Source organism: Duganella vulcania, assembly GCF_009857655.1.
Taxonomy (GTDB): Bacteria; Pseudomonadota; Gammaproteobacteria; order Burkholderiales; family Burkholderiaceae_D; genus Rugamonas; species Rugamonas vulcania.
Genome location: NZ_WWCX01000009.1, coordinates 56,586 through 113,537 on the forward strand (window position 1 = coordinate 56,586; position 56,952 = coordinate 113,537).

A 56,952-nucleotide genomic window follows, 5' to 3' on the forward strand; every position below is an offset into this window, starting at 1 on the left:
GCGACTATCCCGGCCTGCTGGCCCAGCTCGACGCGCTGCCGCTGGGCGAAAGCCAGCTGCTGACCGACACCGACGGCCGCCGCTACCGGGGCCAGCGCGGCCGCTTCTACGACCGCGGCTTCGCCCGCCACTTCCTGCTGGTCGAGGAGCTCACGGCCGAGCTGGAGAGTTCGGAAAAAGCCGCCTACGACAAGCTGATCCGCGTACTGGCGCACGAGGTCAACAACACGGTGGCGGCCACCGGCTCGGTGCTGGACTCGCTGCTGTACTACCGCAGCCAGCTGGCCGAGCGCGACGGCGAGGACTTCAGCACCGCCATCGTCGCGGTCAAGCGGCGCAACGTCAGCCTGGGCGAGTTCATCGAGCGCTTCACGCGGGTGGTCAAGATGCCGGCGCCGGAGCTGCGGCCCAACGCCGTGCGCGACGTCATGGACGACATCCTTTATTTGTATCGGGAGCCCTGCCGCAGCCGCGGCATCCACATCGGCTGGCAGCGCTGCGACAACGTGCCCGCCATCGCGCTGGACCGGCACCTGATGGAGCAGGCGCTGCTCAACGTGGTCAAGAACGCGATGGAAGCGGTGGAAGCCGGCGCGGGCGGCGACAAGCGCATCGACCTGGTGCTGGCGGCCGAGGACGGTGGCGTGCGCCTCTCGGTGATCGACTCCGGCGACCTGCTGGGAGATGTGCCGGCGCGGCAGCTATTCACGCCCTTCTTCACCACCAAGAAAGGCGGCCAAGGCATCGGCCTGCTATTTGTGCGCGAAGTACTGAACCGACACGGCTTCAGCTACCGCCTGGCCGCCACCGGCCAAGGCACAACCCGCTTCGACATCTGGCTCCAACCCGGGGGTCAAGTCTGACATTCGGACACGGGCTCCGCCGTACAGCTTTGGGGTCAAGTCTGGCATTCGGACACGAGCTCTGCGGTAGCGCCCGCTACCGCAGAGCTCGTGTCCGAATGCCAGACTTGACCCCAACATCGTTTGGCGCATATGGTTATCGCCAAATATTCTTCCTGGCGTCCCAATCGCATATAAAATGGCCGCTTCTTTACCGGCCTCGGCCACATTCCTTCTCGCAGCAAAGGACAGTCCATGACGATCAACGTAATTCTTAACCTGCTGGCGGCACTGGCCCTGCTCGGCGTGCTGTATGCGCAGCAGCGCAGGCATGCGTCGTTCTCGGTGCGGGTGTTTACCGGCATGGGCCTCGGCGTGCTGCTGGGCGCGGCGCTACAGGCGCTGTACGGCGCCGCCTCCCCCGCCCTGCAAACCACCGGCGATTATCTCGACATCGTCGGCTCCGGCTACGTCAAGCTGCTGCAGATGATCGTCATGCCGTTGATCATGGTGTCCATCATCTCCGCCATCCTCAAGCTCAAGGGCATCAACTCGCTCGGCAAGATCAGCGCGCTGACCATCGGCATGCTGATGCTGACCACCCTGATCGCCGCCGGCCTGGGCATCCTGATGGCCAAGGTGTTCCACCTGAGCGCGGTCGGCCTGACCGCCTCCGCCGCCGATGTCGCGCGCGGCGTCTACCTGCAGGGCAAGGTCGAGGCGGCCCAGGCCATCTCGCTGCCGAGCATGCTGCTGAGCTTCATCCCGGCCAATCCCTTCCTCGACATGACGGGCGGGCGCAAGACCTCGACCATCGCGGTGGTGATCTTCTCGGTGTTCATCGGCATCGCCGCCACCGGCATCCACGACAAGAAGCCGGACGTGTTCGCCTCGTTCGAACGCTTCATCCAGGTCGCCCACGCCATCGTCATGCGCATCGTCACGCTGGTGCTGCGCCTGACGCCGTACGGCGTGTTCGCGCTGATGGCGCAGGTGGTGTCGACCTCCAGCTACACCGACATCCTGCACCTGATCGACTTCGTGCTGGCCTCGTACAGCGCGCTGATCCTGATGTTCTGCGTGCACCTGGCGATCGTGTCCGGCACCGGCCTCAACCCGGCGCGCTACGTGAAGAAAATCCTGCCGGTGCTGACCTTCGCCTTCACCTCGCGCAGCAGCGCCGGCGCCATCCCGATGAGCGTGCAGACCCAGACGCTGCGCCTGGGCACCTCGGAAGGCATCGCCAACTTCGCCGCCTCGTTCGGCGCCACCATCGGCCAGAACGGCTGCGCCGGCATCTATCCGGCCATGCTGGCGGTGATGATCGCGCCCACCGTCGGCATCGATCCGTTCACGCTAAGCTTCATCGCGCCGCTGCTGGCCATCATCACCATCGGCTCGGTGGGCGTGGCCGGGGTCGGCGGCGGCGCCACCTTTGCCGCGCTGATCGTGCTGTCGTCGATGAACCTGCCGGTGGCGCTGGCCGGCCTGCTGATCTCGATCGAGCCGCTGATCGACATGGGCCGCACCGCGCTCAACGTCAGCGGCTCGATCGCGGCCGGCACCGTCACCAGCCGGGTGCTGGGCGAGACCGACCTGCGCGTGTTCGCCAGCGACGCCGAGCTGCCGGTCGACAGCGACCGCAAGGCCGCCTGATCCTACTTGGCGTCGATGGTGATGGAAATGCCGTCGACGATTTCCGACATCTGCAGCCGGATCAGTTTCGGCACGCCGGCCGTGGTGATCGAGTACGTCGTGCTCACGGAGCCCTGCAGCTTGTTCGAGCCATCGTAGACGGTGCTCAGCATTTGGACATTGAGGCTGTTGCTGTCGTCGCCGGCCGTCGTGACATAGGTGATTTTTTGCGTCGCGACCAGCGTGCGCTTGGTGCTGTCCGAGTAGCAGTTGTAGCTGGCCAGGTCACCGCTCTGTCCGGCCGTGGCGCTGGCCGGATAGCCTGCCGTGCTGGTCGCCACGCAATAGTTGCCCGGCTCATTCGAGCCGATCGGCGCGTACTGGGCATTGACGTACAAGGGGCTGGAAATGGACAGCGGCTGCGTAACGCCGTTGCCGGTCAATGTGCCGCTGATCGTTTCCGTCGCCTGCATGGCCGCGACGCCATTGAACGTGGCGTTGACCGCGGCGCCCAGCGTGTAGGTCAGCGTGCCCGACAGCGGATAGGTCACGCTGCCGCTGCTGGTGCTGCCCGAGATCGCCAGGCTGGACTGCATGCCGTGCGTGAACGCGTAGGCCAGCCCTTGCTGGACCGGGACACTGGTGACCACCGTGGCGGCGGTGCTGTTGCCCGGCGAAGCGCCGCCGCCACCGCCACCGCACGCAGCCAAGGACATTGCAATCAAGCCAGCCAGGGCCAGCGGCGCGGTCTTTTTCGACATCTGCACGATCATGTTTTCTCGCTCAAGTTGATGAAAATCGGAATAGTGACAGCCTAGCATTGTTGTCGCACGACAATACTCTCCAATAGTCACCACGCTGGAGGCGAAAAATAGCGGGAACCGCCGGACGGCCACGCGGTCTAATTTTTTCCCTGAGTTGAAAGGAAAAAATGATGACTACGATCTCCCTGACTTGCCGACTGTTGCTGGGCGCGGCCACGGCGGCCGCCTTGCTGGGCGGCTGCAACAAGCACGCGGCGGACCAGCCGCCTACGCCCGCCGTCAACACGCCGGAACAGACCACGCCGGCCACGCCGCCCAACAACAACACGACGCCCAACACCACCACGCCCACCACGCCGCCAGCGGCCACACCACCGGCCCAGGGCAGCGCGCCGCCTGCAACCACTCAATAGGCGTAAAAAAAGGGCCCGTAGGCCCTTTATGCTGCGTCGTTTCGGTTTAGAACTTGTAGTTGTAAGCGATGCCGATCAGCGACAGGTGGGTCTGGTACGTGCCGCGCGTGGTTTCGCCGTTGCCCGTGCAGGTGGTCATCACCGGGTTGCACTTGTTGGTGTAGTTCATCGACGCGTCCTTGAAGTCCAGGAAGCTGTACGCCAGGTCGATCGACGAACGGGCATCGAGCTTCCAGTTGGCGCCGATGGAGTACTGCATGCGGTCGCTGTCCGGCAGCGCTGGATGGGTCAGCTCGGCGTTCTTGACGGGCGACTCGTCGTAGGCGATACCGACGCGCAGGGTCAGGTTTTCGTTGTAGGCGTAGTTGCCGCCCAGCGAAACGCGCACGGTGTTCTTCCACTGCTGACGAATGACTTCGGCGCCTTCGGTGGTGCCCGGGAACTGGATGTCCAGGTCGCCCAGACGGTTGTGGCGCACGAAGGTCACGTCGGCCATGCCGGCCCATTTGGCGTCGAACTGGTGGAACACGTTGGCCGACAGCGTCTCAGGCGTACGCAGCTCAACCAGCGCGGCCGAGTTGGCCTTGTTCGACGACTTGGCCAGCACGCCGTTGACGACCGGGTCGGAGGTCACTTTCGAGAAGTCCCACACGGTGCTGCCGCGCAGCTTGTGCGAGATCGACGAGCGGTAGGACAGGCCGAAGCGGGTGTCCTTGTCCAGCGTGAACATATAGCCCAGGTTGAAGCCCCAGCCCCAATCCTTGCCGTCGTTGGAGCCGTGGCCGTCCTTGGCGGTGGCCAGCAGTTGCGGGTTGCCGCCCAGCAGAGCGATCTGCTTGGCCAGCGCCGCCGATTGCGGCGTGCCGCGCAGCGCGGCGATCGTGCCCGGCACGTCGACGGCCTGGCCCAGGCTGGCCTTCATGAACTCGGCGTCGATGCCGAAGCCAAAGGCGTGGCGCTCGTCCAGCTTGAACGAGGCCGACGGGTTCAGCGTGATCGATTCCAGCTTCACGTCGGACAGCGCATAGCGGCCGGTCCATTCGCTGCCGTAGTTGATCTTGGTACCGTATGGCACGAACATGCCCATGCCGACGGTCCACTTGTCGTTGAGCTTTTTGCTCAGGTAGAAGGCCGGCGCGGTGACCGAGCTTGGCACGTAGTCGTTGGCGCCGGTGCCGCCGGTCGGGGTGCCGGTGAAGCGGGTCGAGCCGCTGTCGTTGAAGGTCGAGTGTGGCACAACCACGGTGGCGCTGCCGCTGATCTGCAAGCCGTCCAGGCGCGACAGGCCGGCCGGATTGTAGAAGATGGTCGATGCATCGTTGGCTTCGGCGGCGTTGGCGTCCGCCGTGCCCTGGGCCGATACGCTCTGCGAACCGAAACGGTAGCCGGACGCCTGGGCGCCCACGGACATGGCGCTCAGAGCGGCGGCAATGATCAGGGGGAGGTATTTGTGTTGCATGGTGGTCTCGCTTTATAAGTAGGCGGCTCTGCGCCAGGTTTTTCTGGATTTCTTGCGCCAAAACCGGTGCAGGAAGGCCAGCAGCATACTACATTTATAAAACTATTCAAAAGGCAAGTCGTTAGAGTTAAAACTCTAATTAATACCTTGAAACCGAGCAGTTGCTCTGCATTGGCCGCGTAAAAAAAGGGCCCGCAGGCCCTTTTTTAGTGTCGCTAAAACAACGACTTAGTGCGGATCCAGCGCGCCGGACGACACGCCCCGGCCGCCCTTGCCCGTCACCTTGTACACCACCCACATCACCATGCGGAACAGCAGGCGCACGAAGATCAGCGTCAGCAGCGCCTCGACCAGCGTCATGACCAGCGCCGGCGCCGCCGTCCAGCGCGCCGCGCGGCGCTGGAACTTGGCCAGCGCGCGGTCCTTGGCGATCTCGATGCTGTCGTAGAAGGTCGGCACCACCAGCAGCGTCAGGATGGTCGAGGTGATGGTGCCGCCGATGATGGCGATCGCCAGCGGACGGTAGAACTCGCCGCCCTCGCCCAGCCCCAGCGCGACCGGGAACATGCCGGCGATCAGCGCGAAGGTGGTCATCAGGATAGGACGCAGGCGCATGCGGCCGGCGTACATCAGCGCGTCCTCGCGGCCGTAGCCCTCGGCCTCGCGCTTGCGGGCCGCGTCCAGCAACAGGATGGCGTTCTTGGCGACCAGGCCCATCAGCATGATGACGCCGATAAAGCTCATCAGGTTCAGCGTGCTGCTGGTGACCAGCAGCGCCAGCACCACGCCGATCAGCGACAGCGGCAGCGACAGCATCACCGCCACCGGCGCCGTGAACGAGCCGAACTGCATCACCAGGATCAGGTACATCAGGCCGATGCCCATCACCAGCGCGATCGCCATCTCCGTGAACAGCTCGGTCTGGTTCTTGCCGTCGCCGCCCAGGTCCAGGCCGTAGCCCGGCGGGTAGTCGATCGAGTTGGCCAGCTTCATGGCGTCGGCCGTCACCTCGCCGGGCGAGCGGCCCTGGACGTTGGCCGACACCGTCACGGTGCGCTTGCCGTTCTTGTGCTCGATGGTGGACGGGCCCTTGCCCATCGTGATCGTGGCGATCTGGTCCAGCGGCACCATCTGGTTGGTGCCGGTCACCGAGATCGGCAGGCGTTCGATGTTTTCCGCGTTGACGCGGTCCTCCGGCGCCAGCCGCACCGCGACGTCGCGCGATTCGCCGGTCGGGTCGACCCAGTCGCCCACCTCGACGCCGGCGAACGCCACCCGCAGCGATTGCGCGGCGTCGTTGACGGAGATGCCCATCGAGTTGGCCAGGCCACGGTTGAGCTCGATCTGCAGCTCGTTCTTCGGATCCTGCTGCGACAGGCCGACGTCCACCGCGCCCGGCACCTGGCGCAGCTTGTCCATGTAGGCGTTGGTGATCTCCATCAGGCGGCGCGAATCCGGGCCGGTGAATTCGATCTGCACCGGCTTGCCGGAGTTGCCCAGGTCGTCGATCACCGAGATCTCGGCGCCGGCGATATGGCTCATCTTCTCGCGCAGCTCGGCGCCGATCTGGAAGGCGGTGCGCTTGCGGTTCTGGCGCTTGCCGATGTCCAGGTAGATGCGGCCGCCGCCGGCGTTGATGTTGGAGTTGGTGTCCTTGGTCTCCGGAATCGTGCGGGCGATGGCGGCGATGGTCTCCATCTTGCGGCGCGCGATCTCCACGCTGCCCGACGGCGGCATGCGCACGTCGATGGCGATGGTGCTGCGGTCGGCCGCCGGCAGGAAGCTCGAGCCGCCGAACTTGGCGTGCAACACAATGGCGCCGACGAAGGTGCCGAAGGCGATCATCGTCATCCAGCGGCGGTGGTGCAGCGCCCAGGCGATCACGTTGCCGTAGCGGTCGGACTGGTGGTCGAACCAGTCGTTGAACTTCTGCAGGAACTTGCCCAGGCCTTTTTTCGGCGCCGTGTGGTGGTCGACCGGGTCGCCCCAGTAGGCCGACAGCATCGGGTCGAGCGTGAACGAGATGCCCAGGCTGACCAGCACCGAGCAGGTCACCGTCAGCGCGAACGGACGGAACCATTCACCGGAGATGCCCGGCATGAAGGCCACCGGAATGAACACGGCGATGATGGAGAAGGTGGTCGCGGCCACGGCCAGGCCGATCTCGGCGGTGCCGTTCAGCGCGGCCGTGCGGCGGTCAAAGCCCATCTGCATGTGGCGCACGATGTTTTCCCGCACCACGATGGCGTCGTCGATCAGCACGCCGATCGCCAGCGACAGGCCCAGCAGCGTCATGAAGTTCAGCGTGAAGCCGCACAGCCACACGGCGATGAAGGCCGCCACCACCGAGGTGGGCAGGCTCATCGCGGTGATCAAGGTCGAGCGCCACGAGTTCAGGAAGGCGTACACCACGAAGATGGTCAGCACCGCGCCCAATACCAGCGACTCGATCACGTTGTTCAGGCTGCGCTGGGAATCGTCGCCGCCGTCGCGGGTGATCTCCAGCTTGGTGCCGGCCGGCAGCGTGGCGTTGACCGCCTTGATTTCCTCGCGCAGCTTGGCCGCCACCGACACCGTGCTGGCGTCGCGCGAACGGGAGATGGCGATGCCGACGTTGGGCTTGCCGCTGCGGATGCTCACGCCATCGACTTCGGCGAAGCCGTCCTCGATCGTGGCCAACTGGGCCAGGCGCACCACCTCGTCGCCGCGGCGCTTGACCACCACGCCCTCGAATTCGCGCGGGGTGATGATGCGGCCCACCAGGCGGATGCTCTTCTCGTCGAGCACGCCGCGCACCTTGCCCACCGGCGCGTTGGTGTTCTGGTTGCGCAGCGCGTTGACCACCTCGCTGACCGAGACATTGTATTCACGCAGCTTCTCGGCGTGCAGCAGCACCGACAGCTCACGCTTGAGCGAACCGTTGACCTGCACCTGCGACACCCCGTCCACCGCGCGGAAGCGGTCCGACAGCGTGTCCTCGGCCAGGCGCGAGATCTCGGCGTGGCTCTGGCTGGTCGACGACAGCGAGATCTGCATCACCGGATCGGAGGCCGGGTCGATGCGTTGCAGAATGGGCTCGCGCATCTCCAGCGGCAGCTTGTAGCGCACCGAGGCGATGGCGTTGCGGATCTCGTCGGACGCCTCGATCAGGTTCTTCTTGAAGCTGAACTCGATGAAGATCTGCGCCGAGCCTTCGTTGGCCGAGCTCTCGATCTTGGTGGCGCCGGAAATGGCCAGCAGCGGCTTCTCCAGCCGGTTGACGATCTCGCGCTCGACCGTGTCGGGCGAGGCGCCCGGGTACGGCACGCTGACGATGATGAACGGCACCTCGACGTCCGGGTTCTGGTTGACGCGCAGCTTCTTCAGCGCCAGCAAGCCCAGGCACATCATGGCGACGATCAGGACGATGGTCGCGATCGGCCGTTTGATACTGAAATCGGATAAGAACATGGATCAGTTCCCTTTCGGTGCGGTGCTTGGGGAGGTCGCGGCCGAGGCCTGGGCCGCGCCGTTGCCGGACGCTGCCACCTTCGGCGCGGTCAGCTCGACGCCCTGGCCATCCTTGTAGCCGGAGTTCGGCACGCGCAGCACGCGGTCGCCGGCGGCCAGGCCGCTGCGCACCTCCCACTGGCCGGTGCGCGGATCGCGCACGCCGATGGTCAGCGGCGCCTTGCTCAGCGCCTTGCCGTTGACGCGCCAGGTGTAGCTGTGGTCGCCGCTGGTGACCAGCGCCGAATCCGGGATCATCAGCGCGTTCGAGACGTCGGACTCGACCCGGCCCTCGGCGTACAGGCCGGCCACACCCGGCATGTCCTTGCCGGCGAACTCGACGAGTACCTCGACCTGGCGCGTGACCGCGTTGGCCGACGGATCGACCCGCTTGACGCGGCCGCTGAAGTCGCGGTTCTGGTAGCCGTTGATGCGGAAGCGCACCGGCTGGCCGACCTTGACCACGCCGATCTTGTCGGCCGACACCAGGCCCTCGAAGCGCATGCTGGCCGGGTCGATCACCTTGATCAGTTCCTTGCCGATGGCGGCGGTGTCGCCGTTGGACACCTTGCGCTCGCTGACGATGCCGTCGAACGGCGCGCGCACCTGGGTGCGGGTCAGCTGCTGGTGCGCCGCGACCGAGCGCGAGCGGGCCGCCGCCAGCTCGCTCTGGGCGTTGTTGCGGCGGATCTCGGCATCCTCCAGCGCCTGGGTCGACACCATGCCCGACGAGCGCAGCGTCTTCTGGCGCTCGAACATGCGGGTGGCCTGCTCCAGCGACTGCTGGGCGGCGCGGGTGGCCTCGTCGGCCGAATTGAGGGCGTCGCGGATCGAGGTCTCGTCCAGGCGCACCAGGATGTCGCCCTTCTTCACCGCCTCGCCGTTTTCTTTCATTACTTGCAACACCACGGCGCTCACCTCGGCGCGCAGGTCGGCCTTGCGCTCGGGCTGGACCGAACCGGTGATGACCGGACCGGACGCCAGCGCGTTCGATTCAATGGTCAGCAGGTCCTCCGGCGCCAGCGACAGCACGGCCGGGGCGGCGTCCTTGCCGTCCTTGCCGTCCTTGCCGCCCTTGCCATCCTTGGCGGCGGCGGTGGCCGAGGCGCTGGCGCCCGCCTTTTCAGGCTCCTTGGAGGACTTGCCGCAGGCAACCAGGGCTGAAGCGACGGCGAGAGCTAGAAGGGTTTTGCGCAACATACAGTTCTCCGAGAAAGTGGCACGTGGGTGCTATTAATAGCTTGTAAAGTTTTAGCCAGACTACAGGGCGCAGAGTATCCCTGAGTGTCCGAAAACGGTCAATGCAAGTGCGACTGGACGGCAAAAAACGTGGCTGAATTGCCAAATGCTGGGATAAACGGTGAATTATCAGAAGTATCAGGATAGGCCGGAGCGGCCAAAAGAACAGCAAAACCGCCGGGTAGCGGGACGGCGCGCCAGGACGGCGCGCCGGAAAAGGACAGATCAGCCGCGGCCGAACACGGCGTGGATGACGTGGGCGATGGCGATGCCGGTGCACAGGCCGCCGGCGATTTCCACCAGCGTATGGCCCATGCGCTCGCGCAGCCAGTGGTGGCCGGCGTCGTCCTTGGCGACGCGGTTGATCGCCGCCGCCTGCTTGCCCACGTGCTGGCGCAGGCTGTTGGCGTCGATGACGACGATGAAGCACAGGGTGACCGCCACGCCGAAGGCCGGATGGCCGATGCCCTCGCGCAGCGCGATCAGGGTCGCCATGCTCGACACCACCGCGCTGTGATTGCTGGGAAAGCCGCCGTTGCCGACCAGGTTGAAGGCCCATTTGCGCGCCTTGGCGCTATTAATCAGAAACTTGATCGGTCCGACCGTGATCCAGGTGATCAGCGGGGTGACGAGATAAGCGATGTCCATCGATGGTTCCTTTGCATTTTTGTGGCGACATTATCGCAGAAGGGTCCCCAGCGACGGAAGCAAGTAATATAAAATTCAGCCCTGTCCCCATTTCCATAAAAACAACGATGCAACACTTCAGACTCTCATTTGCCGTCACCCTGGTCCTGATGGCGCTGGCCGCCTGGTGGGGCTACCAACACGGCGGCACCACCGGCCTGCTGCAGGCGGTGTGGGTGGCCGCCGTGCTGGGCGTGATGGAAGTGTCGCTCTCGTTCGATAACGCGGTGGTCAACGCCTCGGTGCTGCGGCACTGGGACGCGTTCTGGCAAAAGCTGTTCCTGACGGTCGGCATCGTCGTGGCCGTGTTCGGCATGCGGCTGCTGTTCCCGCTGCTGATCGTCTCGCTGGCGACCGGCCTCGGCCTGGCGGACGTGTGGCACATGGCCACCGCCAACCCGGCCGAATACTCGAAACACCTGACCGGCGCCCACGCCCAGGTGGCGGCCTTCGGCGGCGCCTTCCTGCTGCTGGTGTTCCTCAACTTCCTGTTCGACGAGGAAAAGGAGCTGCACTGGCTGGGCTGGATGGAAAAGAAAATGGGCCAGCACGGCACCGAAACGCTGGCCGTGCTGCTGGCCTTGGGCGCGGTGTTCGGCTGCGTCGGCCTGGTGCCGATGGAGGAAAAGTACACGGTACTGGCGGCCGGCGTGATCGGCGTGGTGGTCTACCTGGCGGTCGGCTGGATCAGCACGCTGCTGGAGGAAGAGCCGCCCGAGGACGACGACGACATCACCGAGGCCGGCGTCGGCGCGGTGGTGGCGACGGTGGCGCGCGGCAGCATCGGCGGCTTCCTGTACCTGGAAGTGCTGGACGCCTCGTTCAGCTTTGACGGCGTGATCGGCGCCTTCGCCATCACCAGCGACGTCGTCATCATCATGCTGGGACTGGCCATTGGCGCCATGTTCGTGCGCTCGCTGACCGTGTTCCTGGTGCACAAGGGCACGCTGGAGGAATACGTCTACCTGGAACACGGCGCCCACTATGCGATCGGCATTCTGGCACTGATCATGCTGGCCAGTGTCAAATACCATGTGCCGGAATGGCTGACCGGCTTGTCGGGCGCGGCCTTCATCGCCGTATCGCTCTGGTCGTCGATCCGTCACAAGCGCCGGCTGGCCGCGTGATAAGATTAAAAACATTGCACTCAACTCAAGCCTAACCATGACCACATCCAAACGCGTCACCCTCTACCTCGCCGGCCTGCTGGGCGCCGCCCTGCTGCTGTTTGCCGCCTACACCTGGGTCATGCTGCACGTCTCCTACTCGGACGGCGAACGGGCGGGCTACCTGCAAAAGTTCTCCAGCCGGGGCTGGGTCTGCAAGACCTGGGAAGGCGAGATCCTGCTGACGTCGATGCCGGGCGCGATTCCCGAGAAATTTGAATTCAGCGTGCGCGACGACGGCGTCGCCCAGCAGCTGATGGCCGCCACCGGCAAGCGCGTGGTGCTCAGCTACGCCCAGCACAAGGGCGTGCCGACCCAGTGCTTCGGCGAGACCGAGTACTACATCACCAAGGTGCAGGTCCAGCCCTGAGCGCCATGTCCAAGCGCCCCGCCCTCCTGCTCGCCGCGCTGCTGACGGCGGGCGCCGCGTCCGCGCAGGACCTGTCGATGCAGGGCGGCGGGCTGCGCGTCAGCGGCAATGGCGAGCGCTCGTTCGCGGTCGGCGTCAACTACGTCCAGCCGTACGGCGACTATCTCGCGCTCAGCCTGGGCTACCTGAATGAAGGGCATCCGGACAACCACCACCGCGACGGCGTGTCCGGCCAGGTGTGGCTGCGTACGCCTGTTAACGAGCGCGGCATGTCGTGGGGCGTGGGCGTGGGCCAGTACTATTTCTTCGACACGTCGCGCCCGCACGGCGGCGGCGAGGCCTATATCAACGACCACGGCTGGGCGCCGATCTACAGCGTGCAAGCCACCTGGCACCATCCCAGCAACTGGTACACGCAGGTGCAGCTGAACCGCGTCGTCCCGAGCGGCGCCAAGGATCCGACCACCTCGCTGCTGGTGGGCGTGGGCTACCGTTTCGACACCGTACGCGGCGACAAGCTGCACCTGGACGGCGGCAAATCCACCGACGACACGCTCACGGTGCTGGCCGGGCAGAGCATCGTCAACAGCCTGGAGTCGGAGCGTTCGCGGGCCGGCACCATCGAATACCGGCGCGCGATCGGGCGCTATGTGGACTGGACCGTAAGCGGCCTGCGCGAAGGCACCTCGGCCGGCACGCACCGCAGCGGCGTGGCGACACAGCTGTGGCTGATCCGTTCCCTGAACCGCGAGATGGAATTGGGGATGGGTGTGGGGCCATACCTGGCCTTCGAACTGCACGACGTGCCGGGCACGCGCTCGCACCAGGCGGGGCTGGTATCGGTAGCGGGGCGCTACCACTTCAACAAACGGGTGGTCGGCACGCTGTCACTGAACCGCGTCGTCACCGACTACCACCGCGACGCCGACCTGCTGCTCATCGGCCTCGGCTACAACTACTAACCAACAACTTGGGGTCAAGTCTGACATTCGGACACGAGCTCGGCCGCTTGCGGTGGGGTCAAGTCTGACATTCGGACACGAGCTCGGCCGCGAACTTGGGGTCAAGTCTGGCATTCGGACACGAGCCCTACCGTAGCGAAGCACTACGGTAGGGCTCGTGTCCGAATGCCAGACTTGACCCCAATTTTTTGATCGCAATTTTTTAGCGGGCGCGCCAGACGGCTTTGCCGGCTTCGGCTGGCGGCGCCAGGCGGGCCGCTTCCTTGCGGGCGCGCGCGGCGTCCAGCGTGGCGACCACTGCGCCCTCTTCCGCTTGCTTGCATTCGCCAGCCGCGGCGGCCACCTTAGCTTGCACCGCAGCCAACGCTTTTTGCGCGGCGGCGTGGCGGCGGGTTTCCAGTTCCAGCAATTGCTGCTTGGCGGCGGTCATCGCGGCGGTGGTGTCGGCCACTTTGCGCTGCATCGCCGCGTGCGCTTGGGCAGCCTCCAGCAAGGCCTGCTGCGCGGCGGCCTTGTCGGCCACGGCCTGCGTGGCGGCCTGCTCGGCCAGCTCGCGCTGATGCATCGCGTCGGCCTCGGCCTGCTCGGCGTCGGCACGCTGGCGCGCATTGGTCGCCACGTTGCGCTCGGCTTCCAGACGGCCCGCGATCGCTTTCGATGCGCGGATTTCCGAGGCCGTCGTCAGACGCTGCTGCGTCAGCTTCTGGTCGATCAGCGCCAGCGATTGACGCTCGGTCTCCACGAATTCACGTTCTGCCAGCAGCAAGGCTTCGGCAGCGGCAGCCTTCTCCTGCTCGACACGGGCACGCTCGGCATGCACCACACCCAGCTCAACCGCCAGACGCGCCTGCGCCGCCAGCGCCTGCCCCGCGATGGCTTTCTGTTCCGCCTCCAGCGATACCTGCTGCGCCATCACGCGCGCCGCTTCGGCTTCCTTGTCGGCTGCGGCGGCCAGGCGTTGCTCGGCTTCCTGCTGCTCGCGATACGCTTCGGTCTGCGCGCGCTCGGCGGCGATGCGCTGCTGCGCCGCGTCGCTGGCTTCCTGTTCCGCTTGCAGCTTTTCCTTCAGCGCGGCGATGGCTTGCTGCTCGGCGACGGCACGGGCCTGCTCGGCCTGCAGCAAAGCCTCGGCCTGCGCGGCCTTTTGCATGGCCAGCGCGTTGGCCTGGTCCTGCGCCTCGACGTGCAGCGCCAGCGTGGCGATTTCCTGCTGTTCGGCGGCGTTCTGGCTGGCGGCCAGCTCGGCGGCGGCGCGCGACAACGCCGCGCGTTCCTCGGCCAGCTCGGCGGCGCGTTGCTGTTCCAGGCTGTCGGCGCGGGCCGCCTCGGCGGCGGCTTCGTCGGCGGCCTGGCGCAGCTTGGCCTGCTCCAGCGCCTGCGTTTCGGCCTCGACCTTGGCGTGGGTTTTCAGTTCGGCTTCCTGCTCGGCCTGCACGCGGGCCAGCGCGACGGCGCGCAGTTGGCTGTCGACTTCGATGCGCGCCTCGGTGGCGGCCAGGATGCTGGCATCGGCGTCGCGGCGCGCCTGGGCGCTGGCGGCGGCCACCATCTCCAGGCGCTCGCGGTGGATCGCCGCGTCGCGGATTTCCTTCTCGGTTTGCAGGCGCAGATGCAGCGACTGCGCGGCGCTGCGCTCGGACTCGGCCTTGGCCAGCGCGATCTGCTCACGCTCCTGCTCCAGATGCGCCAGCGCGCGGGCTTCCTCCAGCGCGCGCACCTCGGCGGCCGCGCGGTTGAAGGCCGATTCCAGCGCGATCTGGTCGGCACGTTCGCGTTGCACAGTCAGGTCCAGCGCCTCGGCCTCGGCTTGCGCCAGCATCTGCGCCGTCTGGCGCGCGGCATGGGCGTGGCGCTCGCGTTCGCGGGCCAAGGTGGCCACGCGGGCGTCGGCCGACGCGATGCCGACCACCTCTTCCTTGGCGGCCTGCACGGCGGCCACGCGCTCCACCGCCTGCAGGCGGGCTTGTTCGGTTTGCGCAGCCAGCTCCTCGGCGGCGCGCGCGGCCTGCTCGGCCAGCTCGGATTCGGCGGCGATCTGTTCGTGGGCGCGCTTGCGGCTTTCGTTCTCGGCTTTGGCGCGCTGCTCGGCGGCGACGCGGATCTGGGTGTCGGCCTCGACGCGGGCGCGCAGCTCGGCGGTTTCCTGTTTGACGGCGTCCAGGCGGGCCACGCTGGCCTGGGCGGCGGCGCGCAGCGATTCCAGGCGCTCGCGGTTGGCGGCGATCGCCTCTTCCGACGCTTGCGCATTCTGCAGCGCGACAGCGGCGGCGGCCGCGTCCATGGCGGCGCGGTCTTCGGCCAGCGCGCGGGCGCGGGCTTCGGCGTGGGCGCGGTTCTCTGCGGCGCAGGCGGCCTTGGCATCGGCCTCGACACGGGCGATCGCTTCCTGGATCGCCTTCATTTCCATCGCGGCACGCGGGGTATGGCTTGGTTCGTCCGGGTCATGCAGCGATACCAGTGGGAGCAAAGTGACGCTGTCTGGTGCGCTGTCTTGTTTGGCCAGTTGTGCTTGCATGAGAGTTCTCGCTAGACGATATGCCCCGGCACCCACCGGGACTTCTGAGTTCTCATTATCAAGCAGGCGGCAAGCAAGCCGAACCGCAAGGAGAGCGGGAAATACCCGCCAATTCGGCAGATCCTAGATCTTGGGCACAGGCACCTGCCGGCGTTTTTCCATCTCGTCCTGGCGCTCTTTCTCGGCCAGCGCCTCCACCGCCGCAGCTTCGCGGCTATGCGCAACGAAGTCCACCAGGCTGACCTCCATCACCCGGAACTCGGCGCCCTGGTTCGAAGACTCCGTCAGCATGACGGCCACCGTCTGACGGCACATCTCATAACTGCTGGCGAAACGGTTGTAATTGACATTTCCGGCGACAGCCACCTTGCAAATATCCGGGCTGTCGTTGGGCTTGTATCGATTCGACTCCAGGGACATCCACTCAAGCGGCCCCAGCTGTCCACCGTGTTTGGTGATCGGTCCGTATTTTGCTATCAGGGCCTTTTCCATTTCAGCGCGCGATACCGGCTGGTCGAACCGCTCGCGGCGGGCGATGGCCTCCACGGTGCTGGTCTGCTGTGTAAAACCGACCTTAACGTAGCCCTTCTCATTCGGCAACATCCCAGGCCTCGGCACCAGATTCTGGTATTCGCGCCTCTGCGGGCGGGCCGGCATGCCAAGCCGCGCCACATAGTCCTCCTTGGCGACCAGCTTATAGCCCAGTCCGGTGAGCACTTTGTCGATTTGCGCCGGCGTATCGCCGATTTTGATACCCAGGGTTTCCATCACGGCGGGCGATTTCTGCGCGTGGGCGGCGGCCGTCAAGGACAGCAACAAGGCAAATGGCAGACTACGTTTCAGCATGGTTTTCCTTTGAAAGGTCGGGCGCTCATGGGCGCAATGATTTTTACATTAACCTTGCCTACTTTACACCATTCTGAAATTATCCAGCAGCACGATAACACCATGCAGATCGCTAGACCGGCAGCGGCGGCTCGTCCATCAGCGAGATCTGCTCCTTGAGCTCCAGGATGCGGTCCTGCCAGTAGCGCTGGGTGTTAAACCACGGGAAAGCCACCGGGAAGGCGGGATCGTCCCAGCGCCGCGCCAGCCAGGCCGAATAATGGATCAGCCGCAGCGTGCGCAGCGCTTCCACCAGATGCAGCTGGCGCGGCTCGAATTCGCAGAAATCCTCGTAGCCGGCCAGGATATCGCTCATCTGGCGCACCTGGTCGGCGCGCTCGCCGGACAGCATCATCCACAGATCCTGGATCGCCGGCCCCATGCGGCTGTCGTCGAAGTCGACGAAATGCGGACCGGCGTCGGTCCACAGCACGTTGCCGCCGTGGCAATCGCCGTGCAGGCGCAGCTGCGGCAGCTCGCCGGCGCGGTCGTAGCAGCGGCGCACGCCATCCAGCGCCTGCGCCGAGACGCTGGCGTAGGCCTCCTTCAAATCGGGCGGAATGAACTGGTTGGCCTGCAGATAGTCGCAAGGCTCGGTGCCGAAGGTGGCGATGTCGATCGCCGGCCGCTCCAGATAGGGCTTGATCGCGCCCACCGCGTGGATGCGGGCGATGAAGCGCCCGGTCCACTCCAGCACCGACGGATCGCTGAGCTCGGGCGCGCGGCCGCCGTGGCGGGTGAACACGGCGAAACGGAAGCCGTTGAAGTGATGCAGCGTGGCCCGCTGCGGACCCAGCGGCAGCGCCGGCACCACCGGGATCTCGCGCGCGGCCAGCTCCTCGGTGAAGGCATGCTCCTCCAGGATGGCCGCGTCGCTCCAGCGGCCCGGACGGTAAAACTTCACCACCAGCGGCTGCGCGTCCTCGATGCCGACCTGGTAGACGCGGTTTTCATAGCTGTTCAGCGCCAGCAGGCGGCCATCGCCATGCAAGCCGATGCTGTCGAGCGCGTCCAGCACGCACTCGGGATTGAGCGCGGAATACGGATGCGGCGCCTGTTCCTGCAAGCTGTCGGCCGCGCCGGCCAGCGCGTCGGCCATGCCGGCGGCCAGCGCCGCGGCGCGGGCGTCTTCTTCTTCGTCGTCGAAATGATCTTGGTTCATCCCCGCATTGTACGGGGCGCGGCGTGTATACTGTCGGCTTCCATCCAATAAAAAGAGCAAGCCATGCAACTCGACCAGCCACTGAGCGAAAAAGAATTCGACGAATTAGACAACTTCCTGCTGTCCGACCGCAGCCCCGAGGATGCGATGACGATGGATATGCTGCACGGCTATCTGACCGCCATCGCCATCGGCCCGGAAACCATCATGCCGGCCGAATGGCTCAAGCGCGTATGGGGCCAGGAAGACACCGACATCCCGAAATTCAAGAACGAGAAGGAAGAGGAACGCATCCTCAACCTGATCATGCGCTTCATGAACGAAGTGCTGGTGACGTTCGAAGTGGCGCCGAAGGAATTCGAGCCGCTGTTCGTCGAGCACGAGCACGAAGGCCAGACCCTGATCGACGCCGAAGCCTGGTGCTGGGGCTTCTGGGAAGGCATGGAGCTGCGTCCGGGTTCGTGGGACGAGATCTGGGAATCGGACGTGCAGGAACTGATGAAGCCGATCTACCTGCTGGGCGCCGACGAGATCGAGGAAGAGGAACTGCCGCTGGTGGAAGATCCGGTCAAGGCGCACAAGCTGGCGCAGGAACTGGAAGCGAACCTGCCGGCCATCTACAAGTTCTGGGTACCGCGCCGCAAGGCCGCCGTCACCACCCTGGTGCGCGACGAGCCCAAGGTCGGCCGCAACGACGACTGCCCTTGCGGCAGCGGCAAGAAGTACAAGAAGTGCCACGGCGCCGACAAGGCGGAATAAGCCGATGGCCTTGCGTGGTGTCGTCCTCGCGCTGATGCTGGCGGCCGGCTGTGCCTGCGCCGCCCAGCCCGAACTGCTGACCGACCGGACCACGCCTGCCCGCCAGGCGTCCGACGCGGCCTTGCTCAAATCCCTGAGCCGCGACGTGTTCCTCAACGGCGCCTACGCCGGCCCCACCGGCAGGCTGGCCTATCGCCTGATGCCGCCGGCCGACGTCCAGTCCGGCAAGCGCTATCCGCTGGTCATCGTACTGCACGGCTCCGGCGCCATCGGCAACGACAACGCCAGCCAGCTCGGCGCGCTGGCCATGTCGTGGACCGCGCCGGCCATCGGCAAGCGTTATCCCGCCTACATCCTGGTGCCGCAATTTGCCGAGCGCAGCGCCAACTACGCGCCATCGGCCGCCGACGGACTGCTGGCCTCCCGCCCCGGCCCCAACCTGCCGACCTTGGCCGCGCTGGTGGACAACCTGAAACCCCAATTCGCCATCGACCCGGAGCGCATCTACATCACCGGTTTCTCGATGGGCGCCTCCGCCGCCACGCAGGCGGTGCTGCAACGGCGGGACCTGTTCGCCGCCGCTGTCGCCTTCTCGGGCATCGCGCCCGAGCGCGCCACCGCAGCGCAGCTGAAAGACCTGCCGCTGCTGCTGGTGCACGGCGACGCCGACACCGAGAACCCCATCGAGCCGGACCGCGCGCTGTTCGCCGCCCTGCAGCGCCAGCCCGGCGGCGCCAAGGCCCGCATGCTGGAGTACCGCGGCATGGAGCACACCGTGCCCGCCGACATGCTGCTGGCCCCGGACTGGCGCGACTGGCTGTTCGACCAGCGGCAGGGCGAGGGCCGGTAAGCCAGTCCTACCCCCGGCTGGGGAGCAGGCGTCCGGTGCGTTTCTGGTAATCGGCGTATTGATGGCCGAAGTGATCCAGCATCATTTTCTCTTCGTAGTCGATCCGCAGATTGTACAAAACCAGGAACGCCAACAGGAAGGCCGGGCCGGCGATCCAATTCCCAAGCAGCAGCAACTGAGCCAGTCCCATCAGGAACACGCCGGTGTACATCGGGTGGCGGATGTTTTTATACACGCCCTCGGACACCAGCACATGGGCATCCTTGACTTCCAGCGTCGGTGAAAACTGCCGTCCCAGGTCGGCGTGCGAGCGCCAGAACAACCACAGCCCGGCCACGGCGATCGCGCTGCCGATCCATCCCGCGACGGGAGCGACCGTGTGGTTGGCGACGTCCAGCCAGGGGGAAACGAAATAAATCAAAGGCAGCGTCACCGATCCGGTGAAGACCAGCGTCAGGCAGAATTTTTCTTTCGCGTTGGTGCGCGACTCGACCGCCTTGATTTTCTTCCCGTGATACTCGCGGGGAAAGCGGATCAGGAAACTGACAAACACCATCGCGATAAACACATAATCAAAAACAGTCAAGTGGCGCATCGGGCATTCCTTCGAAGGACAACATCAACACCTGGGGTCAAGTCTGGCATTCGGACACGAGCTGTGCCGTAAGCGGCCGCTGACGGCACAGCTCGTGTCCGAATGCCAGACTTGACCCCAATCGGAGTTACTCCACCGTCAGCTCGTCGGGCACGTTGTAGACGAAGGCTTTGCTGTCGAACATCAGCTTCCACGACTTCGCTTCCATCGGCGCGCCGTACTGCGTGCCTTTGACGCTGACCGTCAACGGACCAGGCAACGGGCCGGCCACGTCGGCGGTGCGGTAGGTCCAGCGGCTGTGCTCGCAGCGCAGCGGCTCGGTCTCGTCCATCGCCTCGGCCTCGTGCACCTCCTGCTCGGTGGTCTGCTCCTGGTTGCCCATCGCCTCCACCGCCTTGCGCCACGTTTCGTGCTCGGCGTTGGCCTGCGCGCAGTCGCCCGGCTCGGCATCGACCGCCGCCTTGAAGCGCGCCAGCAAGGCGATCTCGTCGCCATGCGGCGCCAGCATCACGTTGCTGACCATGACTTGCTCATTGCTCGGCTTGGTGCCGTTCTGCACCTTCAGCACCCAGCCCCAGGTGCGCTCGGACAAGGCTTCAAAGCGCACCTTCTCCGGCGTCACCGGCACGTCGCTTTCGTAGCGGAACGGCGAGCTGATCTCGACCAGTCCGCCACCGGGCTTGGTGTCGGCGCGGATCTGGAACACGCCGTAGAAATTGCGGCCGTCGCCCTTGAGCGAGACGCCGCTGGCCACAAAGAACAGCTCGTCGCTGGCGCCCACCGCCTCGATCCGCGCCTGCTGGATCACCCGCACCAGGAACGGTTCGTTGGATTCATCCACATACACCCAGCCTTTTTTCTCCTGCGAGTATTTGCCGTAGGTGCGCGTCATCGCCTCGTCGATCGAGGCCGCCTCGTCGATCTTGATCAGCTGCGGTTCGGTGCTGGCCTTGTAGAACACCGCCGCCACCAGCGCGATCAACAGCACACCCAGCACGGCCAGCGTGTACAACACATAACGGCTCCACTTGCGGCGCTTGGGCGGCGGCGGAGTTTGGATGGGAGCGTGCTCGGCGACACCAGGCTCAATCAGATCAGACATAATATTTCCCGCAAAGAGATTGCTAATTTAACATTTGCAGAATTTTAATGCCAAAAGGAAAAACCCCGCGCGCGATACACTCACTTGACTTCCCGCGCCACCCAGTCGCGCAGCGGGACGCCGCCCGGCATGCCCCGGCACAAATAGCCCTGCGTCGCCTCGGTCAGCTGGAAGCCCTGCGCCGTCCAGACCCAGGTCCAGAAGCTGGCGCAATCGAACAGTCCCCGCCCCTTGGCGTAGCTGCTCAACTTGCCGCCTTCAAGCGACGCGTTCATCAGGCCGCCTTCCTTCATGCCCGGCAGTTCCAGCGGCTTGAGGTTGTAAGGCGGCTTGTCGCGAGCCACCCACAGCCCGTAGCCTGACTGGTAAGCCGCGCGGTCGCACTCCAGCAACACCAGCACCTTGCCGCCCGGCAGGCGGTAGATGCTCTGGTCGCCGCCGGAATCCCCGCGCGCCACTTCGCAGTCCTCAACGGATATCGTCTTGACGATGGCGGCCAGCAGCTTCTCGTCGCCTTTTTGCGCGGGTGGCAGCGGCACCGGCCGCACCGTCGGCGGCGCCAGCGCCGGCAGCACCTCGCTGGCCGGCCGCATGCCCGCCTTGACCAGCGCCGTGACCGTACCCACCCGTCCCTGCACGTCGTCCATCTTCAACAGCACCGCCTTCAGGCCGGACAGCGACAGCAGCCATTGATGCTTCCCGCTCGACACCTTGGCCGACTCGGCGTTCAGCAACTGCGGCATCAGGCGCGCGATCTGTTCCGCCGTCAATCCGGTGTCCGCCTTCAAGCCGCCCAGCGCCAGCTTGCCGACCGTGATGGTCAAGGGGCCGGCATCCTTGTCGTCCGGCGTCACCACCATCAGCTTGGCCTCCAGCGCGCCGGCGGCGCCGGCATCGCGTCCCAGCCACAGCGCCACCGGCGCGCTCTCCGACTCCTCGCTCTGGAAGCCGACCGCCTCGCAGCGGCGCGTGTTATCGCAGGCCACTTCCCAATCCTTGGCGCCGAAGCGGGTGCCGTTGTAGGGAGCTGCGCCGGCGGACAAGGCGGTGGCCAGCGCCGACGTTATCAAAACCAGTTTCAATATTTTCATGCTTTTCCCCACAGGCGAAAAAAAAACAGGTTCGACGGAACCTGTTTCGATGAAGCGCGCGGCTTACAGCTTGATGAAATGCTCGCGGTAGTATTTCAGCTCGTCGATCGACTCGATGATGTCGGCCATCGCGGTGTGCTTCTGATGCTTCTTGAAGCCGCCGACGATTTCCGGTTTCCAGCGCTTGCACAGCTCCTTCAGCGTCGACACGTCGATGTTCCGATAGTGGAAATACGCTTCCAGCTTCGGCATGTAGCGCACCATGAAGCGGCGGTCCTGGCCGATGGTGTTGCCGCACATCGGCGCCTTGCCCTTCGGCACCCACAGCTTCATGAACTTGATCAGTTCCTCTTCCGCCTGGGCCTCGGTGACGGTCGACGCCTTGACGCGGTCGATCAGGCCCGAGCGGCCGTGCGTGCCCTTGTTCCAGGCGTCCATCTTGTCCAGCGTCTCGTCGCTCTGGTGGATCGCGAACACCGGCCCCTCGGCCAGCACGTTCAGGTGCATGTCGGTGACCACCACGGCCACCTCGATGATGCGGTCGGTGTCCGGCTCCAGGCCGGTCATTTCCATGTCCACCCAGACCAGGTTGAATTCGTTCTGGCGCGGGGTGATGGCCTCTGGTGCGGAACCTTCTGGCAAATCGTTAGCTTGTGACATAATTCTCTCTTGGCTTCATTAATCCGAATCCGCCATTTTCTCACAGGCATAGAATGTATTCACTCGCGTTTTCGATTTTGTTTGTATCTTTCATCATTTTGACGCTGATCGTGCGCTTCTGGCTCGCCTCGCGCCATATCCGCCATGTGCTGGCGCACCGCAACGCCGTGCCGGCCGAATTCGCCGAGAAAATCCCCCTGTCCGCCCACCAGAAGGCCGCCGACTACACCGTCGCCCGCACCAAGTTCGGCCTGGTCACCCTGCTGGTCAACACCCTGGTGCTGGTCGGCTTCACGCTGCTGGGCGGCCTGCAATGGCTGTCGGTGGAAATCCTCAAGCTGACCGGCCCCGGCATGGTCTACCAGCTGGCGCTGCTGGCGGCGTTCGCCGCCGTGTCCGGCATCATCGACCTGCCGTTCGACTACTACAAGCAGTTCGGCCTGGAGCAGCGCTTCGGCTTCAACAAGATGACACCCGGCCTGTTCTTCGCCGACATGGTCAAGGGTCTGCTGCTGGGCGCGGCCATCGGCCTGCCGCTGGTGTGGGTCATGCTGACGCTGATGGAAAAATCCGGCAACCTGTGGTGGCTGTACGCCTGGCTGGTGTGGAGCGGCTTCCAGCTGCTGATGATGGTGCTGTTCCCGACCGTGATCGCGCCGCTGTTCAACAAGTTCACGCCGCTGGAAGACCAGTCGCTCAAGGCCCGCATCGAAGGCCTGATGAGCCGCGTCGGCTTCGCCTCCAAGGGCCTGTTCGTGATGGACGGCTCCAAGCGCAGCGCCCACGGCAACGCCTACTTCTCCGGCTTCGGCGCCAACAAGCGCATCGTGTTCTTCGACACCCTGCTCTCGCGCCTGCAGCCGCAGGAAATCGAGGCGGTGCTGGCGCACGAGCTGGGCCACTTCAAACTCAAGCACATCATCAAGCGCATCAGCATGATGTTCGCGATCTCGCTGGCCTTCCTGGCGCTGCTGGGCTACCTGAAGAACCAGGTCTGGTTCTACACCGGCCTGGGCGTCGATCCGATGCCGGGCCAGGGCAACGACGCCATGGTGCTGCTGCTGTTCATGCTGGTGCTGCCGGTGTTCACCTTCCTGTTCGGCCCGCTGACCTCGATCAGCTCGCGCAAGCATGAGTTCGAAGCCGACGCCTTCGCCGCCCAGCACACCGACGCCCGCGACCTGGTCTCGGCGCTGGTCAAGATGTACGAGGACAACGCCTCCACCCTGACGCCGGACCCGCTGCACTCGGCCTTCTATGACTCGCACCCGCCGGCCAGCGTGCGCATCCGTCACCTGCACGCGGCGGCCGCATGATCGCCAGCCACGCAGACCTGTTGAACAACCGCAGCCGTCCGGCCAAGGACGCGCTCGGCACCGACGAGGCCGCACGCCTGCTGGCGCTGCTGCCCGGCTGGTCGCTGCAAGACGGCAAGCTGGTCCGCACCTTCGACTTCACCAACTACTATCGCACCATGGCCTTCGTCAACGCGCTGGCCTACCTGAGCCACGCCGAAGACCACCACCCGGAAATGACCGTGACTTACAAAAACTGCACCGTCCGCTACGACACCCACTCGGTCAACCAAGGCCGGGGCGGCCTGTCCGACAACGACTTCATCTGCGCGGCCAAGGCCGGCGCGCTGTACCAGACGGCGGCGGTCCAGCCATGAGCCAGCAAGCCAACCAGCAACTGACCGCCACCATCATCGCCGCCCACGGCCGCCACTACCTGGCCGAGGCGGATGGCGTCAAGCTGCAATGCGTCACGCGCGGCAAGAAGACCAACGTCGCCGTCGGCGACCTGGTCCGCATCACCTTGACCTCGCCCGACCAGGGCGTGATCGACAAGATCGAGGAACGCAAGACCCTGCTCTACCGCTCGGACCAGTACAAGTCCAAGCTGCTGGCGGCCAACCTGACGCAGTTGTTCATCGTGGTCGCCACCGAGCCCGGCTTCGCCGACGATCTCGTCTCGCGCTCGCTGGTGGCGGCCGAGGCGGCCGGCATCACCGCCCGCCTGATCCTCAACAAGACCGACGTCACCGAATCGCTGGAGCGCACCCGCGAGCGCCTGCAGCCGTACGCCTCGCTGGGCTACCCGGTGCACGAGGTCTCGGCCAAGGCGCGCCCCGACGAAGCGCTGGCGGTGCTGAAGCCGCTGCTGGCCGGCCAGTCGTCGATCCTGATCGGCCAGTCCGGCATGGGCAAATCCTCGCTGATCAACCTGCTGGTGCCGGACGCCGACATCGCCGTGCGCGAGATTTCCGCCGCACTCGACACCGGCAAGCACACCACCACCTTCACCCGGCTGTACCAGCTGCCGGAACTGGGCGCCGGGTCGTCCATCATCGACTCGCCCGGCTTCCAGGAGTTCGGCCTGTACCACCTGAGCGAAGGCATGCTGGAGCGCGCCTTCGTGGACTTCGAGCCCTACCTCGGCCAGTGCAAGTTCTACAACTGCCGCCACCTGATCGAGCCGCAATGCGCGATCCTGGCCGCCGTCGCCGAAGGCAAGATCGCCAGGATGCGCCACACGCTGTACGGTCAACTGTTGCATGAATCGTCGCAAACCCTATATTAAAAAAAACAATTGTCGTAGCACACGCACAATCTGCATTTGCGGACTATAATTCTCCAAGGCAATTATCTGCGGCCCGAGGACCCCGATGGACATGTACGCGGTCGACGACGAAGTAGCGCACTGGGAAGCGGCCCTGCAGCCGCTGCGGGGACCTGCGCGCCTGCCGGTGCTGGTGCCGCTGGCCTGGCACCTGCGCCAGCGCGACACCGACCGCGCCGTCGCCCTGGCCGCCGAGGGCCGCCAGCTGCTGCCCGCCACCGCGCTGCCGCCGGACGACCTGTGCCTCATCTCCGCCCGCCTGCAGCTGGTGCAGGCCGAAGCGGTCTGGCTGGCCGGTGAACTGGACGACGCCGACGCCCTCGTGGCCCTCTGCCACGAACAGCTCTCGCGCCTGGACGACCACGAAGGCCGCGCCGACGTCCACTGGCTGCGCGCCTGGATCGCCATCGACCGCGGCGACCACCGCACCGGCGAACACGAACTGGAACTGATGGCCGCCGCCGCCCGCGCATGCGGCGACGCACAGCGCGCCGACATCGCCGAAGCGGCCATTGCCCGCTGGGCCGTGTTGCAGGACCTGCGCTCGGCCGAACAACGCTGGGGCCAGCGCTTCGCCGCCGGCGAGGCGCCGCGGCATCCCGGCGTGGCGGCCTGGGTGTACGACTTCTTCGGCCTGTCGGCCAGCCAGCACAGCGACCATGGCACCGCCGCGCGCCACTACGTCCACTGCTACGAAACCGCGCTGGAGACGGGTCAGATTCGCATGGCCGTCATCGCCGCGATCAACATCGGCATCAATTTCACCATCCTCAACGACCACCACTCGTCGCTGGAATGGATGCAAAGCGCGCTCGATCTGGCGCGCCCCACCGGCTGGCCGCGCAGCATCGGCGCCTGCCTGATGCACACCGCCGAAACCATGCGCCGCCTGGGCCGGCTCGACGCCACCGAGGAATTGCTGAACGAGGCGCTGCAGATCATGACGCCGCTGCCGGGCGCGCGCAGCTACGCGCACGCGCTGTCCTACCTGGGCGACCTGGCGCTCGACAAGGCCGACTACGGCGCCGCGCTGGACGCCTTCCACCGCATGGCCGCGCGCGCCGACGCGCTGGGCCAGGCCGACTTCCAGTCGATCGCGCGGCGCGGCCAGGCGCACGCGCTGTGCTTCCTCGGCCGTCCACAGGAAGCGCTGGAGATGGCCGAGCGCGCGGTGGAGCTGGCGGCTGAACAGGCCAACCGCGACAACCACGTCGCCGCGCTGCGCGTGCTGTCGGTGATCCACGAGCGCCACGCGCTGCCGCCGCCGCCCGGCATGACCGAGCAAAACGCCACGCTGCACTACCTGCACCAGGCGCTGGACGTGGCCTCCGCCATCGACGGCTACACCCTGCCCGGCGACCTGCACGATGCGCTGGGCCGCGAGTACGCGCGGGTCGGCGACTACGCGGCGGCCTACCGCTCGGCGCAGGCGGCGGCCGCCGCGCGCCACAAGACCCACAGCCAGGAAGCCACCAGCCGCGCCATCGCCCTGCAAGTGCACCACCAGACCGAGCACGCCCGCGCCGAGGGCCAGCACCACCGCGAGCTGGCCGCCTCGGAGGCGCGCCGCGCCGAGGTGCTGCAGCAGATCAGCGACACGCTGGAGCGCCTGTCGGCCATCGGCCAGGAGATCACCACCCACCTCGACGCCGCCGCCGTGTTCCAGGCGCTCAACCGCCACGTCCAGGGCCTGCTGCCGGCGCACAGCTTCGCCATCTACCTGTGCGACGCCGGCGGCGCCACGGTCAGCCGCGCCTTCGGCATCGAGAACGGCCGCCCGCTGCCGACCAACACCATCGCCATCGACAACCCGCGCGCCAACTCGGCGCGTTGCGTGCGCGAGCGGCGCGAGATCTACGTCGAGGAAGCGGGGCCGGACGACATCTTCCTGGCGCCCGGCACCCAGCTGATGGTCAGCGCGCTGTACGTGCCGCTGGTGGTGGGCGAGCGCGCGCTGGGCGTGATGACGGTGCAGGCCATGCACGCGCGCGCCTATGGCGAACGCGAACGGCTGATCTTCCGCACGCTGTGCGCCTACGGCGCCATCGCGCTGGACAACGCCGAGGCCTACCGCCAGCTGAAGGACGCGCAAACCCAGCTGGTGTCGCAGGAGAAGCTGGCGGCATTGGGCTCCCTGATGGCCGGCGTGGCGCACGAACTGAACACCCCGATCGGCAACAGCCTGCTGATCGCCAGCACCCTGATCCAGAAAACCGAGGAGCTGGAAGCCCAGGTCAATGGCCCCGGCCTGCGCCGCTCCGAGCTGGCCGGCTACCTGGCCGACGCCCGCAAGGCGCACGAGCTGGTGATGCGCGGCCTGACCAGCGCGGCGGACCTGGTCAACAGTTTCAAGCAGGTGGCGGTCGACCGCACCACCGAGCAGCGCCGCGTGTTCAACCTGCAGCAGGTGTCGCACGAGGTGATCGCGACGATGATGAACCGCATCCGCGCCGCCAACCACCGCATCGAGATCGAGGTGCCGGCGCTGATCTCGATGGACAGCTATCCCGGCCCGCTCGGCCAGGTGATCGCCAATTTCATCAACAACGCGTTGCTGCACGCCTTCGCGCGCGATCGCAGCGGCGGCATGTGGCTGCAGGCGTCCACGCCGGCCGAGGGCCGGGTGCTGGTCACCTTCCGCGACAACGGCGGCGGCATCGCGCCGGAGCACATGTCGCGCATCTTCGATCCCTTCTTCACCACCAAGCTCGGTCAGGGCGGCAGCGGACTGGGACTGTCGATCAGCTACAACATTGTCACTTCGCTACTGGGCGGCCAGATCTCCGTCCACAGCTCGCGCGACGGCACCGCCTTCACCCTCGACCTGCCGCTGACGGCGCCCGAGCACAAGACCCCGGCCACCACGCAGATCTACACCTAGCAATGGCAAGGGCGCCACGCCTGTATAGACAGGAGAATCTGCGGCAATCCGCCCTATCCGCCGAATTGCCTTTATAATTGTCCGGCTAAGCCGGCGAGGCACACCGCCCCACGCCCGCACATCTGTCAGTCGTTACTATGCCTATCCAAAAACCGATCAAGCATTACCTGCAGTTTTCTGATTTTTCGTTAGCCGAATACGAATACGTGATTGAACGCGCGCACCTGATCAAGCGAAAATTCAAGAACTACGAAATCTACCACCCGCTGATCGACCGCACGCTGGTCATGGTGTTCGAGAAGAACTCCACCCGCACCCGCCTGTCCTTCGAGGCCGGCATGCACCAGCTGGGCGGCGCGGCGATCTACCTGAACACCCGCGATTCGCAGCTGGGCCGCGGCGAGCCGGTGGAAGACGCCGGCCAGGTGATGAGCCGCATGTGCGACATCATCATGGTGCGCACCTTCGGCCAGGACATCATCGAGCGTTTCGCCGCCAACTCGCGCGTGCCGGTGATTAATGGCCTGACCAACGAACACCATCCATGCCAGGTGTTCGCCGACATCTTCACCTACTACGAGCACCGCGGCCCGATCACCGGCAAGACCGTGGCCTGGGTGGGCGACGCCAACAACATGCTGTACTCCTGGCTGCAGGCGGCCGAGGTGTTCGGCTTCCACGTCAACGTATCCACGCCCAAGGGCTACGACATGGACATGTCGCTGGTCTCGACCGACCGCTACACCTTCTTCGACAACCCGTCCGACGCCTGCCAGGGCGCGCACCTGGTCAACACCGACGTCTGGACCAGCATGGGCTACGAAGAGGAAAACGCCGCCCGCCTGAAGGCCTTCGACGGCTGGATCGTCGACAGCGCCAAGATGGCGCGCGCCGCGCCGGACGCGCTGTTCATGCACTGCCTGCCCGCCCACCGCGGCGAGGAAGTCTCGGCGGAAGTCATCGACGGCCCGCAATCGGTGGTCTGGGACGAGGCGGAGAACCGCCTGCACGTACAGAAGGCGCTGATCGAATACCTGCTGATCGGCCGCGTCGACACCAACAACTAAACACTCCCACCAATTGGAACTAGCATGAGCGATATTAAAAAAGTAGTCCTCGCCTACTCGGGCGGCCTCGATACCTCCGTCATCCTCAAATGGCTGCAAGATAACTACCAGTGCGAAATCGTCACCTTCACCGCTGACCTGGGCCAGGGCGAAGAACTGGAACCGGCGCGCGCCAAGGCCATCAAGTTCGGCATCAAGCCTGAGAACATCTACATCGACGACGTGCGCGAAGAATTCGTGCGCGACTTCGTGTTCCCCATGTTCCGCGCCAACACCGTGTACGAAGGCGAATACCTGCTGGGCACCTCGATCGCGCGTCCGCTGATCGCCAAGCGCCTGATCGAGATCGCCAACGCCACCGGCGCCGACGCCATCTCGCACGGCGCCACCGGCAAGGGCAACGACCAGGTGCGCTTCGAGCTGGGCGCCTACGCGCTGAAGCCAGGCGTGAAGATCATCGCCCCATGGCGCGAATGGGACCTGCTGTCGCGCGAAAAACTGCTGAAGTACGCGGAAGATGCCGGCATCGAAATCGACATGAAGCACAAGAACGGCGGCGCGCCCTACTCGATGGACGCCAACCTGCTGCACATCTCCTTCGAAGGCCGCCACCTGGAAAACCCGAGCGCCGAAGCCGAGGAAACCATGTGGCGCTGGAGCGTCAGCCCTGAGGCGGCGCCGGACCAGGCGGAATACCTGGACATCGAATACGAGAAAGGCGACATCGTCGCCCTGAACGGCGTGCGCATGTCGCCGGCCACCGTGCTGACCGAACTGAATCGCCTGGGCGGCAAGCATGGCATCGGCCGCCTGGACCTGGTGGAGAACCGCTACGTCGGCATGAAGTCGCGCGGCTGCTACGAAACCCCTGGCGGCACCATCATGCTCAAGGCGCACCGCGCCATCGAGTCGATCACGCTGGACCGCGAAGTGGCCCACCTGAAGGACGACCTGATGCCGCGCTACGCCTCGATGATCTACAACGGCTACTGGTGGGCGCCGGAGCGCGTCGCCATCCAGACGCTGATCGACCACACCCAGGCCACCGTAAACGGCTGGGTGCGCGTGAAGCTCTACAAGGGCAATGTGATCGTCGTCTCGCGCGATTCGAAGACCGACTCCCTGTTTGATATGAACATCGCCACCTTCGACGAAGACGGCGGCGCCTACAACCAGGCCGACGCCGGTGGCTTCATCAAGTTGAACGCCCTGCGCATGCGCATCGCCGCCAACGCGCGCCTGAAGCGCGGCCAATAAGCCGGACATCGGCAGCAAACGAGGGACCGCCGATTGGCGGTCCTTTTTTTGTCCTCCACAATCGGCGGCAAAATGTTACATTGTTTCCACCACCAAGCCCCAGTGGAGCATCCATGCTAAAGAACGTCCGTATCAAGTCGAAACTCGCCATCGGTTTCGGCGCCGTCGTCGCCACCATCCTGGTGCTGCTGGCCATGGCCTATCTGAACTTCAGCAAGCTGTCCGAGGCCCGGCAGTGGGACCGGCACACGCTGGAGGTGCTGCACGAAGCCGACCGCACCTCGATCGCCGTGCTGGAACTGCAATCGGCCGAGCGAGGCTTTGTGCTCAGCGGCGACGAGAAGCTGCTGGCCGGCGGCGCCGAGGCTGAAGCCGCGCTGGAGCAACGCCTGCAACGGCTGCTGACGCTCACCGCGGACAATCCCGTCCAGCAGGAACGCCTGCGCCGGCTGCACACCATGGTCAACGAATGGCTCACGCAGGTCTACCATCCGCTGCTGGACAAGCGCCGCGCGCTGGGCCAGAACGCCAGCGCGGCCGACCAGCTGGGCCACGGCACCGAACTGCGCTCGGGCGCCCGCGACGTCGGCGCCATCCGCGCCCTGATCGACGAAGCCGCCGCCGACGAAACCCGCCTGCTCGACGGCCGCACGCGCACCTCGCACAACCTGCAGCAGACCATGTCGCTGGTGCTGATCCTGGGCGGCGGCTTGTGCGTGGCGCTGGCCATCGTCATCGGCCTGGTGCTGGCGGGCGCGCTGCTGGCGCCATTGAACAACCTGACCCACGCGCTGGGCCGCATCGCCGCCGGCGAACAGTCGGCGCGGGCGGCGGTGCTGTCGGGCGATGAAATGGGCCAGGTGACGGGGGAATTCAACCGCATGGCGCAGGCCATCCAGGACAGCCAGGCCAGCGAACTGGCGGCCACCAATCTGCTCAAGTCCAAGGTCGACGCGCTGCTCCGCGTGGTGTCCAGGGCCGCCGCCGGCGACCTGACCGGCAAGATCGACGTGGCCGGCGACGACGCCATCGGCCAGTTGGCGCATGGCCTGGACCGCATGTTCGAAAACCTGCGCGCCTTGCTCAACAACGTGCAGAAGGCCGGCATCCAGGTCACCACATCGGCCACCGAGATCGCCGCCTCGGCCAAGCAGCAGGAGGCCACCGGCATCGAGCACGCCCAGACCAGCGCCGAGGTGCTCGCCACCACCAAGGAAATCTCGGCCAGCACCTCGCAGCTGTTGAAGACCATGGAGGACGCCACCGCGGTGGCCGACTACACCACCAGCGCCACCGCCGACGCCCAGACCAACCTGCGCCGCATGGACAACACCATGCAGCACATGGTCTCGGCCACCGATTCGATCAACGCCAAGCTGGCGGCGTTGTCGGAGAAGGCCTCCAACATCAACAGCGTCCTGGTCACCATCACCAAGGTGGCCGACCAGACCAACATCCTCTCGCTCAACGCCGCCATCGAGGCCGAAAAGGCCGGCGAGGCGGGACGCGGCTTCTCCGTGGTGGCCACCGAAATCCGCCGCCTGGCCGACCAGACCTCGGTCTCCACCTGGGACATCGAGCAGATGCTCAAGGAGATGCAGTCGGCGGTGTCGGCCAGCGTGATGGGCATGGACAAATTCTCGGAAGAGATACGCCGCAGCGTCGGCGAGGTGCGCCAGGTGACGGACCAGCTGTCCGGCGTGATGGACCAGGTGCAGAAACTGGCGCCGCAGTTCGACGTGGTGCTCCAGGGGATGCAGTCGCAGGCGGTGGGCGCGCAGCAGATATCCGAAACCATGATGCAGCTGAACGACGCCACCCGCCAGACGGTGGAATCGCTCAAGGCCACCAGCGAAGCGGTGCACCAGCTGCAGTACGCGGCGGGCGATCTGCAATCGAGCGTCGCCAACTTTGCGGTCACGGCTTGAAGCGTGGGACAATGCCGCATCGAAGGCGGCTCATGGAGAAAAAATGTTGAACGACTTGAGCATCAAGCAGAAGCTGTATCTGGGGTTCAGCGCCATCCTCGCCATCATCCTGGCGCTGCTGTCGATGGCCTACATCAAATTCAACAGCCTGTCCGACGCCAACGCGTTGGACCGGCACTCGATGGAAGTAATACAGTCGATCGACAAGATGCGCAACGACCTGCTGCAAGTGCAGGTCGAGGCGCGCGGCTACTACCTGAGCGGCACCCCGGCGCGCCTCGAAAACACCCACAAGGAATTGCGCGACCTGCCCGGCTCCCTGCAAGCCATGCAGAAGCTGGTGGCCGATAGCCCCAACCAGAGCGCCCGCTTCAAGGAGCTGGAAACCATGATCGCCGTCTGGACGCGCGACGTCATCGAATCGCAACTGGCCATGCGCCAGCAGATGGGCGACAAGCCGGGAGCGGCCGACGCGATGGGGCACAACGCGCAGCAGAGCGGCGGCAATGTTGCCGTCCACGGCATCTACAAACTGCTGGACAGCGCCTCCGCCGAGGAGCGCCGCCTGCTGGCCGAACGCTCCGAGGCCGCGGCCCGGCTGCAGGAGACCATGCGCCTGGTGCTGAGCGGCGGCGGCCTCGCCTGCGTGGCGCTGTCGGCGTTGATCGCCTGGGCGCTGGGACGCGCGCTGCTGGCGCCATTGAACAACCTGACCCACGCGGTGGGCCGCCTCGCCGCCGGCGAACAGTCGGCGCGGGCGGCGGAGGGCAACGCCGATGAACTGGGCCGGGTGGCGACGGAGTTCAACCGCATGGCGCAGTCCATCCAGGACAGCCAGGCCAACGAACTGGCGGCCACCAACCTGCTCAAGTCCAAGGTCGACTCGCTGCTCGGCGTGGTCTCCAGGGCCGCCTCCGGCGACCTGACCGGCAAGATCGAGGTGGCCGGCGACGACGCCATCGGCCAGCTGGCGCATGGCCTGGACCGCATGTTCGAGAACCTGCGCGCCCTGCTCAACAACGTGCAGAAGGCCGGCATCCAGGTCACCACCTCGGCCACCGAGATCGCCGCCTCGGCCAGGCAGCAGGAGGCGACCGGCATCGAACAGGCGCAGACCAGCGTCGAGATCCTCAGCACCACCAAGGAGATCTCCGCCAACACCTCGCAGCTGTTGAAAACCATGGAGGACGCCACCGCGGTGGCCGACTACACCACCAACGCCACCGCCGACGCCCAGACCAACCTGCGCCGCATGGACAGCACCATGCAGCACATGGTCTCGGCCACCGATTCGATCAACGCCAAGCTGGCGGCGCTGTCGGAGAAGGCCTCCAACATCAACAGCGTCTTGATCACCATCACCAAGGTGGCCGACCAGACCAACATCCTCTCGCTCAACGCCGCCATCGAGGCCGAGAAGGCCGGCGAGGCGGGACGCGGCTTCTCCGTGGTGGCCACCGAAATCCGCCGCCTGGCCGACCAGACCTCGGTCTCCACCTGGGACATCGAGCAGATGCTCAAGGAGATGCAGTCGGCGGTGTCGGCCAGCGTCATGGGCATGGACAAATTCTCCGAGGAGATACGCCGCAGCGTCGGCGAGGTGCGCCAGGTGACGGACCAGCTGTCCGGCGTGATGGACCAGGTGCAGAAACTGGCGCCGCAGTTCGACGCGGTGCTGCAGGGGATGCAGTCGCAGGCGGTGGGCGCGCAGCAGATTTCCGAAACCATGATGCAGCTGAACGACTCCACCCAGCAGACCGTGGAATCGCTCAAGGCCACCAGCGAAGCGGTGCACCAACTACAGTACGCCGCGGGCGACCTGCAGACCAGCGTCGCCAACTTCGCCGTCGCGGCCTGACCGGAGCGGGCGATGAAGCTGCTGATCTTCCACATCGGCGCCGACCGCTACGGCCTGCGCCTGCGCGACGTGGTGCGCGTGCTGCCGCTGCTGGAACTGAAGCACCTGCCGCTGGCGCCGGACACCGTCGCCGGCCTGATGGACTTCCACGGTGTATCGGTCCCGGTGATCGACTTGTGCCGCGCCAGCGGGCTGCCCAGCGGCGCCGATCATTTCGACACCCGCATCATCGTGGTGACCTACCACGCGCCGGAAGGCACGGACCATCTGCTTGGCCTGCGCGCGGAGCGCGTGCTGGGCGTGCAGGAAGTGGCCGAAACGCAGCTGGGCGCCAGCGGCGTCCAGGCCGCGCCCTTCCTCGGCGAGGTCGCCAGCGACCCGGGCGGCATGCTGCAACTGGTGGAACTTGAACACCTGCTGCCCGCGTCGCTGCGCGCGATGCTGTTCCAGCCATGACGCCCGCCCAATCCATGCTGCACGAGGCCACCGGCTTGACGCTGTCCAGGTCCACGGTCGAACGCGCGATCAAGCTCCGCATGGAGCGGACCGCGGCCGCCAACCAGGACGTCTACCTCGACCGCATGACGCCGGACGAGCTGACCGCGCTGGTGGAGCTGGTGGTGGTGCCGGAGTCCTGGTTCTACCGCGATCCACAAGCCTTCCAGGCCGCCGCCGAATTCGTCCGGGCGCGCCTGGCCGGCGATGCCAACCGCATGGTGCGCATCCTGTCCGTCCCCTGCGCCGGCGGAGAGGAGCCGTACACGATGGCGATGGTGCTGGCCGATGCCGGCGTGCGGCGCGACGGCTACATCATCGACGCCTACGACATCAGCCCCGCGTGCGTGGAGCGCGCCAAGAGCGGCGTGTACAGCCGCAACGCCTTCCGCAGCCAGGACCTGGCCTTCCGCGACCGCCACTTCAGCGCTGACGGCGAGGACTACCGCATCAACGACGCCTTGCGCCAGCAGGTGCGCTTCAAGCAAGGCAACCTGCTGGAGTTCGACCTCCTGACGCGGACGGGCCATTACGACGTGATCTTCTGCCGCAACCTGCTGATCTACTTCGACAAGCCGACCACCAGGACGGCCATCGCCAAGCTTGAGGCGCTGCTGGCCGGTCACGGCCTGCTGTTCGCCGGCTACGCCGAAGTGCCGTCGTTCTGCCAGCACGGCTTCACCCCGTACCCGTATCCGCAGGCGTTCGGCTTGAAGAAGGAACCGGCGCGGCCGGCGCCCGCCATCCAGGCGCTTCCCAAGGCGGCCCCGCGCACCGTACGCCGCCCGCCTACGCAGGCGCCCACTCAGCCGGCGCGGCTCGCGCCCCTGCCGGTGCCGGCGCCCGCCGCCGTCGCGATGGGGACCAACCTGCTGGCCGAAGCCCGCAAGCTGGCCGACCTGGGACAACTGAAGGAAGCCGAAAACAAAAGCCGCGACCACCTGGCGCAAACGCCCGATTCGGCGGAGGCGTATTTCATCCTCGGCCTGGTCAACGAACTGACGGACAAGCGCAAGCTCGCCGAAGACTACTGGAAGCGCTGCATCTACCTGCAACCGGACCACTACGAAGCGCTGTGCCACCTGGCCCTGCTGGCCGAGACCAACAACGATCCCGGCGCGGCTGCCGCGCTCAAGGCCCGCGCCGCGCGCGTCTACAAACGCCAGCAAGGATCATAAGGGCGAACGACCATGAACACGACCACTTCCCCCATCGCCATCGCCAGCATCGACGACTGCTGGAACCGCATCGGCGTCATCGGCGACCAAAGCTGCGAGAAGCTCGAGCAGGCGGTCCACTGCCGCAATTGCGAAGTGTACGGCGGCGCGGCCCAGCGCAACCTGCAACGCCCCGTCGGCGACGACTACAAAAAGGAATGGGCCGCCCACTTCCGGCAGCCCGCCGCCGGCACGCAGCAGCTGGATGCCTCTTGCCTGGTGTTCCGCATCGGCCGCGAATGGTTGTCGCTGCCGACCAAAATATTCGTCTCGGTGGCGCCGCAGGCCAAACCGCACCGCCTGCCGCATCGCACGGAACCCGGCTTGAGCGGCATCGTCAACGTCGGCGGCACGCTGTATCCCTGCATGTCGCTGGCGGCCTTGCTGGGCATCGACGAAAACGAAGGCGACGCCGCCACCGGCCGCCACACCTTCGCGCGCCTGCTGCTCACCCAATGGGAGGACCAGGCCTACGCCCTGCCGGTGGCCGATCTGCACGGCATCCTGCGCTACGCCACCAAGTCCGTGCAGGCGCCGGCCGCCACCATCAACAAGGGGTTGTCGCGCTTTCTGTCGGGCGTGATAGCGCATCAAGACATGCATATCGGCGTGCTCGATTCGGCGCTGATCGGCTACCAACTTGCGAGGTCGCTGCGATGAGCCAGGATAACAACGGAGACCTGAGCCAATTCTCCATGCTGGACCTGTTCCGCATGGAGGCCGAGAGCCAGACGCAGATCCTCACCGACGGCCTGCTGGCCATGGAGCGCCTGAAGGACGACGCCGGCGCGGTCGAATCGATGATGCGCGCGGCGCACTCGATCAAGGGCGCGGCCGCCATCGTCGGCCTGGAGGTGGTGGTGCAGCTGGCGCACGGCATGGAGGACGCCTTCGTCGCCGCGCAACGCGGCAAGCTGGCGCTCACGCCCAACCGCGTGGACGCGCTGCTGGCCGGCGTCGACCTGATACTGCAGCTGTCGCGATTGCAGGACAGCGGCGTCGAAGGCTGGCTGGGCGCCAACGCGGCGCTGATCAGGAAGACACTGGACACCATCGCCAATATCGCCTTCCTGCCCGAGCCGGCGAACCTGGCGCCGCCCGCGCCGCCGATGCCATCGCCAGTGCCGGTACCGGTGCAGCCCCCCGCGCCGGCCGAGGAAGCACCGCCCATTGCGCCGCGCGCGCCGGCCGTGCTGAAGACCGCGCAGAACTTCGACCGGCTGCTGTCGCTGGCCAGCGAGTCGCGCATCAACGCGCACCAGATGCATCCCTTCATCCAGGACCTGCAGCGCTTCAAGCGCAACCAGAGCAGCCTGTTCGCGCTGGTCGAACAGCTGCACGAGGCGATCGCCAACAGCAGCGACGCCGGCCTGAAAGAAAAGTCCCTGCTGGCGCTGCAAAAAACCCACCCGCTCAAGCAGTTCGTCCTTGAGCACATCGCCGACATCGAAGCCTACGAACGCCGCCTGCTGGCCGTTTCGCAGAACATGGTGGACGAGGTGCTGACGCTGCGCATGCGCCCCTTCCGCGACGGCGTGCAAGCCTTCCCGCGCATGGTGCGCGACCTGGCGCGCGGCATGGGCAAGGAAGTGCAGTTGCAGATCGTCGGCGAGGACACGCTGGTCGACCGCGACATCCTGGCGAAAATCGAAAGCCCGCTCAACCACATGCTGCGCAACTCCGTCGACCACGGCATGGACACGCCGGCCGGCCGCGTCGCCGCCGGCAAGCCCGGCGCCGGCATCATCATATTGGAGGCGAAGCACCGCGCCGGCATGCTCAGTATCGAGATCAGCGACGACGGCCGCGGCGTGGACCTGGAAAAGATCCGCGCCAAGGTGGTCGAGCGCAAGATGGCCAGCGGGCAGATGGCGGCCTCGCTGTCGCCCGCCGAGCTGCTGGAGTTCCTGTTCCTGCCGGCCTTCAGCCTGAAGGAAAGCACCACCGAGATTTCCGGGCGCGGCGTCGGCCTGGACATCGTGCACGAAACCATCCGCGCGCAGAACGGCACCGTGCGTATCGAATCGGAACTGGGCGTCGGCTTCCGCACCTGCATCACGCTGCCGCTGACGCAATCGATCGTGCGCGCGCTGGTGGTCGACATCAAGGGCGAAGCCTACGCCGTGCCCATCGTGCAGGTGGAGCGCGTGGCCAAGGTGCCGCGCACCGCCATCCACACGCTGGAGAGCAAGCAGTTCTTCGACTTGGGCGGCGAGCATCTGGGGCTGGTCTCGGCCTCGCAGGTGCTGGAGCTGGGCGACACCGACACTGGCAGCGACGAGCTGGCGGTGGTGGTCCTCGGCAGCGGTGCGCGCCGCTACGCGCTGGTGGTGCAAGGCATACGCGGCGAGCAAAGCCTCGCGGTGCAGGCGCTCGATCCCACCTTCGGCAAGATGCGCGACATCTCCGCCGCCGCCCTGCTCGACGACGGCGAGCCGGTGCTGATCCTCGACGTGCCCGACCTGCTGCTGTCGATCGACAAGCTGCTGCACGAAGGCGGCCTGCATCAGCTGACCAGGGCCGACCAGGCCGGGCGCCGCAAGACCAAGCGCATCCTGGTGGTCGACGATTCGCTCACCGTGCGCGAGATGGAACGCAAGCTGCTGCTGGGCAGGGGCTTCCTGGTCGATATCGCCATCGACGGCATCGACGGCTGGAACGTGGTGCGCAGCGGCGACTACGACCTGGTGATCACCGACGTCGACATGCCGCGCATGGACGGCATCGAGCTGGTCACGCTGATCAAGAAGGATATTCACTTGCACAAACTGCCGGTCATGATAGTCTCTTACAAAGACCGCCCCGAAGACCGCGCACGCGGACTCTCGGCCGGCGCCGATTATTACCTGACCAAGGGCAGCTTCCACGACGAGACGCTGCTCGACGCGGTCAGCGATTTGATTGGAGAGGCCAGGATATGAAGATCGCCATCGCCAACGACGTCGCCATGGCAGCCGAAGCGCTGCGGCGGGTTGTGGCCAGCACCGCGGAACACCAGGTGCTGTGGATCGCCCGTACCGGCGCGGAGGCGGTGCGCATGTGCGCCGACAACCGGCCCGACCTGATCCTGATGGACCTGAACATGCCAGAGCTGGACGGCGTGGAGGCGACCCGCCAGATCATGGAGCAAAGCCCGTGCGCCATCCTGGTGGTGACCGGCCGGCCGCAGGACAACGTCAACCAGGTGTTCCGCGCGCTGGGCGCCGGCGCGCTGGACGTGACGGCGACCCCGGTACTGCAGGGGAAACCGGACGGCGACGTGGAACTGCTGGCCAAGATCCGCACCATGGACAAGCTGATACGCCACAGCGGCGGCAACCAGGCCATGATGCCGAAGACGGCCACCCACGCCAATGGCAATGGCAACAATGGCAACCACCACGGCGCGGAAGCGCACGACGCGCCGCAGCGCGTCACGTCGCTGCTGGCGATCGGCGCCTCCACCGGCGGGCCGATGGCGGTGGCAAAGATGCTGGCCGGCTGGAAGCCGCCACGCGGCTGCGCCGTCGTGGTGGTGCAGCACATCGACCAGCACTTCGCCGACAATTTCGCCCGCTGGCTGGGGGAGCACCTGGAAATGCCGGTGCGCTCCGCCGAGGACGGCGACGAACTGGTGGCCGGCGCCGTCCTTGTCGCCAAGAGCAACGACCACTTAACGCTGGATCAAAACAATCGATTACGTTACGATGCGAATCCGAAGGACTACGCCTACCGTCCTTCGGTCGACGTGTTTTTCCGCTGCGTGGCGCAGCACTGGAAGAGCGAGGCGGTGGGCGTGCTGTTGACCGGCATGGGCCGCGACGGCGCCGAAGGCCTGCTGGCCATGCGCCGCGCGGGCCAGCTCACCATCGCCCAGGACCAGGCCAGCAGCGCCGTCTACGGCATGCCGCGCGCCGCCGCCGAGCTGGATGCGGCGCAGATGATTTTACCGCTGGCGAAAATCGGGCCGGTATTGCGCACCACCCTGGGCGGCAGCACCTGATAGGCATTAAAAGAGAACGCAGATGTCAGAAGCACACGTAATCGCAGCAGATACAGGGCAGTCGCTGACGGCGTTCAAGGCCCGTGTGCTGCTGGTGGACGACCAGTTGATCATCGTCGAAGCGGTGCGCCGCATGTTGCGCGGCCAGGACGACATCGAATTTCACGCCGTGAGCGATGCCTCGCAGGCGCTGCAAAGCGCGATGCAGTGGCAGCCGACCGTGATCCTGCAGGACCTGGTGATGCCGAACATCGACGGCTTCGCGCTGATCCAGCAGTACCGCGCGCGGGAAGAACTGCGTCATGTGCCGGTGATCGTCCTCTCGGCCAAGGAAGACCCCAAGCTCAAGGCGCACAGCTTCGCCACCGGCGCCAACGACTACATGGTCAAGCTGCCGGACCAGCTGGAACTGCTGGCGCGCATCCGCTACCATTCGGGCGCGCATGTCAGCCGGCTGCAGCGCGACCAGGCCTTCCGCTTCCTGCGCGAGAGCGAGCAGCGGCTGGCCGAGGCCAACCTGGAGCTGCAAAAGCTGGCCGCGCTCGACGGCCTGACCGGCATCGCCAACCGCCGCCGCTTCGACGAGTGCATGCGCGTGGAATGGCAGCGCGGCCAGCGCGACAAGCAGCCCTTGACGCTGCTGTTGTGCGACGTGGATTTCTTCAAGCGTTATAACGACAGCTTCGGCCACCAGTCGGGCGATTTGTGCCTGAAAAAAGTGGCCGCCGTATTAACCGAACACCTCAAGCGACCGGCCGACCTGGCCGCGCGCTACGGCGGCGAGGAATTCGCCATTATCCTGCCGGAGACACCACTGACTGGGGCACTGATCGTGGCCGAGTCGTGCCGCCGCCATCTGGAACAACTGGCCATCGAGAACCCGCTGGCGGAGACCGAATTTTCCACCGTGACCATGTCGATCGGCGTGGCGAGCGTGGTGCCGTCGCCCTCCTCCAGCATCGAGCAGTTGATCCAACAAGCCGACCAGGCCCTGTATGCCGCCAAGCGCGGCGGCCGTAACCGCGTGATGAACGCGGCCGACGTGCCTGGTCTCCCCTCCGCATCGAACCAAGGAAAAACAGCAGCATGAGTGCTCAATTTGATCAAGTCAGCGTCGTCAAGAAATCGAATATCTACTTCGACGGCAAATGCGTTTCGCACAATGTGATTTTCGCCGACGGCAGCAAGAAAAGCGTCGGCGTGATCTTCCCTTCCAGCCTGACCTTCAACACCGGCGCGCCGGAAACGATGGAGATCATCGGCGGCGTATGCAAGGTGCGCCTGGCCGGCGCCAGCGAATGGCAGACCTACGCGGCAGGCCAGGAGTTCAAGGTGGGCGGCAATTCGAGCTTCGATATCGAGACCGTGGAGACGGTCGATTACGTTTGCCACTTCGGCTAACGCATTTCGGCTGATACGCGTCATGGCGGGCCGCGCGCCCGCCATGTTTAAATGAACACCGGCTCCGGCTCCAGCAGCACGCCATAGCGCGCCTGCACGTCCGCCTGGATCGCCCGCGCCAGCGCCACCACGTCCGCGCCCTTCGCGCCGCCATTGTTGACCAGCACCAGCGCCTGTTTCGGGTACACGCCCGCCGCGCCCAGGTTGCGCCCCTTCCATCCGCATTGATCGATCAGCCAACCCGCCGCCAGCTTCTCGCTGCCGTCCGGCTGCGCGTGATGCACCAGCGCCGGGAAGCGCTCCAGCAGCGCCGCGCACTGCGCCGCCGTCACCACCGGATTCTTGAAGAAGCTGCCCGCGTTGCCGATCACTGCGGGATCGGGCAGCTTGCGGCGGCGGATCGCGATCACCGTGTCGGCTACCTGCTGCGCCGTTGGCGCGGCGATGCCCTGCTCCGCCAGCGCCTGCGCCAGTTCCGCGTAGCGCAGGTTGGGCTGCCAGCGCTTGGGCAGCGCGAAGCACACGTCGAGAATGATCAGGTGACGGCCGCCGTCCTGCTTGAAGACGCTGTCGCGATAACCGAAGCGGCAGGCCGCGGCATCCATCGTGCGCGTCTCGCCGCTGGCCGGATCGAACACGGTCACGCTGTGGAACACGTCCTTGGTTTCGAGGCCGTAGGCGCCGATGTTCTGGATCGGCGCCGCGCCCACCGTGCCCGGTATCAGCGACAGGTTCTCCAGACCGCCCAGCCCTTGTGCCAGCGTCCACTGCACGAACTCGTGCCAGTTCTCGCCGGCAGCCGCCCGCACGTAGTGATGGCCCGCATCATCGGCCAGCACCTCGCGCCCCTGCAGCGCGATGTGCAGCACCAGGCCGGGAAAGTCCCCGGTCAGCAGCAGATTGCTGCCGCCGCCCAGCACCAGCTTCGGCAAAGAAACCCAGGCGGCATCGGCAAAAACGCCGAGCAGTTGCTCTGTTTTCGTCACGCGCAAATACGCGTGCGCGCTTGCCGCGATGCCAAAGGTGTTGAGGGACTGAAGTGGGAACTGGTACTGGATGGCTGACTGTGGATGCATGGAGGAAAAACCTGGGAAATTTCATCGATTATAGAGCGAAACAAGCAAAAAACCAGTGTCGATATGGCGGCTTTCGGCCCGATGTCCGTTAAAATGTCAGTCTTTGATGCAGCGGATTGAATGCACGCTGCATGCCACACGAAAAGGAAATAGTTATGCCGTCGTTTGATGTAGTCTCCGAAGCCGATATGATCGAAGTGAAGAATGCCGTCGAGCAATCTCAAAAGGAAATCGCCACCCGCTTCGATTTCAAGGGTACGGGCGCCTCGGTCGAGCACAAGGAAAACGAACTGACCGTCGTCGCCGATTCCGAATTCCAGTTGCAGCAGGTGCGCGACGTGCTCACCAACAAGCTGGCCAAGCGCAAAGTCGATGTCCGCTTCCTGGAAGACGGCGACATCAAGAAGATCGGCGGCGACAAGGTCAAGCAAGTGATCAAGGTCAAGAACGGCATCGAATCCGATGATGCAAAGAAAATCGTGCGCGTCATCAAGGACAGCAAGATGAAAGTGCAAGCGAGCATCCAGGGCGAGTCCGTGCGCGTCACCGGCGCCAAGCGCGACGACCTGCAAGCGGCCATGGCCATGCTGCGCAAGGACGTGCCGGACATGCCGCTGGAATTCAACAACTTCCGCGACTGATCCCTCGCGCGACGCCCCCCGCGGCGTCACAATGCTGTAGTACACATGGAGTAGAATCGAACCCGCTCCATGCAATGTGTACTGCCGCGCGACCGCATATCACGCATAGCGCCGGGCTTTTTGCCCGGCAACCACTACGGTAGTCTAAGGATAGCAATGAAACGTGTTGATGATTTCCGCCTGCGATTTGGCAAAAACGAGTACGTGCCCATCATGGTCGGCGGAATGGGAGTGGATATTTCGACCTCGGAGCTGGCGCTGGAAGCGGCCCGCCTGGGCGGCATCGGCCACATCTCGGATGCCATGGTCGAAGACGTATCGGACCGCAAGTTCGACACCAGCTTCGTCAAGGACAAGACCAAGCTGTACAAGTTCAACATCAACAACATGGACAAGTCCGTGGTGCAGTTCGACCTGGAACGCCTGGCCGACGCGCAGCGCCGCCACATCGGCGCCACCATGGCGGCGAAAAAAGGCCCCGGCCTGATCTTCGTCAACTGCATGGAAAAGCTGACCATGAACGGCCCGCGCGAAACCCTGCGCACCCGCCTGAACGCGGCGCTGGATGCCGGCGTGGACGGCATCACGCTGTCGGCCGGCCTGCACTTCGGCTCGTTCGCGCTGATGGCGGACCACCCGCGCTTCCGCGAAGCCAAGCTGGGCATCATCGTCTCGTCGGTGCGCGCGCTGCAGATCTTCCTGCGCAAGAACGCCAAGCTGGACCGCCTGCCCGACTACATCATCGTCGAAGGCCCGCTGGCCGGCGGCCACCTGGGCTTCGGCATGGACTGGGCCGAGTACGACCTGATGACCATCACGCAGGAACTGCTGGACTACCTGAAGGCCGAGAACCTGGACATCCCGCTGATCGCGGCCGGCGGCATCTTCACCGGCAGCGACGCGGTGCGCTTCCTGGAAGCGGGCGCGGCGGGCGTGCAGGTGGCGACCCGCTTCACCGTCACCAACGAGTGCGGCCTGCCGGCCAAGGTCAAGCAGGAGTACTTCAAGGCGTCGGAAGAGGACATCATCGTCAACGGCATCTCGCCGACCGGCTATCCGATGCGCATGCTCAAGAACACGCCGGCCATCGGCGCGGGCATCCGTCCGGGCTGCGAATCGTACGGCTACCTGCTGGACGCGACCGGCAACTGCGCCTACATCAATTCGTACAACCGCGAAGTGGCGGCGCATCCGACCGAGAAGAACATCGTGGTCATGGACAAGACCTGCCTGTGCACCCACATGCGCAACTTCAACTGCTGGACCTGCGGCCACTACACCTACCGCCTGAAGGACACCACGCACAAGAAGGCCGACGGCGAGTACCAGCTGCTCACCGCCGAGCACGTGTTCAAGGATTATCAGTTCAGCACGGACAACCAGATCGCCTTGCCTGAGAAGGAAGAGGCGTAAATAGAGAGGCGCTCATCAGAGCGCCTTTTTTTCAGCCTTCCGAGTTGATCCGGGCAATCAGCGCTTCCAGCACCTCCTCCGCCCGCTCATTATCGACCTGGCACGTCCCGGCATTCTCATGCCCGCCGCCGCCGTACTCCAGCATCAGCGCACCGATATTGGTCTTGGACGTACGGTTCAGGATCGACTTACCGGTGGCGAACACGGTGTTCTGGTTCTTCAAGCCCCACAGCACGTGGATCGAGATATTCGTCTGCGGATACATCGCATAGATGATGAAGCGGTTGCCGGCGTAGATGATCTCCTCGTCACGCAGGTCCAGCACCACCAAGTTCTTGTGCACGGTGGCGCAGCGGCGGATCTGCTCCTTGCACTTCTCGGCATGCTCGAAGTACAGCTCCTTTCGCTCCTTCACGTCCGGCAAGGCCATGATCTGGTCGATCGTATGGTTCTTGCAATAATCGATCAGGTCCATCATCAGGTTGTAGTTCGAGATGCGGAACTCGCGGAAGCGGCCCAGGCCCGTGCGCGCATCCATCAGGAAGTTCAGCAGATCCCAGCCCTCCGGATTGAGCACCTCCTGCTCGTTGAAGCGCGCGGCGTCGCCCTTGTCCACCGCCACCATCATGTCGTGCCAGGAAGCCGGGAAGGCCTTCTCGGCGCCGTAGTAGTCGTACACCACGCGCGCCGCCGACGGCGCCTCCGGATGGATCACATGGTTCTTGCGTTCGCCCGTATTGCGGATGGTCTCCGACAAATGGTGGTCGAAGGCGATATGCACGCCCGGCACAAACGGCAGATTGGTGGTGATGTCATTGTCGCTGATGGCGATCTTACCGTCCTGCATATCCTTCGGGTGCACGAACAGGATCTCATCGATCATATTCAGGTGTTTTAACAGGACTGCGCACACCAGCCCGTCGAAATCGCTGCGGGTGACCAGACGATATTTTTTTGCTTCTGACATGAATGCACCTCTGTGGATTGAACATGACGATGGACTTAATAATACAACCCAAACCTGCACGTGGACAGCAATTGTGATGACACGTTGCAATACGTCACATCATCCGCCAGCGACTTTCGATTGTTAAGAAACGCAAAAGACTCGGAGCATCTGTCTCAATTATTCAAAAACGACAAACTTGCAATTTGGATTACCTAGAATGGCTGCCGCATCACCCCATTCCACCGCAAGAGGAGACCGATACCATGCCGCGCATTTCCATCTTACTTGGCTTGGCCGCCGCAAGCTGCCTGGCCCTGTCCAGCCCCGCGCTGTATGCGCAGACCACGCAGGCCGCGCAACTGAGCGCATCGCCGCAGTCGCAGCGCGACGGCGCCGCCAGCGCCGTCCGGCGCGATTTCGCCCAGTTCGTTCAATACCAGGTGCAGAACCATGCCGGCAGCGCGCCGCAAGGCTTCCCGCTGGAAGTGGCAGACGTGCAGGACCTGAAGGATGCCCGCATCGCCTACGGCTTCCCGGTCTACACCATCGATCCGACCGACCTGCTGGCCGGCCGCCGCGAGATGAAGGCCATGACCCGGCCAACCGGCATCTGGCGCTTCGTCATCACCCTCCACGACCAGCCGATCGGCCTGGCCACGGTCGAACAGGTCAACGGCAAATGGGAGACGGTGGCCTATGGCGCCTCCGTGATGGCCAAGGATCTCGACGCGGCCATGGGCGCCTACGCCAACGCGGAACGCTCGAACGTGCGGGTGCTGCGCATCTACCAGGCCCAGTCCGATTTCCTGGAAGTGAGCTCCGCCCAGAACGGCGCGGTGCGCTTCGCGCCCTTGCATTCGGCGCGCCAGTCGCTGCTGCTGCAACGCAAAGGCGCCGGCGACGGCCTGCTCGACGCGAGCGACCTGCTGGAGCCGCTGCGCGTGGCGGTCAAAAAAAACCTGGACAGCACGCGCTAAGCCGCGCGGGACAAGGAGACTCACATGAAAAAATTGAACAGCCTGATATTGAGCGCCGGCTTGCTGGCCGCCCTGCCCTCCGCCTTCGCGCAATGGAAGACCTTGAACGTGCCGCTGGTCACGCAGGAGCACAGCCAGTGGTGCTGGGCCGGCTCCAGCAAGGCCGTGCTGAACTACTACGGCCAATCGCCCAGCCAGTGCCAGATCGTCAACTGGGCCTTCGGCCTGAACTACGCCTGCGGCAATTCGACCTTCAACTGGAACAGCTACGCCAACCAGCCCAACAATATGTACGGCAGCAACGGCAGCGTGCAGAACATCCTCAACGCGTGGGGCGTATCCAACACGGCCTACAACTCGGCATCGTCGTGGAACAGCGTGGTATCGGACATCAACGCCAACCGGCCGTTCGTGATCCGCTACGGCTGGACCGGCGGCGGTGGCCACATCATGGTTGGACGCGGCTATGAAACCTACAACGGGGTCAACTACATCTACATCATGAACCCGTGGCCGGGCGAAGGCCAGACCTACCGCACCTACAGCTCGGCCGTGTATGCGTCCGACCACCAGTGGACGCATACCCAGCGCATGAACAATTAAGGCGCGCCGCGCGTCACGCCAGCATCTGGTCGATCAATTCGATCCAGTGCCCGACCGGCATCGGCGTCCCCGATTGCAGGTGGCTTTGGCAACCGATGTTGGCGGACACGATGCGGGCCGCGCCCGTGGCCTGCAGATTGGCCAGCTTGCGGTCGCGCAGCTGGTGCGACAACTCCGGCTGCAGCAGCGAATACGTGCCGGCCGAGCCGCAGCACAGATGGCTGTCCGCGCACAGGCGCACGTCGACGCCCAGGCCGCGCAGCAGCTCCTCGACCTTGCCGCGTATGCGCTGCGCGTGCTGCAGCGTGCATGGCGGATGAAACGCCACCGGCTCGGCGGGTGGCCGCTGCTTCAGCAACGCCTGCAAGCCCGCCTGCTCGTCGTACAGTATCTCGCTGATGTCGCGCGTCAGCTCGGACACCCGGTGCGCCTTGGCCGCGTAGGCCGGATCGTCGCGCAGCAGATGGCCGTATTCCTTGACCGTGGCGCCGCAACCGGAAGCGGTCATCACGATGGCTTCCGCGCCGGCTTCCAGCAGCGGCCACCACGCATCGATATTGCGCCGCATGTCATCCAGGCCGCCATCGTGGTCGGCCAGGTGATAGCGAATCGCGCCGCAGCAGCCGGCGCGCGGCGCCACCACCAGTTCCACATCCAGCGCCGCCAGGATGCGCGCCGCCGAGCTGTTGATATTCGGCGCCATCTCCGGCTGCACGCAACCGTCCAGCAGCAGCATCTTGCGCGCTTGTCCGCCGCGTGGCCACGGGCCGGCATCCGGCAAGGGCTGCACCTTTTCCTGCAACGCCGCCGGCAGCAGCGGACGCACCATGCGTCCCATCTTCATCGCGGGGCGGAACAGCCATGCGCGCGGCAGCGCCTCCTTCAGCAGCAACCGTTCATAACGCTGGCGCGCCGGCCTGCCCACCTGCTGCTCCACCACCTTGCGGCCGATGTCGAGCAGGCGGCCATACTGCACGCCGGAGGGACAAGTGCTCTCGCAGTTGCGGCAGCTCAGGCAGCGGTCCAGGTGCAACTGCGTGCGCTCCGTGGCCGCCTGCCCTTCCAGCACCTGCTTGATCAGGTAGATGCGGCCGCGCGGTCCATCCAGCTCGTCGCCCAGCAGTTGATAGGTGGGACAGGTCGCGGTACAGAAGCCGCAATGCACGCAGGCGCGCAGGATGGCTTCGGCCTCGTCGCCGTCGGCGGTGTTCTTGAATTGTTCTGCCAGATTGGTTTGCATGGTTACAGGTCCCGGTACATGCGGCCGGGATTGAAGATGCCGGCCGGGTCGAAGTGCTGTTTGAGGTTGCGGTGGATCGCTTGCACGGCAGGCGCCAGCGGCTGGAACACGCCATGCCGCTTGTCGCCGCCGCGGAACATGGTGGCGTGGCCGCCCAGCTCCGCCACCCGCGCGCGCAGCGCGACGGGATCGGCCGCGCTGCGCAGCCAGCGTTGCGAGCCGCCCCACTCGATCAACTGTGCGCCGTCGTCCAAGGCCGACAGCGACTTCGCCGGCGTGGTGGACGGCAGCGACAGGCGCCACAGCGGCGTCTCCGCCTCCTCGAACCAGGCATGCCGGTGTTCGCGCAGATCGCTCCACCAAAGCGCAGCAGCTTCCGGCTCGAGCGCCTCGCCGCCGATATACTGGGTGGCCGCCGCCACCGCCGCCTGCGCGCCGGACAGGCGCAATGTGAGCACGCCGTCGTGCCAGGCGGACGCCGACAGCGGCAACGGCTGCCCCGCCCAGCGGTTCAGGCGCAGCAAGGCCTCTTCCTGATCCAGCTGCAGCCGCAGCGTGGCTTCCGCCGTCGGCCGTGGCAGTACTTTCAGCGATACTTCCAGCATCAGCCCCAGCACGCCCAGCGATCCGGCCAGCAGGCGCGAGACATCGTAGCCGGCCACGTTCTTCATCACCTGCCCGCCGAAACGCAGCATCTCGCCGCGGCCATCCATCAGCACCGCGCCGAGCACGAAATCGCGCACCGCGCCCACGCTCTGGCGGCGCGGGCCAGACAGCCCAGCTGCCACCATGCCGCCCACCGTGGCGCCGGGACCGAAGTGCGGCGGCTCGAACGCCAGCATCTGTCCCTGCAGGGCCAGCTCCCGTTCCAGGTCGCACAGCGGCGTGCCGCAACGCGCCGTCACCACCAGCTCCGTTGGCTCATAAGCGACGATGCCCTGGTAGGCGGACGTCTCCAGCACATCGCCCTCCGGCGTTTGCCCGTACCAGTTCTTGCTGCCGCCTCCGCGCAGGCGCAACGGCGTGCGTGCGGCGCCGGCGGCCACGATGCGGTCGCGGAACTGGTTCACTATCGATTCCATCGTCATGCTCCCACCTGTTTGACAAACTTGAACACACCGCCGCGCGCCTGCCGCTTGCCATACGCGGCGCAGCGGTCCAGCGTGGGTATGGCTTTGTTCGGATTGAGCAGGAAGGCGCCATCGAAGGCGCGCTTCACGCCGATGAAGGCGGCCACCTCGTTCACCGTGAACTGCCCGCACATGGCGTCGATCTTCTCGATGCCCACGCCATGTTCGCCGGTGATGGTGCCGCCCACTTCCACGCACAGCGCCAGGATCGCCTCGCCGAAGCGTTCGGCGCGGTCGAATTCACCGGGCTCGTTGGCATCGAACATGATCAGCGGATGGAGGTTGCCGTCGCCCGCGTGGAACACGTTGGCGCAACGCAGGCCGTAGGTCTGCTCCATGGCGGCGATGCCTTGCAGGACTTCGGCCAGGCGCTTGCGCGGGATGGTGCCGTCCATGCAGTAGTAGTCGGGCGAGATGCGGCCCGCCGCTGGAAACGCGTTCTTGCGGCCGGACCAGAAGCGCATGCGCTCCGCCTCGCTGCCCGACACCGCGATGGCGCTGGCGCCGGCGCGGCGCAGCACTTCGCTCATGCGTTCGATTTCCTCCTCCACCTCTTCCGGCATGCCGTCCGATTCGCACAGCAGGATGGCGGCGGCGTCGGTGTCGTAGCCGGCCTTGACGAAGGGTTCGACCATGCGCGCGCTGGTGCGGTCCATCATCTCCAGCCCTGCGGGGATGATGCCGGCCGCGATCACCTCCGCCACCGCGTCGCCGCCGGTGACGACATCGTCGAAGGATGCCATGATCACTCGCGCAAGCGGCGGCTTCGGAATCAGGCGCACCGTGACCTCGGTGACCACGCCCAGCATGCCCTCGGAGCCGATGAACACCGCCAGCAGGTCCAGGCCCGGCGCGTCGAGCGCGGCGCCACCGAGTTCGATGACCTCGCCGTCCATCGACACCATCCGCACCCGCATCACGTTATGCAGGGTCAGGCCGTACTTGAGGCAGTGGACGCCGCCCGAATTCTCGGCCACATTGCCGGCGATGGTGCAGGCGATCTGCGACGACGGGTCCGGCGCGTAGTACAGCGCATGCGCGGCGGCCGCCTCGGAGATCGCCAGGTTGCGCACGCCGGGCTGCACGCGCGCCGTGCGCGCCAGCGGATCGAGCGCCAGGATGCGGCTCATCTTCGCGGTCGAGATGACGATGCCGTCGGCGATCGGCATGGCGCCGCCGGACAATCCTGTGCCGGCGCCGCGCGGAACGATGGGTACCTGCAGCGCGCTGCACGCCTTCAGCAGCGCGATCAGCTGCGCCTCCGTTTCGGGCAGCGCCACGGCCAGCGGCAACTGCCGGTAGGCGGTCAGGCCGTCGCATTCGTAGGGTCGGGTGTCTTCCTGCTCGGACAGCAGGCAATGCGGCGGAAGCAGGCCACGCAGCGCGGCCAGTATGGCTTGTTTGCGTTCCTGTAGCAGCAGCGGTGGCGGCGGGGTTAGCGGCGCGTTCATGAGTGGCCTTGGATGCGATGGAAATGGCGTCCAGTGTAGCGGCCTGCCCCGCGCTCCAGCGGTGAAAAGAATTAACCGCTGAAGCGCAGATTTTTCATGCGTCGCGTTCGTGGTCGGGATAGGCCGCCATCATCCAGTCGATGAACAAGCTCACCTCCGGCCGGATATGGGCGCTCTGCTCGTACACCACGTAATAGGCGTGCGGCGGCGACGCCAGGCGCACGTCGAACAGCTGCACCACTTCGCCGCTGGCGATCATGTCCTGCGCGAAGTGCTGTCGCGTCAATCCAACACCGTGGCCGTGGCGTATCGCCTCCAACAGCAGGCCAAGGTCGTCGACACGCAGCGCGTCGGTGGGCTCCGGCCAATCCAGGCCGGCCTGCTCGAACCACGGCTTCCACTGCTCCAGCGCTGAGCGCAGCAAGGTGGCCTTCTTCAGGTCCGCGGGCGTGGCGATGCCGCCGATCCGCTCCAGGTAGGCCGGGCTGGCGACGGCAAACGCCGGCTCGCCGAACAGCCGCGTGGTCACCATGTCGGGATATTTGCCGGCACCGAAGCGGACCTCCAGATCCGTCTCGTTCACGCACAGGTCGTACAGGGGCACCGACAGGAACACTTCGACCACGATCTCGGGATGGGCTTCGGTAAACTCGGCCAGGCGCGGCATCAGCAGGTAGCGCGCGAAGGTCGGCGGCACCGTGATCTTGACGCGCGGCTGAACCGGCGCGCTGCGGTGAGGAAGGGGAAAATCGGTCAGCGTGCGCAGCGCCTGGCATACCACGTCCAGGTAGGTGCGGCCGAACGGCGACAGCGTCAGCGAACGGCCATCGCGGACGAATAACCGGTCGCCGACAAACTCCTCCAGCAGGCGGATACGGTGCGACAACGCCGACGGCGTAATGCACAGCTGTTGCGCGGCGACCGCAAATGAACCGGCACGCGCAGCCGCTTCAAAAGCGGACAGCGCGTGCACCGGGGGAAAACGTCTCGGCATGGATATGCGCCTTTCACAAACCCTTGGCAGGGCTGGGGAAAAGCGTCAGTGCGGCACCATCCCCGTAAATACATACGCCTGCAATACCGTCATGATACCAACGATGGTGGCGAACAGCAGACTATGTTTGAGGGTAAAGCGGAACAACTCCGATTCGCGCCCCACCAATCCGGTCGCGGCGCAGGCCACGGCGATCGATTGCGGCGAGATCATCTTGCCAGTTACACCACCGGTGGTATTGGCCGCCACCAGCAAGGTATCGGAGACATTGATCTGGTGCGCCGTGGTGTTTTGCAGGGAGCAGAACAAGGCGTTCGACGAGGTGTCCGAACCGGTCAGGAACACGCCCAGCCAGCCGAGGAACGGCGAGAAGAACGGGAAGGCCGCGCCGGTGCCGGCCAGTACCAGCGCCAGGGTCGACGACATGCCGGAGTAGTTGGCGACGAACGCGAACGCCAGCACCAGGCCAATCGACATGATGGGACGGCGCAGTTCAACCACCGTATCGCCCAGGGCGCGCAGGCCGGCCATCGGCTTGAAGCGCAGCAGCGCCATCGAGACCAGCGTGGACAACAGGATGGCGGTGCCGACGGCCGACAGCAGGTCCAGCTTGAAGACCGCTTCATAGGCTTTGGGCGCGGCGACGATAGGCGACATCTTGATGACCATCTGGTCCAGGTACGGCACATGGAACTTCATCACGGTGCCGGCCAGCGCGCCGCTGCCGGCGAACATCGCCTTGAACTGCGGCAGGCTCCAAACGGTGACGATGGCGGTCAGGATGCCAAACGGCGCCCATGCGCGCACCGTCTGGGCGGTGCTGTATGGCGACTGCTTGCGGATGCGCGGTGCGGAACCGGTGCCCGAGCCGCCGCCGAAGGTGGCCATCGCCGCCGTACCGCCGCCCATCGAGATGGTGCTGCGGGCGCCGGCCTTGGCGCTGGCTGGCTGCCATACTTTCAGCAATGCCGTCAGCGAACCGAGGCTGACCAGCGCGGAGGTGATGTCCGGCAGTTCGGGGCCGATGAAGTTGGAGGTGATGTACTGCGTCACGGCGAAGCTGCCGCCTGCCACCAGCGCCGCAGGCCAGGTTTCCTTGATGCCGCGCGTGCCGTCCATCATGAACACCAGCCAGAATGGCACCGCCAGCGACAGCAGCGGCAGCTGACGGCCAGCCATCGCGCCGATGTGCATGGCGTCGATGCCGGTGACCTGACCTGCCACGATGATGGGAATGCCCATCGCGCCGAATGCCACCGGCGCCGTGTTGGCGATCAGGCACAGGCCCGCCGCGTACAGGGGATTGAAGCCCAGGCCAACCAGCAGCGCCGACGTAATCGCCACCGGCGCGCCGAAGCCCGCCGCGCCTTCCAGGAAGGCGCCGAACGAGAAGCCGATCAGCAGCATCTGCAGGCGCTGGTCATCGGTGATCGACAGCACCGAGGCGCGGATGATTTCGAGCTGGCCGGTGCGGTCGACCACTTTGTACAGGAACACCGCGGTGACGATGATCCAGGCGATCGGCCACAAGCCGTAGGCGAAGCCGTAGCCCGCAGCGGCCAGCGCCTGTGGCACCGGCATGCCGTAGGCGAAGATGGCGACTGCCAGCGCGAGCGCCAGCGTCACGGCGGCGGCGACGTGGCCTTTGATGCGCAGCACTGCCAGCGCGAGAAAGAAGAAAATGATCGGCACGGCGGCAACCAGGGCCGATAGCCCCAAGCTGCCTAGCGGCGCATATATCTGATTCCAGGTTTGCATAGTGGTCTCCTCCAAGAGTAAAAATATTTTTTTGCAGAGCTAAAAAGATGCGACGAGTGTATAGACGTGGCGGCGGCTTTCGGTGGTACGAAAAGATGAAATGAATTGTTCGCAGCCGTGAAAATTATTCACCCCACCTCCAACGGCGGTACCACGCTATTCGGCCTGCCCCCTTTCCCGAAGCAGGTCGGCCAGGCTGCGCGCGGCCGGTTTGAGCGGCTCGCGGTGACGGGTCCATCCCAACTGGTTGCGTGGCGCGAAGGCGCGCAGCCGCGTGGCGGCCCAGCGGAACCAGCGATACACGCTTGGCCGCGCGAACGCGCCGCTCCAGAATCGCCACACCAGCCGCTCGCTGCGACTGAAACTGGCGCCCTGCCCGCGCAACGCGTTCTCGACTTCCTGCGCCGGATCGCGATTGGCCTCGGTGCGCAAGCGCACCAGCAGCGCCGGTATCGGTATGCGCACCGGGCATACTTCACCGCACGCGCCGCACAGGCTGGAGGCGGTCGCCAGGTCGGCGGTGGCTTCAAGCCCCAGCAGGTGCGGCGAGATGATCTTGCCAATCGGGCCGGGATAGGTGGTGCCGTAGGCGTGGCCGCCCACCCGCGCATAGACCGGGCAGTGGTTGATGCAGGCGCCGCAGCGGATGCACTGCAGCGTGGCGCGCAGTTGCTCGTCGGCGTAGGCTTGCGTACGGCCGTTATCGAGCAGCACCACGTGCAATTCGCGCGGCCCGTCCATTTCGCCGGTGCGGCGCGGTCCGGTGATCAGGTTGAAGTAGGTGGTGATGGACTGCCCGGTCGCCGAGCGTGTCAGCAGGCTGGCCAGCGGCACGATGTGCTCCAGCTTTGCCACGACCTTTTCCATGCCCATCAGCGCGATGTGCACATCGGGCACGCTGGTCGACAGCCGGCCGTTGCCCTCGTTTTCGACCAGCCACAGGGTGCCGGTATCGGCCGCCGCGAAGTTCACGCCGGACAGGCCGATGTCGGCGTCGGCGAAGGCCTGGCGCAGTGCGCGCCGGCCGGCCTGGATCAGCGTGTCGACGTCTTCGCTGTACGGCGTGCCGGGGATGTGGCGTTCGAACAGCGCGCCTATGTCGGCGCGCGTCTTGTGCACCGCCGGCATGACGATGTGCGACGGCTTCTCGCCCGCCAGCTGCACGATGTATTCGCCCATGTCGGATTCGATGCAGTCGATGCCATGCTGCGCCATATGGTGGTTCAGTTCCACCTCTTCGCTCGCCATCGACTTGCCCTTGATGACGCTGCGCGCCCCGCGACGCTGGGCGATTTCAAGGATGATGGCGTTGGCTTCGTCGGCGTTAGCGGCCCAGTGCACGTGGGCGCCGGCCGCCTGCAGCTTCGCTTCGAACTGCACCAGCAGTTGCGGCAGATGGGCCAGCGCGTGCTGGCGCACCGCTTCGCCCAGGTCGCGCAGCTGTTCCAGTTCGTCGCCGTCCGGGAATTGGGCGCGGCGTTTATCCTGCAGGAAGTCCATCGCACCGCGCATGCTGCCGCGCAGTTTGGTGTCTTGCAGCGCGTCGCTGACGCGGGCGCGGAAATCGGCCGGCGGCATGAAGTGCATGGGGGCGTTCATGCTGTCGCTCCTACGGTATCGTCGATGATGAACACCCACAGCGCGCGCGGGCCGTGCGCGCCGTAGGCCAGTGTCTGCTGGATGTCCGAAGTCTTCGACGGGCCGGACACCAGCACCAGGTTGGTCGGCATGGTGGCGCTCCAGGCTTCGGCATGCATCGCCGCGTGCAGGTCCGCATGCAGCGTGCTCGCATAGACCAGCGCGACGTGCAGCGGCGGCACCAGCGACACCGTGCGCGGCGATCCCGCGTCGGGCGCCAGCACCAGCGTGCCGGTGGCGGCGATGCCGGAACGGGCCACGGTAAAGCCGGCATCCACGTCGGCAAACAGCTCGTTCTTCCACTCTTCCAGCGGACGGTCGAAGGACACGGTGCGCACTTCCGCCGGCAAAGCCGCGGCCAGCGCGGCGCCTTCAGCGCGTGCTGTGTCGAGCAGCAGGCTGCCGACGCCGGCGGCTGCAAGCTTCCGCGCCAGCAGCGCGGGCCAGCTGTGGGCATCGACGCGCCATACGTCCGTGCGTACCGATGTCATCACGCGTTCCAGCGTGTCGGCCAGTTCGGTGCCTGAAGCCCCGCGCAACGGGCCGCGCACATGATGTGCGTTGATGCGCTCTTCCAGCTCGCGCAGCGGCATGCCGGGAGCCGGCGCAGCTGCGATCAGCTTGCCCAGTATGAGTTCGCGCGCGCTCATGCCGCGGCTCCCACTCGGCGCCACAGGAAGCTGGCCAGGTGTTCCACCTGCAGCGGCGCGCCCTGCCGCCTGGCGGCGTGGCCGATGTTGAGCAGGCAGCCGCAATCGGCGGAGACCAGCCGCTCGCAGCCCGTGGCGCAGGCGGCGGCGATTTTGTCGGTGACCATGGCGCCGGAGATGTCGTCATGCTTGAGGGAGAAGGTGCCGCCGAATCCGCAGCACTCCGATTCATGTGCGTGCTCCACCCGCGTGACGCCGGGCAGCGCGTCGAGCAGGGCGACGCCGTGGGCGCGCGTGCCCATCTCGCGCCGCGCGCCGCAGGAGGTGTGCAGCACCACCTGTTCGTCCGGTTGCGACGAGGTCTGCGCAAAATTCACGTGCAATACATGCAGCAGGAATTCGCTCAGTTCATAGACGCGCTTCGCCAACTCGCGCGCCTTGGCGGCGGCTTGCGGATCGTCGTCGAACAGCGTGGGCCAATGATGGCGCATCATGCCGGCGCAGGAACCGGACGGCACGATGACCGGCCAGGGTTGGGAAAACAGGTCAAGTTGTGCGCGCGCCACAGCGCGCGCCTGCTCCGGATTGCCGCTGCTGTAGGCTGGCTGGCCGCAGCAGCTCTGGCCGCGCGGGAAGTGCACCGTCAGACCTTCACGCTCCAGCAGGCGCACGGCATCGAGCCCGGCTTCCGGCATGAACAGGTCGATCACGCAGGTGCCGAACAGGTAAACGTGTGGGTTGGCCTTGTCCGGGCCGGGCGGATAGTGTCGCGCTAGCATGTGAGGTCTCCTCTGTTTTTGCTTATTCGTCGGACAAGCTCCATAATTCCCGTGCGTCGAGGCCGCCGCAAATTGGTTGGACCAGCGGATACAACAGGGGATATCAAAATGAAAACAAGCGGACTGGTCGAGGGGGTGTTGCGCAGGCTGGAGACGGCGCTGCTGGACGGCACTTATCCTGCCAATGCGCGCCTGCCGTCCGAACGCGCGCTGGCGGAGCAATACGAGGTGTCGCGCAACACGATACGCGAGGCGTTGCAGCGGCTGGTGGCGCGGGGATTGTTGCGCAGCCGGCCTGGG

Annotated in this window: 50 protein-coding genes (2 of these 50 running past the window's edge); 28 read left to right on the forward strand and 22 right to left on the reverse strand. The window is 65.5% G+C overall.

The features are described 5' to 3' along the window. Both GTP90_RS08745 and GTP90_RS08750 read left to right on the forward strand, forming a co-directional pair. Positions 1-863 carry the 3' portion of a sensor histidine kinase gene (locus GTP90_RS08745; protein WP_161083133.1) on the forward strand. The gene continues 487 nt to the left of window position 1, outside the view, so only the last 863 of its 1,350 coding nucleotides appear in the window; its start codon lies beyond the left edge, outside the window; its stop codon occupies positions 861-863. Between the two features lie 234 nt (positions 864-1,097). Then, a complete protein-coding gene (locus GTP90_RS08750; RefSeq protein WP_161083134.1) occupies positions 1,098-2,498 on the forward strand; it encodes an L-cystine transporter in 1,401 nt (466 codons plus the stop codon). Positions 2,499-2,500: 2 nt separating this feature from the next. On the opposite strand, the gene GTP90_RS08755 is transcribed toward GTP90_RS08750, so the two are convergent. Beyond that, positions 2,501-3,250 (reverse strand): hypothetical protein, encoded by a 750-nt coding sequence (locus tag GTP90_RS08755; protein WP_161083135.1) that lies wholly within the window; start codon positions 3,248-3,250, stop codon positions 2,501-2,503. A 161-nt stretch (positions 3,251-3,411) separates the two neighbouring features. Between GTP90_RS08755 and GTP90_RS08760 the strand changes: the two genes are divergently transcribed. Then, positions 3,412-3,654, forward strand: a complete 243-nt coding sequence (locus tag GTP90_RS08760) for a hypothetical protein (protein ID WP_161083136.1) — start codon at positions 3,412-3,414, stop codon at positions 3,652-3,654. Positions 3,655-3,700: 46 nt separating this feature from the next. Here the strand turns inward: GTP90_RS08760 and GTP90_RS08765 are convergent, their stop codons facing one another. The 4 genes from GTP90_RS08765 to GTP90_RS08780 all read right to left on the reverse strand — a co-directional run bounded on the left by GTP90_RS08765 (position 3,701) and on the right by GTP90_RS08780 (position 10,489). Continuing rightward, positions 3,701-5,113, reverse strand: coding sequence for an OmpP1/FadL family transporter (locus tag GTP90_RS08765; RefSeq protein ID WP_161083137.1), 1,413 nt, complete (start codon positions 5,111-5,113; stop codon positions 3,701-3,703). Between the two features lie 228 nt (positions 5,114-5,341). Further along, entirely contained in the window at positions 5,342-8,563 is a 3,222-nt protein-coding gene (locus GTP90_RS08770) for an efflux RND transporter permease subunit (protein WP_161083138.1), read from the reverse strand. Positions 8,564-8,566: 3 nt separating this feature from the next. After that, positions 8,567-9,802, reverse strand: coding sequence for an efflux RND transporter periplasmic adaptor subunit (locus GTP90_RS08775; RefSeq protein WP_161083139.1), 1,236 nt, complete (start codon positions 9,800-9,802; stop codon positions 8,567-8,569). A gap of 264 nt (positions 9,803-10,066) precedes the next feature. Beyond that, positions 10,067-10,489: a divergent PAP2 family protein gene (locus tag GTP90_RS08780; RefSeq protein WP_117015283.1), complete on the reverse strand. Its 423-nt coding sequence runs from the start codon at positions 10,487-10,489 to the stop codon at positions 10,067-10,069. Positions 10,490-10,596: 107 nt separating this feature from the next. On the opposite strand from GTP90_RS08780, the gene GTP90_RS08785 reads away from it, so the two are divergent. The 3 genes from GTP90_RS08785 to GTP90_RS08795 are packed head-to-tail and all read left to right on the forward strand — an operon-like array spanning position 10,597 to position 13,026. Continuing rightward, entirely contained in the window at positions 10,597-11,655 is a 1,059-nt protein-coding gene (locus tag GTP90_RS08785) for a DUF475 domain-containing protein (protein ID WP_161083140.1), read from the forward strand. Positions 11,656-11,692: 37 nt separating this feature from the next. Beyond that, positions 11,693-12,064: a DUF8785 domain-containing protein gene (locus GTP90_RS08790; protein ID WP_161083141.1), complete on the forward strand. Its 372-nt coding sequence runs from the start codon at positions 11,693-11,695 to the stop codon at positions 12,062-12,064. A 5-nt stretch (positions 12,065-12,069) separates the two neighbouring features. Continuing rightward, positions 12,070-13,026, forward strand: a complete 957-nt coding sequence (locus GTP90_RS08795; RefSeq protein WP_254451781.1) for a hypothetical protein — start codon at positions 12,070-12,072, stop codon at positions 13,024-13,026. 202 nt (positions 13,027-13,228) lie between these two features. On the opposite strand, the gene GTP90_RS08800 is transcribed toward GTP90_RS08795, so the two are convergent. The 3 genes from GTP90_RS08800 to GTP90_RS08810 form a co-directional block, all read right to left on the reverse strand. Next, positions 13,229-15,541, reverse strand: coding sequence for a coiled-coil domain-containing protein (locus tag GTP90_RS08800; protein WP_161083142.1), 2,313 nt, complete (start codon positions 15,539-15,541; stop codon positions 13,229-13,231). Positions 15,542-15,664: 123 nt separating this feature from the next. Further along, positions 15,665-16,387 (reverse strand): hypothetical protein, encoded by a 723-nt coding sequence (locus tag GTP90_RS08805; RefSeq protein WP_161083143.1) that lies wholly within the window; start codon positions 16,385-16,387, stop codon positions 15,665-15,667. 112 nt (positions 16,388-16,499) lie between these two features. Then, positions 16,500-17,588 (reverse strand): serine/threonine protein kinase, encoded by a 1,089-nt coding sequence (locus GTP90_RS08810; protein ID WP_161083144.1) that lies wholly within the window; start codon positions 17,586-17,588, stop codon positions 16,500-16,502. Positions 17,589-17,651: 63 nt separating this feature from the next. On the opposite strand from GTP90_RS08810, the gene GTP90_RS08815 reads away from it, so the two are divergent. Next, positions 17,652-18,347 carry a UPF0149 family protein gene (locus GTP90_RS08815; protein WP_161083145.1) on the forward strand — a complete coding sequence of 232 codons (696 nt, stop codon included), beginning with the start codon at positions 17,652-17,654 and terminating at the stop codon, positions 18,345-18,347. 4 nt (positions 18,348-18,351) lie between these two features. Beyond that, complete coding sequence (locus GTP90_RS08820) at positions 18,352-19,197, forward strand: carboxylesterase family protein (protein WP_161083146.1); 846 nt, start codon at positions 18,352-18,354, stop codon at positions 19,195-19,197. 7 nt (positions 19,198-19,204) lie between these two features. Here GTP90_RS08820 and GTP90_RS08825 read toward each other — a convergent pair whose 3' ends face one another. The 4 genes from GTP90_RS08825 to orn form a co-directional block, all read right to left on the reverse strand. After that, a complete protein-coding gene (locus GTP90_RS08825) occupies positions 19,205-19,792 on the reverse strand; it encodes a protein-S-isoprenylcysteine O-methyltransferase (RefSeq protein ID WP_161083147.1) in 588 nt (195 codons plus the stop codon). Between the two features lie 127 nt (positions 19,793-19,919). Then, positions 19,920-20,894, reverse strand: coding sequence for a hypothetical protein (locus GTP90_RS08830; protein ID WP_175048021.1), 975 nt, complete (start codon positions 20,892-20,894; stop codon positions 19,920-19,922). An 80-nt stretch (positions 20,895-20,974) separates the two neighbouring features. Next, positions 20,975-21,985, reverse strand: a complete 1,011-nt coding sequence (locus GTP90_RS08835; RefSeq protein ID WP_161083148.1) for a DUF1176 domain-containing protein — start codon at positions 21,983-21,985, stop codon at positions 20,975-20,977. A 63-nt stretch (positions 21,986-22,048) separates the two neighbouring features. Next, entirely contained in the window at positions 22,049-22,645 is a 597-nt protein-coding gene (orn, locus tag GTP90_RS08840) for an oligoribonuclease (protein ID WP_175048022.1), read from the reverse strand. Positions 22,646-22,698: 53 nt separating this feature from the next. Between orn and GTP90_RS08845 the strand changes: the two genes are divergently transcribed. The 15 genes from GTP90_RS08845 to ppnP all read left to right on the forward strand — a co-directional run bounded on the left by GTP90_RS08845 (position 22,699) and on the right by ppnP (position 41,353). Continuing rightward, the gene (locus tag GTP90_RS08845; protein WP_161083149.1) at positions 22,699-23,961 is read left to right on the forward strand and encodes a M48 family metallopeptidase; all 1,263 of its coding nucleotides are present in this window, start codon (positions 22,699-22,701) and stop codon (positions 23,959-23,961) included. Beyond that, a complete protein-coding gene (locus tag GTP90_RS08850; protein WP_161083150.1) occupies positions 23,958-24,317 on the forward strand; it encodes a 4a-hydroxytetrahydrobiopterin dehydratase in 360 nt (119 codons plus the stop codon). Before GTP90_RS08845 ends, GTP90_RS08850 begins: the two co-directional genes overlap by 4 nt. After that, the gene (gene rsgA / locus GTP90_RS08855; protein ID WP_161083151.1) at positions 24,314-25,228 is read left to right on the forward strand and encodes a ribosome small subunit-dependent GTPase A; all 915 of its coding nucleotides are present in this window, start codon (positions 24,314-24,316) and stop codon (positions 25,226-25,228) included. The genes GTP90_RS08850 and rsgA overlap by 4 nt, the downstream gene beginning before the upstream one ends. 85 nt (positions 25,229-25,313) lie before the next feature. After that, the gene (locus tag GTP90_RS08860; protein ID WP_161083152.1) at positions 25,314-28,148 is read left to right on the forward strand and encodes an ATP-binding protein; all 2,835 of its coding nucleotides are present in this window, start codon (positions 25,314-25,316) and stop codon (positions 28,146-28,148) included. A gap of 137 nt (positions 28,149-28,285) precedes the next feature. Then, complete coding sequence (gene argF / locus GTP90_RS08865) at positions 28,286-29,215, forward strand: ornithine carbamoyltransferase (protein ID WP_161083153.1); 930 nt, start codon at positions 28,286-28,288, stop codon at positions 29,213-29,215. A 24-nt stretch (positions 29,216-29,239) separates the two neighbouring features. Beyond that, a complete protein-coding gene (locus GTP90_RS08870) occupies positions 29,240-30,472 on the forward strand; it encodes an argininosuccinate synthase (RefSeq protein ID WP_117015304.1) in 1,233 nt (410 codons plus the stop codon). Between the two features lie 113 nt (positions 30,473-30,585). Next, the gene (locus GTP90_RS08875) at positions 30,586-32,400 is read left to right on the forward strand and encodes a methyl-accepting chemotaxis protein (RefSeq protein WP_161083154.1); all 1,815 of its coding nucleotides are present in this window, start codon (positions 30,586-30,588) and stop codon (positions 32,398-32,400) included. 43 nt (positions 32,401-32,443) lie between these two features. Then, positions 32,444-34,258 (forward strand): methyl-accepting chemotaxis protein, encoded by a 1,815-nt coding sequence (locus tag GTP90_RS08880; RefSeq protein WP_161083155.1) that lies wholly within the window; start codon positions 32,444-32,446, stop codon positions 34,256-34,258. Between the two features lie 12 nt (positions 34,259-34,270). Further along, on the forward strand, positions 34,271-34,714 hold the full coding sequence (locus GTP90_RS08885; RefSeq protein ID WP_161083156.1) for a chemotaxis protein CheW: 444 nt from the start codon (positions 34,271-34,273) through the stop codon (positions 34,712-34,714). After that, positions 34,711-35,931, forward strand: a complete 1,221-nt coding sequence (locus tag GTP90_RS08890; RefSeq protein WP_175048023.1) for a CheR family methyltransferase — start codon at positions 34,711-34,713, stop codon at positions 35,929-35,931. The genes GTP90_RS08885 and GTP90_RS08890 overlap by 4 nt, the downstream gene beginning before the upstream one ends. Positions 35,932-35,943: 12 nt before the next feature. After that, positions 35,944-36,630, forward strand: coding sequence for a chemotaxis protein CheW (locus tag GTP90_RS08895; protein ID WP_161083157.1), 687 nt, complete (start codon positions 35,944-35,946; stop codon positions 36,628-36,630). Continuing rightward, the gene (locus tag GTP90_RS08900) at positions 36,627-38,891 is read left to right on the forward strand and encodes a hybrid sensor histidine kinase/response regulator (protein WP_161083158.1); all 2,265 of its coding nucleotides are present in this window, start codon (positions 36,627-36,629) and stop codon (positions 38,889-38,891) included. Before GTP90_RS08895 ends, GTP90_RS08900 begins: the two co-directional genes overlap by 4 nt. After that, a complete protein-coding gene (gene cheB, locus GTP90_RS08905; RefSeq protein WP_161083159.1) occupies positions 38,888-39,952 on the forward strand; it encodes a chemotaxis-specific protein-glutamate methyltransferase CheB in 1,065 nt (354 codons plus the stop codon). Before GTP90_RS08900 ends, cheB begins: the two co-directional genes overlap by 4 nt. A 22-nt stretch (positions 39,953-39,974) precedes the next feature. Next, positions 39,975-41,042, forward strand: coding sequence for a diguanylate cyclase (locus GTP90_RS08910; RefSeq protein WP_161083160.1), 1,068 nt, complete (start codon positions 39,975-39,977; stop codon positions 41,040-41,042). Next, positions 41,039-41,353, forward strand: coding sequence for a pyrimidine/purine nucleoside phosphorylase (gene ppnP, locus GTP90_RS08915; protein WP_020705687.1), 315 nt, complete (start codon positions 41,039-41,041; stop codon positions 41,351-41,353). Before GTP90_RS08910 ends, ppnP begins: the two co-directional genes overlap by 4 nt. Positions 41,354-41,400: 47 nt before the next feature. Here ppnP and murB read toward each other — a convergent pair whose 3' ends face one another. Next, a complete protein-coding gene (murB, locus tag GTP90_RS08920; RefSeq protein WP_161083161.1) occupies positions 41,401-42,429 on the reverse strand; it encodes a UDP-N-acetylmuramate dehydrogenase in 1,029 nt (342 codons plus the stop codon). 155 nt (positions 42,430-42,584) lie between these two features. On the opposite strand from murB, the gene GTP90_RS08925 reads away from it, so the two are divergent. After that, positions 42,585-43,070 (forward strand): YajQ family cyclic di-GMP-binding protein, encoded by a 486-nt coding sequence (locus GTP90_RS08925; RefSeq protein WP_161083162.1) that lies wholly within the window; start codon positions 42,585-42,587, stop codon positions 43,068-43,070. Positions 43,071-43,226: 156 nt separating this feature from the next. Next, positions 43,227-44,483, forward strand: coding sequence for a nitronate monooxygenase (locus tag GTP90_RS08930; RefSeq protein WP_161083163.1), 1,257 nt, complete (start codon positions 43,227-43,229; stop codon positions 44,481-44,483). Between the two features lie 31 nt (positions 44,484-44,514). On the opposite strand, the gene GTP90_RS08935 is transcribed toward GTP90_RS08930, so the two are convergent. Beyond that, a complete protein-coding gene (locus GTP90_RS08935; RefSeq protein WP_161083164.1) occupies positions 44,515-45,450 on the reverse strand; it encodes an exopolyphosphatase in 936 nt (311 codons plus the stop codon). Positions 45,451-45,695: 245 nt separating this feature from the next. Here GTP90_RS08935 and GTP90_RS08940 point away from each other — a divergent pair, with 245 nt between their 5' ends. Then, entirely contained in the window at positions 45,696-46,409 is a 714-nt protein-coding gene (locus GTP90_RS08940) for a hypothetical protein (RefSeq protein ID WP_161083165.1), read from the forward strand. A gap of 24 nt (positions 46,410-46,433) precedes the next feature. Then, on the forward strand, positions 46,434-47,012 hold the full coding sequence (locus tag GTP90_RS08945) for a C39 family peptidase (protein WP_161083166.1): 579 nt from the start codon (positions 46,434-46,436) through the stop codon (positions 47,010-47,012). A 13-nt stretch (positions 47,013-47,025) separates the two neighbouring features. Here the strand turns inward: GTP90_RS08945 and glcF are convergent, their stop codons facing one another. The 8 genes from glcF to GTP90_RS08985 all read right to left on the reverse strand — a co-directional run bounded on the left by glcF (position 47,026) and on the right by GTP90_RS08985 (position 56,652). Then, positions 47,026-48,252, reverse strand: a complete 1,227-nt coding sequence (gene glcF, locus GTP90_RS08950) for a glycolate oxidase subunit GlcF (RefSeq protein WP_161083167.1) — start codon at positions 48,250-48,252, stop codon at positions 47,026-47,028. Between the two features lie 2 nt (positions 48,253-48,254). Continuing rightward, positions 48,255-49,340, reverse strand: a complete 1,086-nt coding sequence (gene glcE / locus GTP90_RS08955) for a glycolate oxidase subunit GlcE (RefSeq protein WP_161083168.1) — start codon at positions 49,338-49,340, stop codon at positions 48,255-48,257. Continuing rightward, positions 49,337-50,833, reverse strand: coding sequence for an FAD-linked oxidase C-terminal domain-containing protein (locus GTP90_RS08960; protein ID WP_161083169.1), 1,497 nt, complete (start codon positions 50,831-50,833; stop codon positions 49,337-49,339). The genes glcE and GTP90_RS08960 overlap by 4 nt, the downstream gene beginning before the upstream one ends. Positions 50,834-50,927: 94 nt before the next feature. Further along, on the reverse strand, positions 50,928-51,827 hold the full coding sequence (locus GTP90_RS08965) for a LysR substrate-binding domain-containing protein (RefSeq protein WP_161083170.1): 900 nt from the start codon (positions 51,825-51,827) through the stop codon (positions 50,928-50,930). Positions 51,828-51,872: 45 nt separating this feature from the next. Further along, the gene (locus GTP90_RS08970) at positions 51,873-53,585 is read right to left on the reverse strand and encodes a lactate permease LctP family transporter (RefSeq protein ID WP_161083171.1); all 1,713 of its coding nucleotides are present in this window, start codon (positions 53,583-53,585) and stop codon (positions 51,873-51,875) included. 156 nt (positions 53,586-53,741) lie between these two features. Continuing rightward, positions 53,742-55,184, reverse strand: coding sequence for a LutB/LldF family L-lactate oxidation iron-sulfur protein (locus GTP90_RS08975; RefSeq protein ID WP_161083172.1), 1,443 nt, complete (start codon positions 55,182-55,184; stop codon positions 53,742-53,744). Next, entirely contained in the window at positions 55,181-55,873 is a 693-nt protein-coding gene (locus tag GTP90_RS08980) for a LutC/YkgG family protein (protein WP_161083173.1), read from the reverse strand. The genes GTP90_RS08975 and GTP90_RS08980 overlap by 4 nt, the downstream gene beginning before the upstream one ends. After that, complete coding sequence (locus tag GTP90_RS08985; RefSeq protein WP_161083174.1) at positions 55,870-56,652, reverse strand: (Fe-S)-binding protein; 783 nt, start codon at positions 56,650-56,652, stop codon at positions 55,870-55,872. The genes GTP90_RS08980 and GTP90_RS08985 overlap by 4 nt, the downstream gene beginning before the upstream one ends. 108 nt (positions 56,653-56,760) lie before the next feature. Between GTP90_RS08985 and GTP90_RS08990 the strand changes: the two genes are divergently transcribed. Beyond that, positions 56,761-56,952, forward strand: the start of a protein-coding gene (locus tag GTP90_RS08990; protein WP_161083175.1) for a FadR/GntR family transcriptional regulator. The gene runs 504 nt beyond the window's last position; 192 of the gene's 696 nt are visible here — the first part of the coding sequence; its start codon is at positions 56,761-56,763; its stop codon lies beyond the right edge, outside the window.

What these genes read in the sequence shown, in the direction of transcription:
- GTP90_RS08935 (WP_161083164.1), bottom strand. Translation starts at nt 45,450, where the DNA reads ATGTCAGAAGCAAAAAAATATCGTCTGGTCACCCGCAGCGATTTCGAC.
- GTP90_RS08850 (WP_161083150.1), top strand. Translation starts at nt 23,958, where the DNA reads ATGATCGCCAGCCACGCAGACCTGTTGAACAACCGCAGCCGTCCGGCC.
- GTP90_RS08910 (WP_161083160.1), top strand. Translation starts at nt 39,975, where the DNA reads ATGTCAGAAGCACACGTAATCGCAGCAGATACAGGGCAGTCGCTGACG.
- GTP90_RS08945 (WP_161083166.1), top strand. Translation starts at nt 46,434, where the DNA reads ATGAAAAAATTGAACAGCCTGATATTGAGCGCCGGCTTGCTGGCCGCC.
- GTP90_RS08870 (WP_117015304.1), top strand. Translation starts at nt 29,240, where the DNA reads ATGAGCGATATTAAAAAAGTAGTCCTCGCCTACTCGGGCGGCCTCGAT.
- GTP90_RS08930 (WP_161083163.1), top strand. Translation starts at nt 43,227, where the DNA reads ATGAAACGTGTTGATGATTTCCGCCTGCGATTTGGCAAAAACGAGTAC.
- GTP90_RS08820 (WP_161083146.1), top strand. Translation starts at nt 18,352, where the DNA reads ATGGCCTTGCGTGGTGTCGTCCTCGCGCTGATGCTGGCGGCCGGCTGT.
- GTP90_RS08785 (WP_161083140.1), top strand. Translation starts at nt 10,597, where the DNA reads ATGCAACACTTCAGACTCTCATTTGCCGTCACCCTGGTCCTGATGGCG.
- GTP90_RS08900 (WP_161083158.1), top strand. Translation starts at nt 36,627, where the DNA reads ATGAGCCAGGATAACAACGGAGACCTGAGCCAATTCTCCATGCTGGAC.
- GTP90_RS08830 (WP_175048021.1), bottom strand. Translation starts at nt 20,894, where the DNA reads ATGTCTGATCTGATTGAGCCTGGTGTCGCCGAGCACGCTCCCATCCAA.
- GTP90_RS08825 (WP_161083147.1), bottom strand. Translation starts at nt 19,792, where the DNA reads ATGCGCCACTTGACTGTTTTTGATTATGTGTTTATCGCGATGGTGTTT.
- GTP90_RS08780 (WP_117015283.1), bottom strand. Translation starts at nt 10,489, where the DNA reads ATGGACATCGCTTATCTCGTCACCCCGCTGATCACCTGGATCACGGTC.
- GTP90_RS08985 (WP_161083174.1), bottom strand. Translation starts at nt 56,652, where the DNA reads ATGCTAGCGCGACACTATCCGCCCGGCCCGGACAAGGCCAACCCACAC.
- murB (WP_161083161.1), bottom strand. Translation starts at nt 42,429, where the DNA reads ATGCATCCACAGTCAGCCATCCAGTACCAGTTCCCACTTCAGTCCCTC.
- GTP90_RS08965 (WP_161083170.1), bottom strand. Translation starts at nt 51,827, where the DNA reads ATGCCGAGACGTTTTCCCCCGGTGCACGCGCTGTCCGCTTTTGAAGCG.
- GTP90_RS08755 (WP_161083135.1), bottom strand. Translation starts at nt 3,250, where the DNA reads ATGATCGTGCAGATGTCGAAAAAGACCGCGCCGCTGGCCCTGGCTGGC.
- GTP90_RS08810 (WP_161083144.1), bottom strand. Translation starts at nt 17,588, where the DNA reads ATGAACCAAGATCATTTCGACGACGAAGAAGAAGACGCCCGCGCCGCG.
- GTP90_RS08960 (WP_161083169.1), bottom strand. Translation starts at nt 50,833, where the DNA reads ATGAACGCGCCGCTAACCCCGCCGCCACCGCTGCTGCTACAGGAACGC.
- GTP90_RS08860 (WP_161083152.1), top strand. Translation starts at nt 25,314, where the DNA reads ATGGACATGTACGCGGTCGACGACGAAGTAGCGCACTGGGAAGCGGCC.
- GTP90_RS08880 (WP_161083155.1), top strand. Translation starts at nt 32,444, where the DNA reads ATGTTGAACGACTTGAGCATCAAGCAGAAGCTGTATCTGGGGTTCAGC.
- GTP90_RS08790 (WP_161083141.1), top strand. Translation starts at nt 11,693, where the DNA reads ATGACCACATCCAAACGCGTCACCCTCTACCTCGCCGGCCTGCTGGGC.
- GTP90_RS08845 (WP_161083149.1), top strand. Translation starts at nt 22,699, where the DNA reads ATGTATTCACTCGCGTTTTCGATTTTGTTTGTATCTTTCATCATTTTG.
- rsgA (WP_161083151.1), top strand. Translation starts at nt 24,314, where the DNA reads ATGAGCCAGCAAGCCAACCAGCAACTGACCGCCACCATCATCGCCGCC.
- GTP90_RS08875 (WP_161083154.1), top strand. Translation starts at nt 30,586, where the DNA reads ATGCTAAAGAACGTCCGTATCAAGTCGAAACTCGCCATCGGTTTCGGC.
- GTP90_RS08775 (WP_161083139.1), bottom strand. Translation starts at nt 9,802, where the DNA reads ATGTTGCGCAAAACCCTTCTAGCTCTCGCCGTCGCTTCAGCCCTGGTT.
- GTP90_RS08750 (WP_161083134.1), top strand. Translation starts at nt 1,098, where the DNA reads ATGACGATCAACGTAATTCTTAACCTGCTGGCGGCACTGGCCCTGCTC.
- GTP90_RS08815 (WP_161083145.1), top strand. Translation starts at nt 17,652, where the DNA reads ATGCAACTCGACCAGCCACTGAGCGAAAAAGAATTCGACGAATTAGAC.
- GTP90_RS08805 (WP_161083143.1), bottom strand. Translation starts at nt 16,387, where the DNA reads ATGCTGAAACGTAGTCTGCCATTTGCCTTGTTGCTGTCCTTGACGGCC.
- GTP90_RS08925 (WP_161083162.1), top strand. Translation starts at nt 42,585, where the DNA reads ATGCCGTCGTTTGATGTAGTCTCCGAAGCCGATATGATCGAAGTGAAG.
- GTP90_RS08895 (WP_161083157.1), top strand. Translation starts at nt 35,944, where the DNA reads ATGAACACGACCACTTCCCCCATCGCCATCGCCAGCATCGACGACTGC.
- GTP90_RS08885 (WP_161083156.1), top strand. Translation starts at nt 34,271, where the DNA reads ATGAAGCTGCTGATCTTCCACATCGGCGCCGACCGCTACGGCCTGCGC.
- cheB (WP_161083159.1), top strand. Translation starts at nt 38,888, where the DNA reads ATGAAGATCGCCATCGCCAACGACGTCGCCATGGCAGCCGAAGCGCTG.
- GTP90_RS08940 (WP_161083165.1), top strand. Translation starts at nt 45,696, where the DNA reads ATGCCGCGCATTTCCATCTTACTTGGCTTGGCCGCCGCAAGCTGCCTG.
- GTP90_RS08800 (WP_161083142.1), bottom strand. Translation starts at nt 15,541, where the DNA reads ATGCAAGCACAACTGGCCAAACAAGACAGCGCACCAGACAGCGTCACT.
- GTP90_RS08970 (WP_161083171.1), bottom strand. Translation starts at nt 53,585, where the DNA reads ATGCAAACCTGGAATCAGATATATGCGCCGCTAGGCAGCTTGGGGCTA.
- GTP90_RS08980 (WP_161083173.1), bottom strand. Translation starts at nt 55,873, where the DNA reads ATGAGCGCGCGCGAACTCATACTGGGCAAGCTGATCGCAGCTGCGCCG.
- GTP90_RS08975 (WP_161083172.1), bottom strand. Translation starts at nt 55,184, where the DNA reads ATGAACGCCCCCATGCACTTCATGCCGCCGGCCGATTTCCGCGCCCGC.
- GTP90_RS08770 (WP_161083138.1), bottom strand. Translation starts at nt 8,563, where the DNA reads ATGTTCTTATCCGATTTCAGTATCAAACGGCCGATCGCGACCATCGTC.
- GTP90_RS08835 (WP_161083148.1), bottom strand. Translation starts at nt 21,985, where the DNA reads ATGAAAATATTGAAACTGGTTTTGATAACGTCGGCGCTGGCCACCGCC.
- GTP90_RS08760 (WP_161083136.1), top strand. Translation starts at nt 3,412, where the DNA reads ATGACTACGATCTCCCTGACTTGCCGACTGTTGCTGGGCGCGGCCACG.
- GTP90_RS08795 (WP_254451781.1), top strand. Translation starts at nt 12,070, where the DNA reads ATGTCCAAGCGCCCCGCCCTCCTGCTCGCCGCGCTGCTGACGGCGGGC.
- argF (WP_161083153.1), top strand. Translation starts at nt 28,286, where the DNA reads ATGCCTATCCAAAAACCGATCAAGCATTACCTGCAGTTTTCTGATTTT.
- glcF (WP_161083167.1), bottom strand. Translation starts at nt 48,252, where the DNA reads ATGCAAACCAATCTGGCAGAACAATTCAAGAACACCGCCGACGGCGAC.
- ppnP (WP_020705687.1), top strand. Translation starts at nt 41,039, where the DNA reads ATGAGTGCTCAATTTGATCAAGTCAGCGTCGTCAAGAAATCGAATATC.
- glcE (WP_161083168.1), bottom strand. Translation starts at nt 49,340, where the DNA reads ATGACGATGGAATCGATAGTGAACCAGTTCCGCGACCGCATCGTGGCC.
- GTP90_RS08765 (WP_161083137.1), bottom strand. Translation starts at nt 5,113, where the DNA reads ATGCAACACAAATACCTCCCCCTGATCATTGCCGCCGCTCTGAGCGCC.
- GTP90_RS08890 (WP_175048023.1), top strand. Translation starts at nt 34,711, where the DNA reads ATGACGCCCGCCCAATCCATGCTGCACGAGGCCACCGGCTTGACGCTG.
- orn (WP_175048022.1), bottom strand. Translation starts at nt 22,645, where the DNA reads ATGTCACAAGCTAACGATTTGCCAGAAGGTTCCGCACCAGAGGCCATC.